Origin of the sequence: Mesorhizobium sp. 113-3-3 (assembly GCF_016756495.1) — a bacterium.
Classification (GTDB): Bacteria; Pseudomonadota; Alphaproteobacteria; order Rhizobiales; family Rhizobiaceae; genus Mesorhizobium.
On the sequence record NZ_AP023243.1, the window covers coordinates 3,770,086 to 3,826,717 of the forward strand.

Below are 56,632 nucleotides of genomic sequence, written 5' to 3' on the forward strand. Positions count from 1 at the left end.
GCCGCAGAGGGCCTGATGTCGGGCGGCGTGCTGCCTGTGATGAAGCACATCCCCGGTCATGGCAGGGCCTTTGCCGACACGCATTTCGAACTGCCAACGGTCGATGCCTCGCTCAGCGATCTGCAACGACATGACTTTGCCCCGTTCAGGGAGCTCAACGACCTGCCGATGGCGATGACGGCGCATGTGGTCTACAGCGCCATCGACCCCAAGAACCCGGCGACGACGTCAGGCAAGGTCATCGACGAGATCATCCGCCGCGACATCGGCTTTGACGGGCTCCTGATGAGCGACGACACCTCGATGAAGGCACTTTCTGGGGATTTCCCGACAAAGGCGGCGTCGATCCTTGCGGCGGGCTGCGATCTGGTCCTTCACTGCAACGGCGTTTTCGAGGAGATGGCGGGCATTGCGTCGCGCACCACGGGGCTTGAGGGCAAGTCGCTGGAGCGTGCAAAGCGGGCGCTGACCTATATAAGGAAACGCGACGCGGCCGAGGAAACCGAGATACGCGCTGAATTTGCCACCTATTTCGATGCGGTGGCCTAACCAAGGGAAGTGACAAAGGCAGTGGCGGAAACGTTGGAAAGCAAGGCCGCGAAGGCCGCACCGATGGACCGCCTGTGGGCCGAGAATGACGATTCACGCGTCACCGGCGACCCGTCGCTGGTCGTCGACGTGGCCGGTTTCGAAGGCCCGCTCGATCTGCTCCTGCACCTTGCCCGCACCCAGAAGGTCGACCTGGCGCGCATCTCCATCCTGGCGCTGGTCGAGCAGTATCTGGCGTTTGTCGAGACGGCGAGGGCGCTGCGGCTCGAACTTGCGGCCGACTATCTGGTGATGGCGGCGTGGCTCGCCTTCCTCAAGTCGAAGCTGTTGATCCCCAAGCAGCCAGGTGAAGAGGGCGAAAGCGGCGAGGAACTGGCGGCCGTGTTGCAATTCCGGCTGAAGCGGCTGGAAGCCATGCGCGATGCGGCGGCGCGCCTGGTCAACCGCAACCGGCTCGGGCGCGACGTGTTCGCGCGCGGCATGCCCGAAATGGTCATCATCGAGAAGCGCAACGCCTATTCGGCGTCGCTCTACGATCTCCTGACCGCCTATGCCCAGCAGCGGCAGAAGCAGGCGATCACCAATGTGACGATCGCCAGACGAGGCGTGTGGTCGCTCAAGGACGCGCGCGACATCCTGACCCGGCTGATCGGCTCGCTGCGTGACTGGACCGCCCTGGACAGCTTCCTCATCCAATACATGACCAGCCCGGAAGAGCGGCGTACGGCGATCGCCAGCTCGTTCGCGGCGACACTGGAACTGGTGCGCGAGCGCAAGATGGATCTGCGGCAGGACGAGGTGTTCGCGCCGATCTATCTGCGCGATCACCGCGCTCCGGCAATCAAGGCAGTCGAGGTGGCATCATGAGCGAACGCGCCAACGCTTCGGTTATCCCCTTCAAGGTGGACGATGAACTGGAAGGCGAGCTCGACCAGGCCTCGGCAGAGAACCCGGCGCAGAATCCGGCCGAGCGCCTGCATATGGCGGAGGCCGTGCGCATGGCCGAGGCGATCGTGTTCGCCAGCGCCGAACCCGTCAGCGAAAAGCAGCTTGCCGCGCGCCTCCCCGACGGCATCAACGTTGCCCTGGCGATGGCCGAGCTGCAGCAGGTCTATGCACGGCGCGGCGTCAATCTGGTGCGGGTCGGCGACGCCTGGGCGTTCCGCACCGCCGGTGACCTCGCCTTCCTGATGAGCCGCGACACGGTGCAGCAGCGCAAGCTTTCGCGCGCGGCGCTCGAGGTGCTGGCGATCATCGCCTATCACCAGCCGGTGACGCGCGCCGAGATCGAGGACATCCGCGGTGTCGAGACGTCGAAGGGCACGCTGGACACGCTGCTCGAGACGGAATGGGTGCGCATGCGCGGCCGCCGCAAGACGCCCGGTCGTCCCGTAACCTATGGCACCACCGAAACCTTCCTCGACCATTTCGCACTCGAGGAAATCCGCGATCTTCCCGGAATGGAAGAACTGAAGGGGGCGGGCCTGCTCTCGGGGCGCATGCCGTCGAATTTCTCCATCCCGCAGCCGCCGGCCGATCCCGACGCGCTGACCGAGGACGAGGATCCGCTGACTGACATCGATCTCGAGGAACTAGGTCTGCTGACGCCGCGCGTCACGGAAGATTGACCTGCCGGCCTCTGTCCAAGCGCTCCGATAGGTCGTAGATGCGCCGATTGGTAGCGGGCCAGCGAGTCGAAAAAGCGTGACATCCGTCACCCTTTCATAAACTCTGTCGCTGTTGTGTTTGAATCCCAACGCGAAAACGCATAGATCATCGCCAGGGAAAACATTCGAGAGAGATTTGCTATGGGTTCATTTTCGATTTGGCACTGGATGATCGTGCTGGTGATCGTGCTGCTGGTTTTCGGCCGCGGCAAGATTCCCGAGCTGATGGGCGACATGGCCAAAGGCATCAAGAGCTTCAAGAAGGGCATGGCGGACGACGACGTCGCCGACGACAAGCGCACCGTCGAACACCGTGCCGACGAGACCGTTTCGGCCGTGAAGGAAAAAGCCAGCAAGAGCTGAGCCAAAAAGTTCTAGTCGGAACAGAGTGCCATGTTTGAAGTCGGCTGGACCGAAATGCTGGTGATCGCGATCGTCATGATCGTGGTCGTCGGGCCGAAGGATTTGCCCAATATGCTGCGCACCTTCGGCCGCACGACGGCGAAGCTGCGCTCGATGGCCGCCGACTTCCAGAAACAGTTCAACGAAGCGCTGAAGGAAGCCGAACTCGACGACGTCAAGAAGTCGGTCGACGAACTCAGGGGCTTGAGCCCCGTTGCCGAGATCAGGAAACAGCTCAACCCGTTCGAGCAGGCGGCCGCCGATGTGCGCGCCGGCGTCGACCAGGCGATGAAGCCGAAGCCAGCCGCCGATCCGGCAACGCCCGCCGCTTCGACGCCACAGGCGGCCGAGCCGTTGAAGAACGCCGCAACGGAAATGCCTGGCGTCAGTGCGGCGGGAGCCGCAGCGCCGACGCCGATTTTCCCGGCCATGACCGATGAATCGGTGGTGACGGCCTCCACGGAACCTGCCGTGGCGCCGAAGGCATCTGCCGCGAAGAAGGCGGCCAAGGCCTCGCCGACAGCAAAGGCTCCGGCGAAGGCGGCGACGGCAAAGGCCGCGCCGGTGGCGACGGCAAAAGCCGCATCCGCGTCCAAGACGCCTGCGAAGGCGTCGGCAGCAAAGCCTGCCGCCGCCTCAGTGAAGAATACCGCTGCCAAGGCGACTGCTGGAAAGACCATGGCGAAAGCCGAACCGAAACCCGCGCCAGTGAAGAAGCCGGCGGCCAAGAAGACGGCTGGAGCCGCCAAGTGAGCGTTTCGGACAAGGAAAAGGACGAGATCGAAAAATCGTCGGCGCCGCTGATCGAGCATCTCATCGAGCTGCGCCGGCGGCTGATCTGGTCGCTCGGCGGCTTTTTCGTCGCCTTCCTGGTATGCTTCTTCTTTGCCAAGAAGCTGTTCAACCTTCTGGTCGTTCCCTTCAAATGGGCGACCAAGTGGGCGGGTCTCGATCCGCACAAGGTCGAGCTGATCTACACCGCGCCGCAGGAATTCTTCTTCACGCAGGTCAAGCTCGCCATGTTCGGCGGCATGGTCATCGCCTTTCCGCTGATCGCCACGCAGATCTACAAATTCATCGCGCCCGGTCTCTACAAGAACGAGCGCAACGCCTTCCTGCCGTTCCTGATCGCATCGCCCATCCTGTTCCTGATGGGCGCCTCACTGGTCTATTTCTTCTTCACCCCGATGGTGATGTGGTTCTTCCTCGCCATGCAGCAGGCCGGCACGGACGATCAGGTGCAGATTTCGCTGCTGCCGAAAGTGTCGGAATATCTCAGCCTGATCATGACGCTGATCTTCTCCTTCGGCCTGGTGTTCCAGCTGCCGGTGGTGACCAGCCTGATGACGCGCGTCGGCATGCTGTCGTCCAAGGCGCTGGCCGAGAAGCGCAAATGGGCGATCGTCATCGCCTTCGTCGTCGCCGCCGTGCTGACGCCCCCCGATCCGATGAGCCAGATCGGTTTGGCCATCCCGACCATCCTGCTCTACGAGGTCGCCATCTGGGCCGCGCGGTGGATCGAGCGCAGCCAGGAGCGCGAGCGCCTTGCGCGCGAGAAGCAGGAAGCCGGGGAGACCGTGGCGGACAAGACGCCGGACGAGCCGCCGGCGCCGGCTGCCTCGTAAGCCGTCAGCAGCGGCGGAAAACGACAACCGCCGCCCAGCCTCATCTTGCATCGATCAAGGATGCGGTTTACGCCCCTCTAGCCTAGCTTTGAGGACGTTAAAACCATGCTTGACATCAAATGGATTCGCGACAACCCGAAGGCCCTAGTCGAGGCGCTGGCCAAGCGCTCTTGGTCGACGGCTGAGGCGCAGTCCACGGTCGATGATTTGATCGCCAGGGATGAGGCGCGGCGCGAACACGTCACCGAGCTGCAGACCAAGCAGGAGCGCCGCAACGCCGCCTCGAAGGAGATCGGCAACGCCATGCGTTCGGGCGACGCCGCCCTTGCCGAAAAATTGAAGGCCGAAGTCGGCGATATAAAAACCTTCATCCAGAATGGCGAGGCGCGCGAACGCGAGCTCGACAAGGCGCTGAACGACGCGCTTGCGGTGCTGCCCAATGTGCCGCTCGACGACGTGCCTGTCGGCAAGGACGAACACGACAATGTCGTCAAACACATCGTCGGCAAGGTGCCCACGCGGCCGAACTGGGTGAAGGAGCATTTCGAAGTTGGCGAAGCGCTCGGCATGATGGATTTCGAGCGGGCGGCGAAGCTGTCGGGCTCACGCTTCACCGTGCTGAAGAGCGGCTTGGCGCGGATGGAACGCGCCATCGGCCAGTTCATGCTCGACCTCCACACGACCGAGCACGGCTATGAGGAAGTGATCCCGCCGCTGATGGTGCGCGATGAGGTGCTTTTCGGCACCAACCAGCTGCCGAAATTCGAGGAGGACCTGTTCTTCACGCCGCACGGGGAGGGCAGGCTTGGCCTGATCCCCACCGCCGAAGTGCCGCTCACCAACCTGGTGCGCGAGGAAATCACCGCGCATGAAAAACTGCCGCTGCGCTATACCGCGCTGACGCCGTGTTTCCGTTCGGAGGCAGGCTCAGGTGGGCGCGACACGCGCGGCATGCTGCGCCAGCACCAGTTCTACAAGGTCGAGCTGGTGTCGATCACCGACCAGGACTCTTCGCTGGCCGAGCATGAACGCATGACGCAATGCGCCGAGGAAGTGCTGAAGCGGCTGGAACTGCCGTTCCGCACCATGGTGCTGTGCACCGGCGACATGGGTTTTGGCGCGCGCAAGACCTACGACATCGAGGTCTGGCTGCCCGGCCAGAATGCCTATCGCGAAATCTCGTCCTGCTCGGTCTGCGGCGATTTCCAGGCGCGCCGCATGGACGCCCGCTACAAGGACAAGGACGGCAAGGGCAACCGCTTCGTCCACACGCTCAACGGTTCGGGCACCGCCGTCGGCCGTGCGCTGATTGCCGTCATCGAAAACTACCAGAACGAAGACGGCAGCGTAACGATTCCTGAAGTGCTGCGGCCTTACATGGGCGGTCTGGCAAAGATCGAAGCGAAGTAATGCGCATTCTTCTCACCAATGACGACGGCATTCATGCCGAGGGCCTGGCGTCGCTCGAGCGCGTCGCCCGTACGCTCTCCGACGATGTCTGGGTGGTGGCGCCGGAGCAGGACCAGTCCGGCTATGCGCATTCGCTTTCGATCTCGGAGCCGTTGCGGCTGCGCAAGATCGGCGAGAAGCATTTTGCCGTGCGCGGCACGCCGACCGATTGCGTCATCATGGGCGTCAAGAAGATCCTGCCCGGCGCGCCCGACCTGATCCTGTCCGGCATCAATTCCGGCGCCAACATCGCCGATGACGTGACCTATTCGGGAACCGTCGCCGGCGCCATGGAAGGCGCGCTGCTCGGTATCCGTTCGATCGCGCTGAGCCAGGGCTATTCGTATGTCGGCGAGGACCGCATCGTCCCCTACGAGACCACCGAGGCGCTGGCGCCGGCGCTGCTGAAGAAGCTCGTTGCGACGCCGCTCCCGGACGGCGTGCTGCTCAACGTCAATTTTCCGAACTGCCTTCCTGAAGAGGTCGCCGGCACGGTGGTCACCATGCAAGGCAAACTCGTGCACAGCCTGTGGGTCGACGAGCGCCGCGACGGGCGCGGCCTGCCTTACTACTGGTTGCGCTTCGGCCGCGAGCCGGTCGAGGGCAAGCAAGGCACCGACCTCCATGCGCTGCGCAACCGTCTGGTGTCGGTGACGCCGTTGCAGCTCGACCTCACCGCGCATGAGATCCGTGACCAGCTGAGCAAGGCGCTTGCATGAACCTGCCAATCGATGACCGCGAAGGATTTGCCGCTTTCCTGTTGCGCCTGCGCGGCAGGGGCACCGTGCCGAAGGCGCTGATCGCGGCTTTCGAGGCAACGCCGCGGCGCGGCTTCCTGGCGGCCCACTTCCACCAGCTCGCCTGGTCCGACCGCATGCTGCCGATCGAATGCGGCGAGGCGATCGAAGGCGCCGACATGCAGGCGGCGGTGATCGCGGCCCTTGCCATCGAATCGGGAAACCGCGTGCTCGAGATCGGCACCGGCTCCGGTTATACGGCGGCGGTGATGTCGCGGCTGGCGGCGCGGATCGTCACCATCGACCGCTACAAGACGCTGGTGGAGCAAGCCAGGCAGCGCTTTGAGGCGCTGGGCATCGGCAATGTCATCGTGCGCCAGGCGGACGGCTCCGGCGGCCTGCCTGCCGAAGGGCCGTTCGACCGCATCGTCGCCTGGGCCGCCTTCGACAGCCTGCCGCGCTTCCTGCTCGACCAGCTGTCGAGCGGCGGCATCGTCATCGCGCCGATCGGGCCGGAGGAGGGCGAGCAGGTGCTTGCCAAGCTCACCAAGGTCGGAAGCCGTTTCGAGCGCGAGGATATCGGCCTCGTGCGGCTGCAGCCGATCCTGCGCAGCGTCGCGGCGATCATCTAGTTTTCGGCACAGTATTGGTTCGCGGTCGAACACCTGTTCGACCTGATGATCCCTGCCGCCAGCTATCCCCAAATGTTTTAAGAAAATTTTCGTCGGATTCTAATGGGTTAACCGCCCGGTAACATTAACGCGCTTTAATCCTGTCTCAGTTGGTGCAGCGTTTGTGCGGGTTAGTGCGATGCAACTCAGTGTTTTGAAGGCAAACAGTCGCAATCTGGCGCGGGGCTGCGCTGTTCTCATGATTGCAGGCGCGGCCGCCGGGTGCAGTTCCCAGGCTTCGCGGTTCAACAGTGTCGACGACGTCTTCACTTCCTCGACCAACAATCAGCGCGCCATCATCAACAAGCAGGATGCCGCGCAGCCCTATCCGGGCGATGTTTCGGCCGCGCCGCTCGACGGCAGCCACACGCAATCGGTCAGCCGCTCCAGCCTCGAACCGGTTTCGAGCCGGCCTTTGCCGCCGCCCGCATCAGCCCAGGCGCAGTCCGCGCCGGCGCTCGCGCCTGCCGCCAATCCGGTGCGTGTCGCAACGGCTCCCGCCATGGTTCGACCTGCTCCTCATGTCGACAGGACGACGACCGGCACTGTCGAACCGGCCGCCAAGCCGTTCAAGAATGCCCAACCTGATGCGCCCAAGATGGCCGACGCGCCGAAGGTGGCCGAGGCGGGCAGGCCGCACGCGACCGAAATCGTCGTCAGGGACGGCGAGACCATTTCCGGCCTGGCCGCACATTACAAGGTGCCGGCCGATGTCATCATGAAGGTGAATGGTCTCAGCCCGACCAAGGGGCTGAAGACCGGCCAGAAGATCGTCATCCCGGCCTATGCCTATTCGAGCAAGGCGGAGCCGAAGGTCGCCGACGCCAAGCAGTTGAAGGACGGGCCCGCGAAGGACGGCAAGCACGATTTGCCGGCCACCGCGCCGGACAAGGTCGCCGTCCTGCCGCAGCAGCCCAAGCTCAAGGAGGGCAAGGCCGCCGCGCAGGTCGATGCTTCGGCAGCCGCGAGCCAGCCCAAGGAGCCCAAGCTGGCGCAGGTCGCCAAGGCAACTGGCGCCCCCGGCACCTATACGGTCCAGTCGGGTGACACGATGTCCTCGATCGCCAGGAAGACCGGCGTTGGCGTCGTTGCGCTGAAGCAGGCCAATGACATGAAGGACGGCTTGCTCAAGATCGGCCAGACCCTGAAGGTACCGGCCGGCGGAACCGCCACGGTCGCCAGTGCCAAGCCGGCGAAGGTCGACCCGGTGACCACTGCAACCACGCAGCCTCCGGCAAAGACCACCCCGTCGGAAACGCTGGCGTCCTACACGCCGCCGAAGAAGGACGCGAAGGTTATCCAGCAGGCCGAGGACGACGAAGCGGTGGCGCCCGATGCCACGGGTATCGGCAAGATGCGCTGGCCTGTGCGCGGCCGGGTGATCTCCGGTTTCGGGTCCGGCAAGGACGGCGTCGACATCGCCGTGCCCTCGGGCACGCCGATCAAGGCGGCCGAGAATGGCGTCGTCATCTACGCCGGCGACGGGCTCAAGGAATTCGGCAATACGGTGCTGGTGCGCCACGAGAACGGCCTGGTCACCGTCTACGGTCATGCCAGCTCGATCGAGGTGCAGCGCGGCCAGAAGGTCAAGCGCGGCCAGGAGATCGCGCTCTCGGGCATGAGCGGCACGACGGACTCGCCGAAGCTGCACTTCGAAGTGCGCAAGAACTCGGCGCCGGTCGATCCCTCGACCTATCTCGAATAGAACAAAAAAAGCGATTTGCGGGCCGTCTGACCTCCAGTCCGGCCCGCCGGCTCAGCCCGTTCCGCAAGGAGCGGGCTTTTTCAGTTTGTGCAAAAGCCCGCCCGCCCGGTTCACAGATGATCGCGGAGCGTGTCGGCGATCATCTCCTCGAGGCTGCTGGCTTTGACGCCCAGCAGCGCCTCAGTGTCGAAGGCGTCAACCAGCAAGGGGCTCTCGAAGAGGTAGCTCATCTCGACAGCCTCATGCATGCCCAGGGATTCCATCTCGGAGGCGGAATAGGAACGTATCCCCGAAACCTCTCGTGCGAGCATCGCCGCGGTTTTCTGGATGAGCTCCCGGGGTGAGGCGTACTGCGAGGGAACGTGAAATGCCCGGTCCCATTCACCCTTGTAGCTGGCCGCCGCGACCAGTGTGCTCGCGACGTCCCTGGTGAAGCTCCAGGCATGGGTTGCGTCGAGGTCTCCGATGAAGGCGGTAGGTTTGCCGTCGATGATGGAGGGCAGGGCGATCAGCGAGAAATAGCTGATCGCGCCATGTCCGAGATAGTCGCTGGAGCGTATTTCGAGCGCCGGCACGTCGGCACGAACCGCCCGCTGCCACATGATCGTCCTGGCGGTTCCCTTCCTCGAAGTCGGGTTCAGGGGCAGATCGCAGCGAAGCGGGCTATCGGCGTTTTCTCCATAACCATAGAGGTTTCCGAGCACGATGAGCTTGGCGCCGACCGCTTCGGCCGCGCGCACGGTGCCGTCGATGATGGGGAAAAAGTCGGTCGGCCAGCGATCATATGCCGCCATGGCGCACATGAAGATGGCGTCGGCGCCTCGGCAGATTCGCGACAGTTCCGAGGCATCCGTGGCATCGGCCTGTATGGTCCGCACGTTCGGCAAAACGTTCGAACCGATGCTTCGGCTGGTGAGAACGACTTCATGTCCTTCTTCACTGAGAAGACGCGCGGTCTCGCGACCAACCGGGCCCGCGCCGACGACAACATAGAAACTCATGGCAACCTCTCTTCCAAGCTTGATGGAGAGGCGTGCGTACAGCTTCGCGGCATTGAAAATCGCGCGGGAATTGCCAAATCTTGAGCAGGTTTCGCCACGAATCGAGAGAGCATGCGTCCACAATCCGCTCCGGCCCGATCCCTATCCGACGTGGCGATGATCTCCCGGCATATCGATGCGGGTGTCCACCGCCTGCCGCGGGCGCCGCACCATCGCATCATGGTCCACGCAAGCGCGGCGACACGCTCCTACTGCAATCAGGTCGGGCGTTATTTCGTCAGGCGCGCCGGCGATATCGACCTGGTGCCGGCCGGCGAGGAGGGCGGTTTCGAGGCTGAAACTCCGTTCGATACGGTCGAGATCGTCTTGCAGCCGGCCTTGATGGAAAGGGTGGCGGCAGAACTTGGCGGCAGGGGGTCGGTATCGCGGCTCGACACCCGCCATCTGCTTCGTGACCAGCGCATCGAACATCTCGCTCGCGCACTGCATAGCGACCTCGATGCAGGCGCGCCGAGTGGCTCTTTGTTTGCAGACAGCATTGGCGCCGCGCTCGCGGTCAGGCTGCTCAGCCTGGATGATATAGACATCAATCGAACGAACCGCTTGCCGGATGTCCAGCTCAAGCGCGTGCTGGAGCACATTGAGACCGCTCTCCACGAGCCGCTCTCGATCGATCGACTGGCCCGGGTTGCGGGCGCGAGCAGCTCGCACTTGCGGACATGGTTCAAGGTGGCGACGGGCGTCACCCTGCACCGCTACGTGTTGCGACGCCGCGTCGAACGCGCGCGCCTCCTGCTGCGGCAAGGCGATCTCAGCACCAGCGAGGTTGCGGAGTTGACGGGCTTTGCGCACCAGTCACATCTGGCGCATTGGATGCGCCGCGAGATCGGCCAGACGCCGCGCGACGTGCGGCGGGCGCAGCCGCCCAAGTGACACGCCTCAATCCTTGAGCGGCTTGCCAAGCCGGCCGGCCAGATCCTGCGTGAACTGCCAGGCGACGCGGCCCGAGCGGCTGCCGCGCGTCGTCGCCCACTCCAGCGCCTCGGCACGCAACTGCTCGGGGTCGATGTCGAGGCCGTGATGGCTGGCATAGCCGTTGATCATCTCGAGATACTCGTCCTGCGAACATTTGTGGAAGCCGAGCCAAAGCCCGAACCGATCGGACAACGAGACCTTCTCCTCGACCGCTTCGGACGGGTTGATGGCGGTCGAGCGCTCATTGTCGATCATGTCGCGCGGCAACAGATGGCGCCGGTTCGAGGTGGCGTAGAAGATGACATTGGCCGGGCGGCCCTCGACGCCGCCTTCGAGCGCTGCCTTCAGCGACTTGTAGGAGGTGTCGTCATGATCGAAGGACAGGTCGTCGCAGAACAGGATCACGCGGAAGGGCGCGGCCTTCAGCAGACCCATCAGCTTCGGCAGCGTGTCGATATCCTCACGGTGGATTTCGATCAGCTTGAGCGGCAGGTCGGATTTGGCCCTGGCGTTGATCTCGGCGTGCACAGCCTTGACCAGCGACGATTTGCCCATGCCGCGCGCGCCCCACAACAGCACATTGTTGGCGGCAAAGCCGGCGGCGAAGCGCTCTGTGTTGTCGACCAGGATGTCGCGGACACGGTCGACGCCGCGGATCAGGCCGATGTCGACGCGGTTGACCTTGCGCACCGGCTCCAGATAGCCGGGATCGGCCTGCCAGACGAAGCACTCGGCCTCTGCGAGGTCGGTTTCAGGCACCGGCGGTGGGGCGAGGCGGCCGACAGCGTCGATCAGGCGGTCAAGTTTCTTGTTGAGGGCGTCGATGGTGCTGTCGGTCATTTCAGGTCTTTTGGCTCGTTTCCTGGGGTGGGCAGCTGGGACACGTTCGAATCCGTCGGGTTCGAAACCGGTCCCAACCTTTTGTTCGAGCGTGATCTTTTCTGTAAACCGGCTCTCGCTTTTCGCGATCATGCTCTAACACGGGCGAACAGGCCGGAAAAGCAGCCGATTTGGTCGGTCGCGCAGTTGCATTGACAACTTTACCGACTATATTCCGGCCAAATTTCACGGAGCCGCCAAATTCCACAGCACTCGGTTTGGCGGCTGTTTTTCAAAATTCAGGAGTACCTCGATGTTCGTGACACCGGCATACGCCCAAGGCATTGGCGGCGCCTCTCCCGATATGTTCATCAGCATTTTGCCGTTTGTCCTGATTTTCGTGATCATGTATTTTCTGATCATCCGCCCGCAGCGCACGCAGCTGAAGAAGCGCGGCGAGATGCTGGCGGCGGTCCGTCGCGGCGACACGGTGGTTACCGGCGGCGGTTTCGTCGGCAAGGTGACGAAGGTGATCGACGACAACGAGCTCGAGATCGACCTCGGCGGTGGCACCAAGGTGACTGCGCTGCGCTCGACCATTGCCGATGTGCGCGTCAAGGGCGAACCAGTCGCCAACCAGAACGCCAAGAAGTAACCCAATTTCAGGCGGAGCGATCCGCGGACACGCTCTGACGGACGACGCCATATGCTGTATTTTTCGCGCTTCAAGATGATCCTGATCTGGGTGGCCGTTGCCATCACAGTGATCCTCGCCGCGCCCAATCTGTTCCCCGCCAGCACGTTGGCCCAGCTGCCGAGCTGGGTGCCCAAGCGGCAGATGACGCTCGGCCTCGATCTTCAGGGTGGTTCGCACATCCTGCTGGAGATGAACCAGAACGATCTGATCAAGGATCGGCTGGAGACGACGCGCGACGAAATCCGCACACTGCTGCGTGACGCCAAGATTGGCTATACCGGCCTTGCCGGCACCGGGCGGACCTTGCAGGTCCGCATCACGGACCCGGCCCAGCTCGATGCCGCAAAAAAGGCGTTGAAGACCTTGACCGATCCGGTCGCGGCCGGCCTCTTCACCGGCGGCTCCATCCAGGAAATGGCGCTGGATGATTCCGAGCCGGGCCTGCTCAAGTTCACCGTCACCGACGCCGGCATCAAATACCGCACGTCGACCGCATTGGCGCAGTCGATCGAAGTGGTCGAGCGCCGCGTCAACGAACTCGGCACCACCGAGCCGATCGTGCAGCGGCAAGGCGACGACCGCATCCTCGTCCAGGTGCCTGGCCTGCAGGATCCGCAGCGGCTGAAAGAAATCCTCGGCCAGACCGCGAAGCTGACCTTCCAGATGGTCGACCAGTCGATGCCGGTGCAGGACGCGCTCAAGGGGCGTCCGCCCGCAGGCTCCTCGGTGCTCTATTCCCAGGACGACCCGCCGGTTCCGTATCTGATCGAAAACCGCGTCATCGTTTCGGGCGAAAACCTGGTCGACGCGCAGGCGACCTACAATTCGCAGAACAACGAGCCGGTGGTTTCATTCCGCTTCGATTCGAAGGGCGCCGCCCGCTTCGGCCAGGCGACCTCGCAGAATGTCGGCAAGCTGTTCGCCATCATCCTCGACAACCAGGTGATCTCGGCGCCGCAGATCCGTGAACCGATCCTCGGCGGCACCGGCCAGATTTCAGGCAATTTCACCGCCCAGAGCGCCAACGATCTCGCCGTGCTTCTGCGAGCCGGTGCGCTGCCGGCGACGCTGACGGTCATCGAAGAGCGTACCGTGGGTCCGGGCCTTGGCCAGGATTCGATCCATGCCGGCAAGGTCGCCGGCATCATCGGTTCGATCCTCGTCGTTGCCTTCATGTTCGTCGCCTATGGCTTCCTCGGCTTCCTCGCCAACATCGCGCTGGCGGTGCACGTGGCGATGATTGTCGGACTGTTGTCGCTGCTTGGGGCGACGCTGACCTTGCCTGGCATTGCCGGTATCGTGCTGACCATCGGCATGGCGGTCGATTCCAACGTGCTGATCTACGAACGTATCCGTGAAGAACGACGGCTTGGCCGCTCGGTGATCCAGGCGATCGACACCGGCTTCTCGAAGGCGCTGGCGACCATCGTCGATTCCAACGTCACCTCGCTGATCGCCACGGTTGTGCTGTTCTATCTCGGCACCGGCCCGGTGAAGGGCTTTGCCATCACCTACGCCATCGGCATCCTGACCACGGTCTTCACCGCTTTCACCTTCACGCGCCTGCTGGTGTCGATCTGGCTGCGCCGCGCCCGTCCGAAGGAACTGCCGAAGGCGCCGGTGACCTTCATTCCGCCGGGCACCAAGATCCCCTTCATGGGCATCCGCCGCTGGACGTTCGCGCTGTCGAGCATTCTGTCGGTGCTGTCTGTCGTGCTGTTCATGACGGTCGACATCAATTACGGCATCGACTTCAAGGGCGGCTCGATGATCGAGGTGCAGTCCAAGAGCGGCACTGCTGATCTCGGCGACATCCGCGCCAGGCTGACCGAACTCAACATCGGCGAAGTGCAGGTGCAGCAGTTCGGCGCGCCGAACGACGTGCTGATCCGCGTCGGCACGCAGGACGGCGGCGAGAATGCCGAGCAGACCGTCATCGACAAGGTGCGCGGCGAGCTGCAGGACCAGTATGATTTCCGCCGTGTCGAAGTCGTGGGCCCGACGGTTTCCGGAGAACTCGCCAAGCAAGGCACCATCGCCATGCTGGTCGCGCTGATCGGCATCCTGGTCTATGTCTGGTTCCGTTTCGAGTGGCAGTTCGCGGTCGGCGCCATCGTGGCGACGGTGCACGATGTGGTCATGACGCTCGGCTTCTTCGTCATAACCGGGCTTGAATTCAACCAGTCGTCGCTGGCGGCGATCCTGACCATCATCGGCTATTCGCTGAACGACACGATCGTGGTCTATGACCGCGTTCGAGAGGATCTGCGAAAATACAAGCGAATGCCGCTGCCGCAGCTGTTGAACAATGCCATCAACGAAACGCTGTCGCGAACGACGCTCACCTCGGTGACGACGATCCTGGCCTTGCTGGCGCTGGTGCTGTTCGGCGGCGAAGTCATCCGCTCCTTCACCATGGCGATGCTGTTCGGCGTTGTCTTCGGCACCTATTCGTCGATCTTCATCGCCGCACCGCTGCTGATCCTGTTCAAGCTGCGGCCGCAGGCCTCGGCCGACGAGGAGAAGCCGGTCAACGGCGGCAAGGCGGTCGCGACCTGACGCGCGGCCCCGAAGGGGTGTGACAGAGTGGTGACCGGCAAAGGCATCGTCATCCGCGAGGCGCATTTTCCCGGCCGCGCACCGATCGAGGCCTACGGCAATGGCGGGTTCCGCTTTGCCGACATGTCGCATCGCGGCTCGCTGCTGTGCCTGCCATCCGGCATCTATGGCTGGGAGCCGGCAGACGCTTCAGCGCTGACGGTGGCGGATTTCGAAAAACTTCTGGCCGAGGCCGACAAGGTCGAGATCTTGCTGGTCGGCATGGGCAAGGATTTGCGGCCATTGCCGGCGGCGCTGCGGGCGGCGCTGAAAGAGGCGGGCATTGCCTCCGACCCGATGTCGACGGGGGCCGCGGTGCGGACCTACAATGTCCTTCTGGCGGAAGACCGCGCCGTGGCCGCCGCGCTCATCGCCGTCGATTGATATGTCGCAAAATGCCGAAATCGTCATGGATGCGGTGCGCGCCGCCGACCATGACCGCTACCTCACGGCACTCTACGCACCGGCCGACAAGCGCGACGCGCTGTTTTCGCTCTACGCTTTCAATGCCGAGATTGCCGGCATCCGCGACCGCATCCATGAAGCGTTGCCGGGCGAGGTGCGGCTGCAATGGTGGCGTGACCTCATCGCCGCCGACAATGAGGATGCAGCCATCGGCCATCCCGTCGCCGACGCGCTGAAGGCGACGATTTCCGGCTATCGCCTGCCCAAGTTGGCCTTCGACAACATGCTCGAAGCGCGCATCTTCGATCTCTATGACGATCCGATGCCGTCGCGCACCGATCTCGAGGGCTATTGCGGCGAGACGGCGGCCGCGCTGATCCAGCTTGCGGCAATGGTGCTCGATCCCGCCGAGGCGCCCCGCTTCGCCGAACTGGCGGGCAGGGCGGGCTGCGCGCAGGCCATGACCGGCCTTTTGCTTCTGCTACCGCTGCACCGCAAGCGCGGGCAGTGTTTCATCCCGGCCGACATACTGGCCGCGGCGGGGTCGTCGCCGGAGGAGTTTGTCGCCGGCGATGGTGGGCCTGGAGCGCAGCGCGCGGTGGCGGCGATGACCGCGCTGGCACGCGAACACCTTGCCGCTTTCGAGCTGGGTGCTGCCGCACTGCCGGCGTCATTGCGCCCGGCATTCCTGCCGCTGGCGCTGTCTCGCGCCTATCTCGACAAGATGGAAGGCTCGCGCCATTCCCCGCTCGACGGCGTCGCGCGGCTGTCGGTCTTGCGCCGGCACTGGCTGCTGTTGCGGCGGGCGAGCAAGGGCTGGCCGGCACTTTGACGTAAACGTCAATCGTGCTAAGGATTCGGCCGCGCCGGAACTGTCGCTGAAGACGACAGGCCGGCGCGGAGGAAATCCATGAGTTTGCCCGTTCTGGTCGCCATCGTCGTCCTTGGCATTGCGCTGTCGGTTGCCGCGGTGCATTTCACCGGCGGCAGCAAGACGGCCACGCTGATCGATCCGGATCAGGCGCTTCGCCGTTTCGCCGAGGATTTTCCGGATGAAGCGGCTGGAGCAATCCACCTGACCGCGGATGCCAGGACCGCGTTCCTGCACCTTGGACGAGGGCGCGTCGGCATCGTCCACAGCATCGGCGACTGCTTTTTGACGCGCATTGTCACCGCTGCGGACGTCTCGGTGTCCAGTTCCGAAGAAACGAGCACTATTTTGATGGGGCTGAAGGACTTTACCTGGAAGGGCGGCCGTTTCCGCTTCGCCAATGCCGGTGATGCGCAAGCTTTGCGGAAGGCTCTTGAAGCCCGCCAGTCAGATGCCACCAAGGAGGCCGCGTGATGGACAGCTATGATTTTCCGCAGGTCACCCAGCTGGCCATTCCGTTTTTTGTCGCGGCCATCCTGATCGAGCTCTGGCTGGTGCGCACCGGTCGCGCGAAAGGCTCGTTCGAGACGCGCGACACGCTGACCAGCCTGATGATGGGCACCGGCAATGTCGTCGCCGGGCTGCTGCTCGGTGTCGTCTCCTACTGGGCGCTGCTGTGGCTGTGGCAGTTCCGATTCTTCAATCTCGGCCTGTCGGTCTGGGTGTTCCTCACCGCTTTCCTGCTCGATGATTTGCGCTACTATGTCTATCACCGCATCGCGCACCGGGTGCGCTGGGTGTGGGCCGAACATGTCAACCATCACTCCAGCCAGCACTACAATCTGTCGACGGCGCTCAGGCAGAGCTGGACGGGCCTGTTCACCTTCATGTTCGTGCTGCAGGCGCCGCTGGTGCTGCTCGGTTTCCATCCGGCGGTGATTGCCTTCACCTTCGGCTTCAACCTTGTCTGGCAGTTCTGGATCCACACCGAGACCATCGGCAAGATGTGGGGCTGGTTCGAATTCATCTTCAACACGCCCTCGCACCACCGCGTCCACCACGCCACCAACCCGCGCTATCTCGACGCCAATTATGCCGGCACGCTGATCATCTGGGATCGCATGTTCGGCACCTTCGTCGAAGAGCTGGAAGAGGACCGGCCGCGCTACGGCATCGTCAGGAATCTCGGCACCTTCAACCCGCTGAAAGTGGCGTTCCACGAATGGATCGGCATGTTCAGGGATGCCTTCGCGCCTGGACTGACTTTGGGCGAGCGTCTGAACTACCTGATCAAGCCGCCCGGCTGGAGCCATGACGGTTCGCGCGAAACCTCGGAGACACTGAAGGCGGCTTATGTGCGGAGAAATCCGTCAGAGGCGGGCAAGCCGGGCCTGCCGGGAGCGAGCGCGGAGCCGGCGGAGTAGCGTACGAGCCTAGTCGACGACCTTGATCCGCACCTTTGCCGCCACTTGCGAAATTCGGCTCTTCACCCGGTCTACTGCTTCGTCGAGCAAAACATCTGGCCTCTCGCGGGTCATGTGCGCCATGGCCGTCGTGACGGCCCGACCAGCCCGGTCAGCTGGCTTTGGGCTGTTGCGCGTCAGTGACGGGAGCACCCCATGAAGGCAGGGGTCTATCGTTCGATGTTCGCACCAGCGAGTCATAGACGGCAAGGCTCTGCAGGCGCTGCGTTTCACTGCTGCACTGCTGGACGAAGCCACCCGCATACCATGTGCAACCGAGCCGTTCGCCTGGCAAGGCACCAGTCGCCCAATCCTTGACGACACCGTCGGGACCAACACGAAAATAGGCAAGCCGGTAGCGTGTGCCAACGCTTTCGCGCTGCATCAGGACCCCGGCATCCACATTCGTTCGCGTGGATTCCACGTTGTCGATATGTCGATAGACCGTATCGCCGTCCGCCAGGCGATACGCGCCGATCATCGGCCCGTAGATGGTCGCGCCTGCCAGACCTTCGACAGACATCTGGCTTTGCGATGCAATCTGCGTGTAGGGCTTGCCTGTCGCATACCGCATGTAGTTGCGGTCGCCGAGCGACTGCAGCGCCTCCGGCGCTGTGGTACAGCCCGCGCAAGCAGACAAAATAAGGAAGGCCAGAACAGATCTGCCCGGAAACATGGATGGCCCCCAACGATGAGGGCCGCAAGCTAGCCCGCCGCCGCTTAAACGTAAATCCGTCTATTCCGCTGCCTGGGTCTGCGCCGGCAAGCCGAGCCATGCACGGCAGTCGGCCAACGCCCGTGCCGTCGTCGCCTTCTTCTTGGCAACCGATTTGTCCTTGCCGCGGAAGCGGCCCTCGAAACCCTCAGGACGCAATTTCGTGCCAGCCTCCAGCGGCGGGAACAGGCCGAAATTGACGTTCATCGGCTGGAAGGAGCGCTTGCCCGGCTCGTCATCGGAGACGATGTGGCCGCCGGTGATGTGGTTGAGCAGCGCGCCGAAAGCCGTGGTGAGCGGCGGCAGGGATGGTGCCTGGCCGAGCCTTTCCGCGGCGGCGAAGCGGCCGGCGAGCAGGCCGATGGCGGCGCTTTCGACATAGCCCTCGCAGCCGGTGATCTGGCCGGCGAAGCGCAGGCCAGGGCGCGACTTCAGCTGCAGCGAGGTATCGAGCAAGGTCGGCGAATTGATGTAGGTGTTGCGGTGCAGGCCGCCCAGGCGGGCGAAATCGGCGTTTTCCAGGCCCGGAATGGTGCGGAACACACGCACCTGTTCTGCGTGCTTCAGCTTGGTCTGGAAGCCGACCATATTGTAGAGCGTGCCCAGCGCATTGTCCTGCCGCAGCTGGACAACCGCATAGGCCTTCACCGTCGGGTTGTGCGCATTGGTCAGGCCCATCGGCTTCATCGGGCCGTAGCGCAGCGTCTCGACGCCGCGTTCGGCCATGATCTCGATCGGCAGGCAGCCGTCAAAATAGGGCGTGCCTTCCCATTGCTTGAATTCGGTTTTCTGACCATCGACCAGCGCCTGGACGAAGGCGAGGTACTGGTCCTTGTCCATCGGACAGTTGATGTAGTCCTTGCCGGTGCCGCCAGGCCCGACCTTGTCGTAGCGCGACTGGAACCAGCAGGTGTCCATGTCGATCGTGTCGAAATGGATGATCGGGGCGATGGCGTCGAAGAAGGCCAGCGCATCGGCGCCGGTCGCTTCGGCGATCGACTGGGCAAGCGATGGCGCGGTGAGCGGCCCCGTGGCGATGATTGCCTGATCCCAGTCCGCCGGCGGCAAGCCTGGCACTTCCTCGCGCTGGATGGTGATCAGCGGGTGCGCTTCGAGCCTTTTCGTCACGGCGTCGGAGAAACCGTCGCGATCGACGGCCAGTGCGCCGCCGGCCGGCACCTGGTTGGCGTCGCCGGCGCTCATGATCAGCGAGCCGGCCAGCCGCATTTCGGCGTGCAGCAGGCCGACCGCGTTGTTTTCGGCGTCGTCGGAGCGGAAGGAATTGGAACAGACCAGCTCGGCCAGGCCGTCGGTCTTGTGCGCGTCCGTGCCGCGAACCGGGCGCATTTCATGCAGCACGACGGGAACGCCGGCTTGCGCGGCCTGCCATGCGGCTTCGGAACCGGCGAGACCGCCGCCGATGATATGGATAGGGTTTTTGCTCATGAGCGCCGGAATAATCGCTTGGGGCGGCGATTGCAATTGCCGCGCGGCGGCAGCGGGAGATGACCGGTCGGGAAGCCTGCCCTTGAAACAACAACACCCGCCGGGGGAGGAGGTCCGGCGGGTGTCGTTTTGGGGGTCGATCCTCGGGAGGAGGTGAAGATCGACCGTATTCGTCATCGCCGGGGAGGAGGTCGGCTTTGACGAAATCTCTTTCGCATTTTGAAAGGGGCGAAACCCTTTGGAGCAAAATTCACTTTGCCCCAGAGAAACAACGCCCGCCGCGGGAGGAGGTGCGGCGGGCGCCGTTTGGTTGGCCAACCCTCGGGAGGAGGTGAAGGTCGGGCCTATTCGTCATTGCCGGGGAGGAGGTCGGCTTTGACGAAATCTCTTTTGCCATTTTTAAAAGGGGCAAAACCCTTTCGAGCAAAAGTCGTTTTGCTCCGGGGAAACAGCGCCCGCCGCGGGAGGAGGTGCGGCGGGCGCCGTTTTGGTGGTCAACCCTCGGGAGGAGGATAAGGGCTGACCGTTCGCTGGAGGTCGGGGAGGAGGTCGACCCCAGCGAAATTCCGTTAGATCGCCCGGCGGGCGATGATCTTGATTTCGTCGCGGACGATACCGAGATCATGCAGCTGACGGTTCGAAAGGCGACCCAGCTCGGTAACCGTCTCGCGATAAACGCGCCAGTTACGATAGTTGCGGATCAGGTTCATTGTCGTTCTCTTTTCAGAAACTTGTTCGGACCATTCGCGGTCCGAAGAATTAGACCGCCTTGCGAGCGACGTAAGGAATGTCGCTGCGGCTGATGCCGAGGTCGGTCAGTTCGCGGTTGCTCAGGCGGCTCAGCTCGGACACGGTGTCCCTGTAGCGGCGCCAGTTGCGATAGTTGCGGATCAGGTTCATGGTAGTTCTCGTTTCGTCTTTCTTGCGGATCATTCCGTTTGTGTACGAACCATAAATAGGCGGGCTCATATCGATTTAAAAGCGCTATGGCTGCATGGCAGCAATGCAAATTGTGCAATGCAACATTAACGCGCCTTCACGGACCTGACACAAAGAAGCCAGAATCAGAAAGTGCCGTGACGTCAACGGTTTGGCTGGTTCGGCTGAAAAAACGACCTAGCGGGGGAGGCTGGACATGGCGGGGTATTCGACACGGGTCAGATCCGACATCGCGCGTTGGCTGCAGGCCGGCCTGATCGACGCCCCGACAGCCGATGCCCTGACGCGTGACGTCGAGGCCAATGCGCGTAAATCAATCAGCTTCGGTTCGATCCTGGCCATTATGGCGGCGCTGCTGTTTGGCGCGGCCATCCTGATCTTCGTCGCCGCCAACTGGGACGCCATTCCGCGGCTGGCGCGGGTCGCGGCGCTCTTTGCCATCATCCTTGGCGGCTATGTCGGCGGCGCGGTGCTGAAGACGCGCGACCATGCGGCGATCGGGGAAGCACTGTGGATCGTGGCGGCGGCGGCTTTCGGCGGTTCGATCGCGCTGATCGGCCAGATGTATCATCTCTCCGGCGACGAGGCTGCCGCGCTCGTCACCTGGGGCGCCGGCACGGCCTTGGCGGCGGTCGCGCTGCGGTCGAACCCGCTCACCGTCGCTTCGGTCGGCATCGCCGACGCTTGGCTGTTCCTGAAGGGGTTCGACTATTACAGCCGCAGCAACTTTCCGCATGCCTTCGTCGTCATGGCCATCGTGCTGTTCGCCGTCTCGTTCTGGACCCGCAGCCAGGCCGCTCGGCACCTGATCGTCCTGTCGCTGCTCTTCTATCTCGTGCTGTTGGCCGGGAATCACGCGACGCTGCCGGTGGCGATCCCCCTGGTCATTGTCTCTGCCGCGCTTTTCGCCGCTGCCGTCTTCGCGCCGGAACCGGTGGACAGGATCGTGCAGCTTGGCGGCCGCTTGCCCCTGCACGCGCTGCTCGGCTTCCTCACGGGGCTGGCCATCATCCAGTTCGAACTCGCCGACGAGAGCACTTACAACAGCGGTTTCGCCATCGCCTCGGTGGTCGCGCTGGCCGGCATCGTGGCCGCCATCGTGCTGGCAGGGCGCGAGAGCCGCGGGTTGCGCTGGCTTGCCTATCTCGGCTTCGCCTTCGAACTCGCCATGATCTATGTCGTGACGCTGCAGTCGATGCTCGACACGGCCGGCTTCTTCCTTGCCGCCGCGGTGCTGCTCGGCATTCTTGCGATCGTCATCATCCGCGTTGAAAAACGCATGAAGGGTCCGGCAACGGGAGGAGCCACGGCATGATGACCGGAAAGAGGCTTGTTATCTCGGCGCTGGTCCTGGCGCTCGCCCAGATAGGGTTCCTGAGCTGGATCATCGCCGGCCGGGCGGCGATCCTGCGCAACGGCAAGGAAGTGCTCCTGAAGATCGAACCCGTCGATCCGCGCGACCTGCTGCGTGGCGACTATATCATCCTCGGCTACGACATTTCGCGCATACCGGTGAAGATGATCGCCAACATTCCCGCCGGCAAGCTCTCCAGTGATGACACCTCGATCGTCGTTCGCCTGAAGAAGGGCGCCGACGGCTATTGGACGCCGACCACCGCCTGGTTCGGCAAGGCGCCGACGCCGGCCGCCGCCGACGAGGCCGATATTGCAGGCCATGTCGCCGAAGGCTGGGATCTGCGCAGCGAGGGCACGACGATCGCGCCGGACTACGGCATCGAGCGCTTCTACCTGCCGGAGGGCGAGGGGGTGGCGATCCAGGACGACATGCGGGTGCGCCCGTTCGGGATAAAGCTCGCCCTTGCCAGCGACGGCACCGCGCAGATCAAGGCATTGGTCGACGGCGACAAGACGCTGTTCGAGGAGCCGCTGTACTAAGGCTGCATACTTACAATCGGGGCGCTGGCGCCGGCGCACCGCCCTGGAAAGTTTCCCGCGTTGCCACATCACTGATCGCCACGCGCACCGCCGCTGCGTCCATGTGCCGGCGACGCGGCGATCAGCAATGTCAATTTCAGTCGAACGAAGCAGGAGATTGTTTGATGCCACTGGAACTCATCAACCCCGACGACCTGCCAGTTCCGGAGATGTACACGCAGGTTGTCGTCGCGACGGGAACCAGGCTGGTATTCGTCTCAGGTCAGCAGCCCGAAGACATACACGGCAAGCTGGTTGGGCATGGTGATTTCGCGGCGCAAGCGCGCCTGGCATTCGGCAATCTCGGCCGGGCGCTCGGCGCCGCAGGCGCACGGCCCGAACAGGTTTGCAAGATCACGATCTACATTGTCGATTACAAGCGCGACGAACACGTACCGATCATCGAAGAAGCGCAGATTGCGCTGTTTGGAGATCACAAACCGGCCAATGTGGTGGTTGGGGTGGCGATAATGTCCCCAGGCTATCTCATAGAGGTCGACGCGACAGCGGTCATCTGACAAAGCCAACAGGCGCCAGGGTCGGAGGGCACTTTTGCATCCAACGATTTCGGTGGCCTGCCGCCCGAACAGCGAAGGTGGTGCGGGTAGAGGGACTCGAACCCCCACGATCTCTCGCCAGAACCTAAATCTGGTGCGTCTACCAGTTCCGCCATACCCGCGTTGCCCGGCAATCCCATGTAGCCATCATTCTGTCAATGTCGGAGACAAGATGTCGGGTGAGAGCCGAAATGTTGGTTATTCGCCTAAGCGCGAAGACTGTTGAAAATTAGGCTCGCCTGTGACAAAAGGCGTGTCAAATGTGACGGGACGCGACGATCCGCTTCTACAGAATGTGATAAGAAGTAGGAAAAACAAGAACTTATTCACATTTTGGAACGCAGTTTGGGAGAGTTTGAGCCGTAATTTCGGTCAAATCGCCAGGTTCCGTACCAAAAGCCATTCCCGGCAAGATTATACCGGCAGGCTGTAAACGGCAGAGGCCGTGGCAGTCTCATTGGTGAAAACAAAGGTTTTACGATGCAGGTCACCGAAACGCTCAACTCCGGTCTCAAGCGCGAGATCAAGATCACCGTGCCGGCGGGTGACATGGAAGCCAAGCTGATGGCGCGGCTGTCGGACGCTCGCAACAAGGTTCGCATCAACGGCTTCCGGCCGGGCAAGGTGCCGGTGCATCACCTGCGCAAGGTCTATGGCAAGTCGTTCATGGCCGAGGTGGTCAACGAGATCCTCAACGATTCGACCCGCTCGATCATCACGGGCCGCGGCGAAAAGGCCGCCATGCAGCCCGAAGTCATCATGACCGAGGACGAGAAGGAAGCCGAGAAGATCCTGGCCGGCGGCACCGACTTCGAATTCCGCCTCAACTATGAGGTCATCCCGGCGATCGAGATCAAGGATTTCTCCGACATCAAGGTGACGCGTCAGGTGTTCGACGTGCCGGACGCCGAGATCGACGACCAGGTCAAGCGCGTCGCCGAATCCGCACGCAGCTATGAGCCGAAGACCGGCAAGGCCGCCGAAGGCGACCGCGTCAGCATCGACTATGTCGGCAAGATCGACGGCGAGGCCTTTGCCGGCGGCGCCGGCACCGACCAGCCGCTGGTGCTGGGCTCCAAGGAGTTCATTCCGGGCTTCGAGGACCAGCTTATCGGCACCAAGGCCGGCGATGAAAAGCAGGTCATCGTGACCTTCCCGGAAAACTACCAGGCCGCCCATCTGGCCGGCAAGGAAGCCACTTTCGACGTCACCGTCAAGGAAGTGTCGAAGCCGGGTGAGCTGGAAATCAACGACGAGACCGCCAAGAACCTTGGCCTGGAATCTCTCGAGCGCCTGCGTGAGATCGTGCGCGGCCAGATCGAGAGCCAGTTCGGTTCGATGACGCGCCAGAAGGTCAAGCGCCAGCTGCTCGACCAGCTCGATGCGGCCTATTCGTTCGAGGCGCCGTCGAAGCTCATCGACGCCGAGTTCAACAACATCTGGGCCCAGGTCACCCGCGATCTGGAAGCCGCAGGCCGCACCTTCGCCGACGAAGAGACGACCGAGGAAGAAGCCCGCGCCGAGTATCTGCGCCTTGCCGAACGCCGCGTGCGCCTCGGCCTGGTGCTGGCCGAGATCGGCGAGAAGGCCGGTGTCACCGTATCGGACGAGGAATTGCAGCGCGGCCTGTTCGAGCAGGTTCGCCGGTTCCCGGCCAACCAGCAGCAGGAGGCCTTCGAGTTCTACCGCAGCAACCCCGAGGCGCTGAATGCGCTGCGCGCGCCGATGTTCGAGGAAAAGGTGGTCGATCACCTGCTCGGCCAGATCTCGGTCACCGACGTCAAGGTCAGCAAGGAAGAGCTGATGGCTGACGACGAGGAAGCCGAAACCACGACCAAGGCCAAGCCCGCGAAGAAGGCTGCTGCCAAGAAGGCTGAAGCCAAGGCGAGCGAGGCGGGCGACGAGGCGGAAGAGCCGAAGAAGAAGGCCGCGCCGAAGAAAAAGGCCGCCAAGGACGCCGAATAGGCTCCCGCAGTTGATGGAATCGACGAAGGCCGCCCTCGGGGCGGCCTTTTTCGTTGCGAAACTGCAACAGCCGATTCGCTTTGCGGGAAGCGGCACTTGGCGATACCTGGCGTTGATCCTTATCTGCGCTGCTGCTGCAAACCGTGTGGTTCCTGGAGGGGGCGTTGAGCCTATTCTTCGAAACGGGGCGCGCCGTCGCCCTGGCGCTCGTTCTGGCCTTCGCCTGTGATCTCGCCCAAGCCGATGCGCTTGCCGGCGAGTGGCGCTTCGCCACGGACGACGACGGCCTTGTCACCGCTTCGCTTCATGGCACCAACAAGCTGATCACGGGCGGCGGCGCCTTGAGCTACAGCCCGGTGCTGACGATTGCCTGCCGGGCAGACGGCGAACCGCGCTGGACCGAATGGCTGCAGTTGAATGACGGGGTTTCGGCCAGCCGCAAGATCACCATGTCGGTCACCGTCGACGGCGGCGGCAAATTCGACGAGAACTGGTCGGTCGGGTCACGCGGCCGAATGCTTGTGCGCGATGGCGCCGACGGCATCAAGCGCCTTGTTCCCGCCAGCCGGCTGTCGCTGTCCTGGCGGTTCGGCCTGTTGTCAGGCCGCGGGCAGGCGGATTTCGACCTTGCGGGGCTCGAAGAGGCGGTCGAGCAGATCGCCGGAAGCTGCCGGACCGATCCGCCTTGAGCGCGGCCGTGTTCTAAACCTTCGCAATGCTTGGGTTTTTATACCCGCAGCCTGGATTCCATGGTATGTTGATACTGCAATTCCACTGGGGAGATATTCCGCCCCGGCGCGATCGTCCGAGGCATAAATGGCGATCAGGGAGGAAATGCCATGCGCGCTATAGTGTTTTCCGCCGCGGTGTCCGTTTCGATCTTCATCGCGCATTCGTCGCAGGCACAGGATGCCGCGGCTGGTGAGAAGGTCTTCACCAAATGCCAGGCCTGCCACATCGCAAACGAGGACAAGAACAAGATCGGTCCATCGCTGCATGGCGTCATCGGCCGCACGGCCGGGACGCATCCGGATTTCAAATATTCCGATGCCATGATCGCGGCAGGCAAATCCGGCATCAAATGGGATGAGCCAACGCTGACGACCTACCTTCACGATCCCAAGGCCATGGTCAAAGGCACCAAGATGACGTTTCCCGGCCTCAAGAACGATGCAGACGTGGCCAACGTCATTGCCTATCTGAAAACGTTCTCCAAGTGAGCTGGCTGCCCCGCCATCCGTCTAACGTCTTGTCTTGCCGTGGTTCTATCCAAATCAAGGGACAGCGTGGCCCAGCCTGCCTGATTCCATCGGTGGTCGTCGGAGATGTCGACTAGGGAAAGCCGCCTCAAGGATACCGCCATCCGCCTCTCGGAAGCGACGGCGGGTGATTTCTTCGCGCTTTTGAAGCCGCGTGTCATGGCGCTTGCCGTGTTTACCGCTTTCGTCGGCCTGATGGTGGCGCCTGGCGCGATGAATCCGGTCATCGCCGTGATTGCAATCGGTGCGATTGCGATCGGAGCGGGAGCGGCGGGGGCCCTCAATATGTGGTATGACGCGGACATCGATGCGCTGATGTCGCGCACATCAAAGCGGCCGGTTCCGTCGGGCCGCGTCACGCCGGGCGAAGCGCTTGGCTTCGGCCTCGTGCTTTCCGCGCTTTCGGTCATGACACTCGGCGTACTGGTGGGCTGGCTTGCCGCATCGCTGCTGGCCTTCACCATCTTCTTCTACATCGTCATCTACACAATGTGGCTGAAGCGCTCGACGCCGCAGAACATCGTCATCGGCGGCGCGGCTGGTGCGCTTCCTCCTGTCATTGGCTGGGCCGCCGCAACTGGCGCCATCGGCGTTGAAAGCCTCATCCTGTTTCTGATCATCTTTCTGTGGACGCCGCCGCATTTCTGGGCGCTGGCGCTGTTCAAGGTTGGCGACTACGCCGCTGCCGGCATTCCGATGATGCCGAATGTGGCCGGCCCGGTTTCGACGCGAAGGCAGATCTTCGCCTATGCTGTGCTTCTGGCGCCGGTGGGCGTGCTGCCTTGGCTCCTCGGATTCACCAGCGGCTATTACGGAATTGCCTCGGCCGCATTGGGCGCCGGTTTCATCTGGCATTCCTGGAAGGTTCTGGCCGCTTCCGAAACAGAGCTGAAACCTGCCAAGGCGCTGTTTGCCTATTCGATCTTCTATCTTTTCGCGATCTTCGCCGCGCTGCTTGCCGACACCATTGCCATGCGCGCGTTGATCTCAGTCGGGGCTTGAGCGCAGATCAGCGTCCGCGAACCGTTCTGGCCGGTCGGCAAGTGCCGTACCGAAGACGCTGCGGTGCCGTCACGATGGCAGCGCACAGAATCCGAGCAACAGCAGAGTGACTATGCCAAGGGCGGGTATGAGAAGCGTCCTTGCGTCCATGACCTTCGCCTTCGACACGGTGCATGGTCCTGAAGATTGGGATCGTTCCTGCTTCGCCGCTCTCCGGTTCGCAGAAGGATCATGCGCCAATCCAAGTGGTCCAGCGTCTTTACGTCCCCAAAAAGGGACACGCGGCGCTGCATGAGCATATCGAAGAAAGGCCTCAGCCAGCCGTGCGGTGCCGACAACTGGCGACAAGTCGCCCACAAGAGAGTATATTGGTGATGGTGCAGGTCGCGGTTTTGCGTGGCCAGTCACGCAGACGACAGCACCGCGAAACCGCGACCGTTCCGGACACAGTCTGGAGGAACGGCCATGACAAGCTTTCATGTGATAGCAGGCGCCAGCGAGACGCTGGAACATACCAAAATTCGAAAGATCGCTGTTTCCGACCTTTTTGACGCGCTCAGGCGGGGCGTCGATGATTTCATGGTCAAACCGTCGCATATCGTCTTTCTCTGCCTGATCTATCCGCTCGTGGGCGTCGTGCTCGCCGCCTGGACTTCGGGCGCCAATGCGTTGCCGTTGTTGTTTCCGCTGGTTTCCGGTTTTGCGCTGGTTGGCCCGTTCGCGGCGATAGGCCTCTACGAAATAAGCCGTAGACGGGAAGCCGGGCTCGACACCTCCTGGAGGCACGCTTTCGAGGTCAGGAACTCTCCGGCTCTGCCGGCCATCGCTGCGGTCGGGATCATGCTGTTTGCAATCTTCATCACGTGGCTTTTGACGGCGAAGATGTTCTACGAATATCTTTTCGGCCCGGCTCCGCCGGAATCGATATCCAGCTTCATCAACGCAATATTCGCCACCGGACGCGGCTGGACGCTGATTATACTGGGGCACGCCATCGGCTTCGTCTTCGCCGTGGTGGTGTTGTGCACGACGGTCGTTGCCTTCCCATTGTTGCTCGACCGCGATGTCGGCGCCTACGAGGCGATCCACACCTCGGTGCGCGTGGTCCTGGCGAACCCGATCGTGATGGCTGTCTGGGGGTTGATCGTCGCGGTCGGCCTGATCATCGGTTCGCTGCCGGTGTTCGTCGGGCTCGCCGTCGTGTTGCCGATCCTCGGTCACGCCACCTGGCATGTCTACCGCAAGGTTGTGGAGTCGCCCGCCAGGCCGGCGAGTTGAGGATATTTTGCCTCATCGCTCCGGCGGGGGAGCCGGTGCGAGGTTGATCGAAGCCGTCAGTAAGCGCGGTGACTGAAGCGGGCGCGGTATGCGCCCATCGTCAGATTGCGGAAATCCTCGCCGCTGACATGCACCAGCGTTCTGTGGTCGCCGCCTTCGAAGTAGATGTCGGCGGCATCACCAAGGCTTTCGTCGACAATCACCGGCACATCGTAGGGTGCGCCGATCGGCGGGATGGCGCCGGTGTCGCAATCAGCGAAGAGCGAAGTCACCTCGTCCTCGGAGGCCAGTCCGAGACGCTTGTCCATGACGTCCTGCAATGTGCCGAGCTCGATCCTGTGCGTGCTGGGAACCACGGCCAGCGCATAGCCGAGTTCGTGGTGAACAACGACCGATTTGGCCACTATGCTGCCGGGTACATGCGCCGCAATGGCGGACTGTCTGCTGGTGGATGTGCGGTGGTGGGCAATTGTGTCGTATGAAATTCCCTTGCCGTCGATAAAGTCCTTCAGTGTGGTTGCGATCGTCATCTTGGCCTCCCTTTGCCGGAGTTCGCGACGCGTGAGGAAACGAGAGCAATTGTTCTGCCTATGTCGTTTCCGGTACTAAAATGGATCAGCTGCCGACGGTTCGAGGCGCGGCGGCAAGATCTGAAGGCGGCTTGTGCGTCAGGGTCCGGACCCGAAAAATGCCAACCGGGTGAAAAGCGTGTAGTCGGCTTCGAAGACCATCATTGTCATGAACACCACCACCAATATCGGCGGCAGGATGATCGCGTAGGCCAGCGCCAGCCGTTCCCAGGCCATGTGCATGAAGACGGCGACGATCAGTCCTGCCTTGAGGATCATGAAGATCAGGATCAGCGACCATCTGAGATAGCCGTGGAGGCCGAAATAATCGACCAGGTAGGAGCAGGTGCTGAGGATGAACAGCCACGCCCAGACCACCAGATAGAGCTTGATCGGATGTTCCTGATGCACGTCGGCACCGGCGGCGGCCGCCGGCGTTGCAGCATGAAGTGCGTGTTGTCCGAGGCCGTTTGCGGTTGCTTCAGCCATGTCTGCCTCTCACCAAAGATAGAAGAATGCGAAGATGAACACCCAGACCAGATCGACGAAGTGCCAGTACAGCCCCATGATCTCGACGTTCTCGTAGCGGCCCGTGCGGCTGGTGAAGAAGCCGCGCCGTCCGGTGTCGTAGTCTCCGCGCCAGACCTTGCGCGCCACGATGATCAGGAAGATCACGCCGATCGTCACGTGCGTGCCGTGGAAACCGGTGATCATGAAGAAGCACGAACCGAACTGCGCGGCACCCCAGGGATTGCCCCAGGGCCGTACCCCTTCAGTGATCAGCTTGGTCCATTCGAAGGCTTGCATGCCGACAAAGGTCGCGCCGAGTGCCGCGGTCAGCAGCATGAGGATGGCTGTCTTGCGGCGGTCGTGGCGATAGCCGAAGTTGACCGCCATGGCCATTGTCCCGCTGCTGGAGATCAGCACGAAGGTCATGATGGCGATGAGGATCAGCGGGATATCCGAGCCGCCGATACGAAGAGCGAAGACCTCGCTCGGATTGGGCCACGGCACGCGTGTCGAAATGCGCGCGGTCATGTAGGAGAGCAGGAAGCAGCCGAAGATGAAGGTGTCGCTGAGCAGGAATATCCACATCATGGCCTTGCCCCAGGACACGTTCTTGAACGCACGCTGATCCGAGGACCAATCGGCGGCAATGCCTCGCCAGCCTGTGGGCCGGGGCTCCGTCTGGCCGATATGTGTCAGTGTCTGCGCCATCCGCATGATCCCCTCAGGTCAGCAACTGCCGGCAAATGTCGAAGAACGTCGCGGCCCAGCCGGCCAGCAGCGCGAAGATTGCAAGCCACACGAAGAGCAGGAAATGCCAATACATGGCGCATAGTTCGATGCCGAGGCGAAGCCGTTCCGGCCGCGTTCCAGTCCAGGCGCTCGTGGTGGTCCTGCCCAGACCCACCAGTCCTCCCAACACGTGCAGGCCATGCATCCCGGTTATCAGGTAAAAGAAACTGTTGGCCGGATTGGAGGCCAGAAAATAGCCGTCGGCGGTCAGCTGCCGCCATGCCATGAGCTGCCCGACCAGGAAGGCGAGGGCCGTGAGCCCGGCCGTGGCGAGGCCGAGCTTGACCGTATCGATCTGGCCCCTGCGCGCCGCCACCGAGGTGCATTGCAGGGCCACGCTGCTCAGGACCAACACGCCGGTGTTTAGCCAGAGCAGGCGCGGCAGCGGCAGCGGCTGCCAGTCCGATACCGCCATCCGCATGAAATAGGCACTGGTGAAAAGCGCGAACAGGCAGCCGACGACAGCAAGGAAAACGCCGAGACCGATCTTGGCGGTTGGCAGGGCCGACCGGTCGAGGCCGACAAGATCGCCGGCCAGACCTTGCTCGAGCCATGGCTTCGTCATCAGCCTCTGGTGCGAAAGCCACCATCCGGCAAAACCGGCAATGACGAGCAGGAAGACCAGGATGACGCTCATGCCGGCTCCCTTGAGGGACCGAAGGAGCCCGGCATGTTCTGCGGGATGAAGTCCTCCTTGGCGCCCGGTACGCTGTAGTCGTAGGCCCAGCGATAGACGATCGGCAGGTCCTTGCCGAAATTGCCGTGGGCCGGCGGTGTTTGCGGCGTCTGCCATTCCAGCGTCGTGGCCCGCCACGGATTGCCGCCGGCCTCGCGGCCATGGCGGATGCTCCAGATCAGGTTGAACAGGAACACCATCTGGGCGAAGCCGACGATGAAAGCCATGACGCTGATGAACGAGTTCAAGTGATGGGCCGATTCCGTCATGATCGTCATGTCGGTGAGTTCAGCATAGCGCCGCGGCACGCCCATCAGGCCGAGGTAGTGCATCGGGAAGAAAATCAGGTAGGCGCCGAGGAAGGTGACCCAGAAATGGAACCGGCCCAGCGTTTCATTGAGCATCCGGCCGGTGACCTTCGGGTACCAATGGTAGATCGCGCCAAAAACCACGAGGATCGGGGCGACGCCCATGACCATATGGAAATGGGCGACGACGAACATCGTGTCGGACAGCGGAACGTCGACAACGACATTGCCGAGGAACAGGCCGGTCAGTCCGCCGTTGACGAAGGTGACGATGAAAGCCAGGGCGAACAGCATTGGTATGGTGAGATGGATGTCGCCGCGCCACAGGGTCAGCACCCAGTTGTAGACCTTGATGGCGGTCGGGATGGCGATGATCAGCGTCGTGGTGGCGAAGAAGAAGCCAAAATAGGGGTGCATGCCGCTGACATACATGTGGTGCGCCCAGACCACGAAACTCAGCGCGCCAATGCCGACGATGGCCCAGACCATCATCCGGTAGCCGAAGATGTTCTTGCGTGCGTGGGTGCTGATCAGGTCGGACACGATGCCGAACGCCGGCAGCGCCACGATATAGACCTCGGGATGGCCGAAGAACCAGAACAGGTGCTGGAACAGGATCGGGCTGCCGCCATTGTGCTGCAGCTGCTCACCCATCTCGGAAATCGCCGGCATGAAGAAGCTGGTGCCCAGGACACGGTCAAGCAGCATCATCACGCTGGCCACGAACAGCGCCGGAAAGGCGAGCAGCGCCATGACGGTCGCGGTGAAGATGCCCCAGACGGTCAGTGGCAGGCGCATCATCGTCATGCCGCGCGTGCGGCCCTGCAGCATCGTCACAACATAGTTGAGGCCGCCCATCGTGAAGCCGATGATGAACAGGATCAGCGAGGAGAGCATCAGGATGATGCCCCAGTCCTGGCCGCCTGGCGTCCCGCTCATGATGGCCTGCGGCGGGTAGAGCGTCCAGCCGGCCCCTGTCGGCCCGCCGGGCGCGAAGAAGCTCGACACCAGAACCAGCACGGCGAGCAGGTAGATCCAGTAGCTCAGCATGTTGACATAGGGAAAGACCATGTCGCGTGCGCCGACCATCAACGGGATCAGATAGTTGCCAAAGCCGCCGAGGAAGAGGGCGGTGAGCAGGTAGATCACCATGATCATGCCGTGCATGGTGATGAACTGGTAGTAGGCTTCCGGGGTGATGAAGTCGAACGTACCGGGAAAGCCGAGCTGCAGTCGCATCAGCCAGGACAGCACCAGGGCAACCAGCCCGATTGCCGTTGCCGTAGCCGAATACTGGATGGCGATGACCTTGGCGTCCTGCGAGAAGACGTATTTGGTCCACCAACTGTGCGGGTGGTAGAGTTCCACTTCCGCGACTTCTGCCGGCGGGATGCCATCTGCAGGCGTGATGTCGACCATAGGAACACCTCCGTGTCCTTTTTCAGCGAGCCCCGACCGTTTCGAGCCTTGCTGCAATTTCGGGACCCGGTGCCGCCGTCCGTCCCGTCGTCGCGTCAGCCGACCCCGTCTGCTGGGGGGCGGACAATTGTGCAAAAGTCTGCTGCTGGCCAAGCCAGGCCACATAATCCTCCTGGGTATCGACCATCACGACGCCATGCATCATTGGATGTCCCTGGCCGCAAAGTTCGGCGCACAGCACCTGGAAGGTTCCGGTCCTGGTTGGGGTGAACCAGAAATAGGTCACCGAGCCCGGGATCATGTCCATCTTGGCGCGGAATTCCGGCACATAGAAATCATGCACCACATCGATCGAGCGGAGCAGCATCTTGACCGGTTTGCCGACCGGCAGATGCAGATCGGCCGCTTCGACCACGACATCGTCCTGACCATTGGGATCGCTGGGGATGACCCCCAGCGGATTGTCGGCACTGACATCGCGCGTGTCCGATGTGCCGAGCTTGCCGTCCTTGCCGGGCAGACGGAAGCTCCACTGCCATTGCTGGCCAATGACCTCGACCTCGGTCGCGTCGCTAGGAACGCTAACAAACCGGCTCCAGACGAACAGGCCGGGCACCAGCAACGCCGTGACCCCCACCGCGGTGACGATCGTCAGCCACGATTCGAGCCGCTTGTTCTCTGGTTCGTACGCCGCGCGATTGCCTTCCCGATGCCGGAAGCGGAACACGCAATAGGCCATGAAAAGCACCACGGCGGAGAAGACGGCGCCGGTGATCCAGAAGGTAATGATGATGGTGTTGTCGATATAGGCCCAGTTCGAGGCAATCGGCGTCCACCACCATGGGCTCAGGAGGTGAAACAACACTGAGCCCACTACGATCAAAACGAGTACAAGCGCTACGGCCATGTCCCGTTCCTCCGGCATTCGAGGGGGGAGCCAAGCCGCCCCAAGAAATACCAAGCGCATCATAGCTTATTTTGGGGTCGCAATTCCAGAGCCGACTATCTTGACGGGAAAAATGCCGTCTGTTGCCGCCGCGTCCTATTTCAGCAGGTCGACCAGAACGTCGAAGGCGGCGTCGATATCGGCGCGGATCGCCTGGCGGACGGCTTCGGCGTCACGGTTGCGCAGTGCCGCGAACATCTCCTGGTGGTGCTGGTTGGCGGTCGAATAGTTTCCGGAATCATGCAGCATGTTGAAATAGGGGCTGATCTGCAGCCACAGATTCTCGATGATGTTGAGAATGTTTTCCGAGCCCGCCGCCCGGTAGATCGAGAAGTGAAAGGCGTAGTTGGCTCTGAGGTAGGATTTGACGTCTCCCGCCGCATTGGCCTGTTCGAGTGCGGCCAAATGCTGGCCGAGTTGCGCGATGCCCTGATCGTCGATGCGCTCGGCCGCCCAGGCGGCGGCGATTGCCTCGATCTCGAAGCGCACATTCCTGAGATCGACGAGGCGCGCGCGGCTGAGCGCGGGAATGCCGATCGAGCGGCCTGAAACCACCATCAAGGCATTCGCGGCCGTCAGCCGCCGCAACGCCTCCCTGACCGGCATCGGGCTAACCCCGAAGGCGTCGGCCAGGCTTTGCACCGTCACCATTTCGCCGGGCACGATGCTGCCGTCGAGGATCAATTCGGTGACGTGGCGATAGACCCTGTCCTGCAGGGTCTCCCTGGACAGGGGCACGATCTCGACACCAGGCTTCCTGAACGCCGCTCCGGCCATTTCCCATCAACCTTTCAGCGCAAAGGCCGCGCCACAACCGTCCCGGAATGCAGGGTTCCGGCTGCCGCGTCAAGCGTTGGCGACCGGCGGCATGATACAAAGATATTTCATCATTGATCTTTGATCAAATGGTGTTAGGGTTACCAACATCGGATGGCGAGGGCTACGGTTCGTGCCCTCGGGAGGCATCCGGTCGTTCGTTTCGGGAGGAATTCAAAATGGGTATCGGATTGAAAGTCCGGCGGCTCGCGCTGCTGGCCGGCATGGCCGTATGCGCCTTTGGCATGTCGGGCGCGCAGGCAGCCGAAAAGCACAAGATCTTTCTCAGCATGAGCTATATCGGCAATGACTGGCAGGCCGAGGCGGCAAACATGGTCAAGGCCATGGCCGCTCACAAGAGCCTTGCCGACAAGGTCGACCTGCAGGTCCAGGTCGCCGGACCCAACGCACAACGCCAGATCCAGCAGATCAACGCCATGGTGCAGAGCGGCGCCGAGGCGATCGTCGTCTATCCGATCTCGCCGACCGCGCTCAACCAGGTCGTGAAGAACGCCTGCGACAAGGGGGTGAAGGTCTTTGCCTATGACGCCGAGATCACCGAACCTTGCGCCTACAATGTCCATATCGACCAGCTGGAAGCCGGCAGGGTGACCGCCGAGTGGCTGGTGAAGAAGCTCAACGGCAAGGGCAACATCATCGCCATCACCGGTGTTCCCGGAACATCCGTCGACGACCAGCGCACCAAGGCCGCCAAGGAAGTCTTTGCCAAATATCCCGACATCAAGATCGTCGGCGAGGCTGTCGGCATGTGGAGCCAGGCGGTCGCCCGCACCGAGCTTTCCAAGATCCTCGCCACCCGCAATTGGAACGACATTAACGGGCTGTGGATGCAAGTCGGCTGCTTCACCGCCAACTCCATGCAGCTCGAGGCCGGCAAGAAGGCCAGCGAACTCCTGCCTTGCGCCGGCGAGGGCTCCAATGGCGGCCGCATCCAGATGCTGCCGGAGAGCACTGAGGTCGAAGGTGCGGCTCCCCCCTATGCACCGGCCGGCGCGCAGCGCATTTCCTATGCCTCGCCGCCATATTCCGGGGCGCTGGCGCTGAAACTTGCCGTCGAGGCGATCGAAGGCAAGGACGTGCCGAAGACCACGATCCTGCCGCTGCCGGTCGTCACCAACGAGACGATCAAGCTGTGCGATGAAGGCACCTGGGCGGAGATGAAGGCCGGCTGCAACGTGTTCAAGCCGTCGCTCGTCTCCAACCCCGGCTGGTTCGCCTCGATCTTTTCGGACCAGACGCCCGAGATCGGCCTCAACGCCGCGCTCGTCGGACAGCCGGAGAACTGAGCCTCCCAAGGCAATTCGCGACGATGCACGGATCTCCGTGCATCGTCGATCCGCGCTCATGCGTGGCGTCCAGAAGTGCCCAGCCTGCGATCGAGGATATGACAGAACAATCCGCGCTCCCCGCCATCGAGATCGACGGCATCGGCAAGGCGTTCGGCCCGACCGTCGCCTTGGACGGCGTGTCGTTCGGCATCACCCCCGGCAGCGTCCATGCGCTGCTGGGTGAAAATGGCGCCGGCAAGTCGACGCTGGTGAAACTGCTGTCGGGGCTGGTGCGGCCGAGTGCCGGCCATATCAGGGTCTTCGGCAAGGAGATCGGCTATGGCGCGCCGCGCGCGGCACATGCGCTCGGCGTGCAGACGGCGTTCCAGGAGATGACCTTGGTGCGCGATCTCTCCGTCCTCGACAATATGCTTCTGCCCTATGCCCCGGTCGGCATCTCCGGGCTGATCAGGCGCAACGCCGCGCGCAAGGCGGTGCGCCGCCATATCGACGAGCTCGGCTTCTCCGTCGATCTCGACGCCGAGGTCGGCGAACTCGAGCTCTCGGTGCGCCAGAAGATCGAGATCGCGCGCGCCGTCTACCGTAAGCCGCGCATCCTGTTGCTCGACGAGCCGACCTCGACGCTTGCCGGCCGCGACGTCGACTGGCTGGGCGACATCATCGCCAGGCTGAAGGCGACGGGCACCACCATCGTCTTCATCACCCATCGGATGCGCGAGGTGCGCGCCTTTTGCGACACGCTGACGATCCTGAGGAACGGCCGCCACATCGTCACCGCGCCGGTTGCCGATGTTTCGGACGCCGACGTCATCGAAAAGATCATCGGTCGCTCGATCGAGCAGACCTTTCCGCCAAAGCCCGACGGCGCCCAAGCCTTCGGCCCGCCGGTTCTGGGCGTGCGCGACCTCAAGGTCGGGCGCAAGCTCGACGGTGCGCGCTTCGACCTGCGCCGGGGCGAGATCCTCGGCATTGCCGGACTGCAGGGCATGGGCCAGCAAGACCTGTTCCTGGCTTGCTTCGGCATGGCCGAAATCACCCGTGGCGACGTGCTTGTCGATGGCCGCAAGGTCTGGCTCGGCTCGCCGGCGGATGCGCTGCGGCCCAACATGGCCATCGGCCTGGTGCCGGAAGACCGCAAATCCGAAGGCCTGTTCCTGAAACTGTCGGGCAGCCAGAACGCCACGCTACCGGTGGTGTCGCGCTTTACACGCTTCGGTCTTATCGACACTGCTGCCGAGACCCGCTCCGTCGAGGAGGCGTTCGCCACTGTCGAGGTCGACCGCCGCGCACTGTGGACGCGGGCCGGGGCTTTTTCCGGCGGCAATCAGCAGAAGATCGCCATCGCCAAATGGCTGGTGGCACAGAGCCGCATCCTGCTTCTGTTCGATCCCACGCGCGGCATCGATGTCGGCACCAAGCATGAGCTCTATGTGATGATGCGTAACTACGTCGCCGCCGGCGGCTCGATCCTGCTGCACTCGACGGAAATTCCCGAACTGGTCCACCAATGCGACCGGGTCCTGGTTCTCTATGACGGGTGTATCGCCGCCGAACTCGAAGGCGACGCCATCACCGAGCCCGCCATCATGCGTCCGGCGCTCGGTCATGCCGGGGAAGAAGCCGCATGACCAGCGCTGCAGTTTCACTTTCTGGTTCCGCTGGCTTCAGCCTGCGCCGTGCGCTGATGCGCCATCGCGGCGCGCTGATCGCCGCGGCCGTGCTTGCGATCCTGCTTTTCATCGTCGACTGGATCAGTGCCGGGCCGCTGACCTATTTCGACGTGTCGTTCCTGTCGAGCGGCGGCGCGACCTCGGCGCTGGCGGCAATCGGCCAGACCATCGTCATCCTTTCGGGCGGTTTCGACCTGTCTGCCGGCGCGGTAATCTCGCTGGTCAATGTGGTGCTGGCATCGAGCATGGACCCGATGGCGCCAGGCGCCAGCATCCTTTTGTGGACGGCCGTCGGCATCGGCGTCGGCATGGCGGTGGGCGCCTTCAACGGCTTCTTCATCGCGGTGCTGCGCATGCAGCCCATCGTGGTGACGCTGTCCACCATGTTCATCCTGCAAGGCGTCACGTTGCTGGTGATGGACAAGCCCGGCGGCTTCGTGTCGCCCGATCTCGGCACATTCTATCTGGGCGATGCGATCACCGGCTGGCTGCCGATGCCGCTGGTGGTGATCGGCGTCGTCCTGCTTGCCTGGTTCTGGCTGAAGGGAACCCGCTTCGGCACCGCGCTCTATGCCGTCGGCAGCGACCCGGATTCGGCCGCCGCCGTCGGCATCAATGTCGTGCTGGTGCGCTTTGCCGTCTACGTCATCGCTGGCGGCTGCTACGGGCTTGCCGGCGTGTTCATCAGCGCGCAAACCGGCAGCGCCGACCCGCTGGTCGGCAATCCGCTGCTTCTGTCGATGTTCGCGGCGGTCGTCGTCGGCGGCACGCGTCTTGGCGGCGGGCAGGGCGGTCCGGTGGGCACCGTCTTCGGCGCCTATATCCTGATGATGGTGGTGAATATCCTGCTGGTGCTCAATGTGTCGGCTTACTATTCGACCATCGCGGAAGGCACCATCCTGGTACTGGCGGCGCTTGCGGGATCCTTGTCGCACGCATCGGTGCTTGCCGTGCAGTTGCGCGCGGCGCGCGCCCGTCTCGCCGCCTGGCGCGCCGGCATATTGCCCTCTCAGCTCGAACCGATCGACCGGCGGCTGAAGATCGCCGGGCCTACGCAAAACCAGCGCGGTCCGGCATCGCCGCGCCCGGCTTTCCGCCTGCGCAACGCCGAGACGCTGCGCTATGCGCTGCCCGCCTATGTCTGCCTGCTCATCATTGTCGTCGTCACCCAGGTCTGGCTCGGCCGCGCCATCCTCAATCCGGGGTACTGGAACTCGCTGCTGGTGCTGTCGTCCTTCCTCGCCGTCCTCGCGCTGGGGCAGGGAACCGTCATCCTGACCGGTGGCCTCGATCTTTCCGTGCCGTGGACGATCGGCATTTCCGGCATCATCCTGGCCGGCATGGTCAATGGCTCCGACGCCGCACTCCTCTATGCCCTCCCGGTCGTGCTGGTGATGGCCTGCGCCATCGGTTTCGCCAATGGTTTTGGTATCGCCTATCTCGGCATCTCGCCGATCGTCATGACGCTGGCCACCAACGGCATCCTGCAAGGCTTCGCGCTTGTCTATTCGCAGGGAACGCCGGCAGGCTTTTCCTCGCCGATGCTGCGATGGTTCATGACGGCCAAACTCGGCTTTGTCACCCCGATCGTGCTGTTGATGATCGTCTTCGTGGCCGTTGCGGTGCTGCTGCTTGGACGCACGCCGTTCGGACGCCGGGTCTACGGCGTCGGCAACGGGCTGCGCGCGGCGCGCCTGTCCGGAATCGGCGTCGAGCGCACGCTGATCCTGGTCTACATGCTGTCGGCCGTCTGCGCCGCTCTTGTCGGCATCATGCTGACCGGCTTTTCCGGCCAGGCAAGCCTCGGCATGGGCGACGACTATCTCTTGCCGTCGATCGCGGTCGTGGTGGTCGGCGGCGCGCTGATCACCGGCGGGCGTGGCCATTATCTCGGCATGCTCGGCGGCGTGCTGCTTTTGACGGCGCTGCAGATGCTGCTGGCCGGCACCACGCTGCCCTACGCCACCAGGGCAATTCTTTACGGGCTGGTCGTTCTCAGCGCCGTCATGGCGCTGCGCGAACGGCGGCTGCAATGAAAGGGACAGGACGATGAGCGCAAAGGCACCCGCATCGGCGGACGAATTTCTGGCCGGGCTGAAAGGACAGCGCGTGCTGGTGACGGCGGGCGCCGGTGGCATCGGCTTCGCCATTGCCGACACGCTGTCGCGGCTCGGCGCCCGCATCGTCGTCTGCGACATTTCCGACGAGGCGCTGGCCACCGCCCCCGGCAAGATCGACCTGGTCGCGGCGGTCAAGGCCGATGTCTCGCGCGACGAGGATGTCGACCGGCTGTTCGAGACAGTCGAGCAAAAACTCGGCGGGCTCGACGCGCTGATCAACAATGCCGGCATTGCCGGGCCGACCGGCGGTGTCGACGAGATCGAGCCGGATGACTGGCGGCGCTGCATCGACATCTGCCTGACCGGCCAGTTCCTTTGCGCCCGGCGCGCCGTGCCACTGATCAAGGCGGCGGGCGGCGGCTCGATCGTGTCGATGTCGTCGGCGGCCGGCCGCCACGGCTACGCATTCCGCACACCCTATTCGGCGGCCAAGTTCGGCGTCATCGGTTTCACCCAGGGTCTCGCAAAGGAGCTTGGGCCGCACGGCATCAGGGTCAATGCCATCCTGCCCGGCATCATCGAGGGGCCACGCATCGAAGGCGTCATCGCGGCACGCGCCAAGCAGGTCGGCATCAGCCATGAGGAGATGACCGGGCGCTACCTGCAGAACATCTCGCTGCGCCGCATGACCAGCCCGTATGATGTCGCCTCGATGGTGGCGTTCCTGCTCTCCGACGCGGGCATCAACATTTCGGGCCAGTCGCTCGGCGTCGACGGCAACGTCGAAACACTTTGAGGACCAATCCATGGCCAATGTCGCGATTGTCGGAAGCGGGTTCATCGGGCGGGCTTGGGCGATCAGCTTTGCCCGGGCCGGCCATGACGTGCGCATGTGGGATCAGTCGCCGGCCGCCACGGGTGGCGCGCGCGCCTACATAGAAGGGGTGCTCGGCGACCTTGCCGCGAACGAGCTGCTGCGCGGGCAGTCGGTCGACACCGTGCTCGGCCGCATCGCCATCGTTGACGAGCTGGCGGACGCGTTGGCCGATGCTGCGCATGTCCAGGAGAACACGCCCGAAAACCTCGATGTGAAGCGGGAGGTGTTCTCGCTGATCGATGGACTTGCCGGCCCGCAAACGGTCATCGCCAGTTCCACCTCGGCGCTGCTGCCGTCGAAATTCACCGATCATCTGCAAGGGCGGCATCGCTGCCTGGTCGTGCATCCGATCAACCCGCCCTATCTCATTCCGGCGGCAGAGGTTGTGCCGGCGCCGTGGACTTCCGCCGAGACGCTGGAAAAGACCCGCGCCTTCCTCATCGATGCCGGCCACGCGCCGCTGGTGATGAAGCGCGAGCTCGACGGCTTCATCATGAACCGCCTGCAAGGCGCGCTTCTGGAGGAAGCTTTCCGGCTTGTCGCGGATGGCTATGCCAGCGTCGAGGACGTCGATATCGGTATCCGCGACGGCCTGGCGCTGCGCTGGTCCTTCATGGGTCCGTTCGAGACCATCGACCTCAACGCGCCCGGCGGAGTGCGCGACTACGTCGATCGCTACCAGGGCATCTATTCCAACATCTTCCCGCAGATGCTGCGCCGGGTCGACTGGGCGGGCGAGGTCATGAAAACCGTCGAGGCCGAACGCAGCAAGCGCTTACCGAGGGAAGGCCTGGCTGAGCGGCAAGTGTGGCGGGATCGCCGGCTGATGGCGCTGGCGGCGCACAAGAAGAAATCGGATCAGGAGTTCGGACAATGAAAGAAACCAGCCGCAAATCAGGCGCAACGGCGGCCAAGGGCAAGGTCATCATCACCTGCGCGGTGACGGGGGCGATCCACACCCCGACCATGTCGCCCTATCTGCCGATCACGCCGGATCAGATCGCCTCGGAAGCGATCGCGGCGGCGGAGGCCGGTGCCGCGATCCTGCATCTGCATGCAAGGGACCCGGAAACCGGCAAGCCCGACCAGACGCCGGAGGCCTTTGCCCGCTTCCTGCCGCGCGTCAAGCAAGGCACCAATGCCGCCATCAACATCACCACGGGCGGTAGCCCCTACATGAAGGTCGAGGAGCGCGTGCGCCCGGCCGCCCGGTTCAAGCCGGAAGTGGCTTCGCTCAATATGGGCTCGATCAATTTCGGGCTCTATCACCTCGCCGACAAATACGAGACCTTCAAGTTCGACTGGGAAAAGCCGCATCTGGAGGCAACGCGCGACCTCGTTTTCCGCAACTCGTTCAAGGACATCGAGTACATCCTTGCAACCTGCTACGACAACGGCACGCGCTTCGAGTTCGAGTGCTACGACATTGCGCATCTCTACAATCTGGCCCATTTCGCCGATCGCGGATTGGTGAAGCCGCCATTCTTCGTGCAGTCGGTGTTCGGCCTGCTCGGCGGCATCGGCACCCATCCCGAAGACGTCGCCCATATGAAGCGCACCGCCGACCGGCTGTTCGGCGACCAGTTCCGCTGGTCGGTGCTGGGCGCCGGCGCCAGCCAGTTGCGTATCGCGGCGCAATCGGCAGCGCTCGGCGGCAACATCCGCGTCGGGCTGGAGGACAGCCTGTGGGCCGGCAAGGGCAAGCTCGCCAAGTCGAACGCCGAACAGGTCGTGCTGGCACGCAAGATCATCGAGGGCCTTGGCATGGAAGTGGCGACGCCAGACGAGGCGCGCGAAATCCTGTCGCTGAAGGGCGGCGACAAGGTCGCCTTCTGACGCGGTCGGAACAAGCGCCGCGCGGTCACCAAATACACAGGAGGATGGCATGAAGATCGAAGTCGTGGTGGACGTGAAGACGACGCTGGGCGAGGGCCCGCTGTGGGACGTTCAGCAGGAGCGCCTTTACTGGATCGACAGTTTCGACGGGCGCGTGTTTCGGGCGACCGCCGACGGGCGCGAAATCCGCTCATGGGACGTGCCGATGAAGATCGGCTCGATGGCGCTGCGCAAGGATGGCAGCGGCGCGGTCGTTTCGCTGCAGCGCGGCTTCCACCTGCTCGATTTCGCCACCGGCGAGGTGACGCTGATCCATGACCCGGAACCGGACAGGCCGATGAACCGTCTCAATGACGGCAAGGTCGACCGGCGCGGCCGCTTCTTCGCCGGCTCCATGGACACGATGGAGGAGGGGCCTTCAGGTGGGCTCTACCGTCTCGATCCGGATTTCTCCGTCACCCGGATCGATTCCGGCATCATCTGCTCCAACGGCCCGTGCTGGAGCCCCGACGACCGCATCTTCTATTTCGCCGACACCTGGACCGGCGAGATCTGGGCCTATGACTACGACATCGCCACAGGCGCCGCCAGCAACCGCCGCACCTTCGTGCGCGTCGACACGAGCAAGGGCGGTGCGGCCGATGGCTCGACCGTCGATGCGCAGGGGTATCTGTGGAATGCGCTGGTCTATGACGGCCGCCTGGTGCGCTACGCGCCTGACGGAACCGTCGATCGCATCATCGACATGCCGGTGAAAAAGATCACCAGCGTGATGTTCGGCGGGCCGAAGCTCGATACGCTCTATGTCACCTCCATGGCCAAGCCGCCGCTGCCGCGCTTTCCCGGCGACGGTGTCCTGCGCGGCAGCCTGTTCGCCATATCGGGCCTGGGCGTGACGGGCGTTCCAGAACCCCGCTTCGGCGGCTGACGGGCCGCGGCTCAGACGCCAGCCATGACCTCTTTCGCGAGTTCGCCTGATGTCATGACGCGGCCGAAGACCTTGCCGATGATGTCGAGCGTCGCATTGTGCGAGGCGTCGTCCAGGCCGCCATTGGCATCGCTGACGAACGCGACCTTGTAATCGCGCATGAAGGCGCTGCGCGCGGTCGATTCGCAGCAGATGCTCGTGACCGTGCCGGTGATGATGACGGTGTCCACCTTGCCGGGACCACGGATGTTGCGCAGCACCGTGTCGAGCCGTGTGTCATGGAATGCGTCGTAGCGATGCTTGTCGACGATGACGTCGCCGGGCTTGGGTGCAAGCTCGGACACGATCTCCACGCCAGGACTGCCTTCCCGCATGCCGGTCGACTTCAGCCTGGGTTGATAGGCGGTCTCCAGCGGCGAAATCTCGAAATCGTCGCTCAGCACATGCCTGGTGTAGATGATCGGTATGCCCGAGGCGCGGCAAAGCTCGATGACTTGCCGCATGACTGGAAGGCGGTGGCGAGCCGCCGCCACTTCCATGACGGCGCCCTCATCGACGAAGTCCCTTTGCATATCGATGACCAGCAACGCTGCGCGGTCCTTGTCGAAAGGCCATGGCCCCTGACTGTTTGGCATGACCCCTTCCTCCCGTAATGTTGCCGCTCTGTGCTTGCTCTAGCGGCACCATTTCCCGACTGCAATCGCTATCGCCTTCGTGCGGTCGACGAGATCGCGCATCTCCTTGATGGTCAAGAAACAGAAAGGCCGCCGGGCGGAGCCCGACGGCCTTGGCTACTGCCGTTCTGGTCGACGCCTAAGGCGTCGTCTGCGCTTCGATCTTGGTGGCCATCTGGTCGATCTTGTCGGCAAGGACGCCCTGGGCCCAGGTCGTGACCTCGTCATCGACGGGCTTGTTGGCCATGTCCGTCAGCGCTGCATCGAGCGATGCCTGGTCGGTGCCGACGGTCGCCGTGGCAGCCTCCGCCTCGGCCGCGTCGGCCGCCTTGTTGGCGGCGTCGACAACGGCCTTCTGGGCGGTGATCTGATCTTGCACATCCTGGATCTGCGCAGTTGTCGCGTTCGGATCCGCCTGCAGCGCAGTCAGCTTGGCATCCAGCTTATCCAGTTCGGCCTGAGCGGCGTCGGCCGTGGCCGCTGCAGTCTCAGCGGCGGCCTGGGCAACCTTGGCTTTCGCGGACTGTGTCACGAAGGCCTGGATGCCAGCGAACTTCTTGCTCTTGGAATTCATATAGGCGTTGATGTTGCGCTGCAGGGAGTTCAGCCGGCCGAGCTTGGCATGGATGTTTTTCTCCTTCGGCACGGAAGAGACCTGGGTGGTCGTGTCGACCGTGGTGTCGGTCGTTGCGTCGGCGTCCACCTTGCCGACATGCCCTTTGGCCGACGCGGACTTGCCGTGCGAGGCGCCGCTGTTGCCCTTGCCGTTGCCGCCAGCATTGCCGTGGCCACCACCGTTGCCGCCGCCATTGCCGTGGCCACCACCGTTGCCGCCGCCATTGCCGCCACCATGCCCGTTGCCGGCGAGCGCCGGCGACGCCAGAAGCGCCAATGCGGCAAGCGCCGCGAACAGAGTTTTTCGATTTGTCATGGTGTCTCCTCGGGAATCGCCGCCTCCGCCCAACCGCGCTAGATCAGCGTAGTATGAGAAACCGCTAATCGTACTGAGTAAACTTTAGACAAATGCGGTCGCAATGCGCGAGCCTTGTGAAGGAATCCTGTATAACTATTTGATATCTAATGACAATAGTCGCTGTGAGGACGGCGTGCTACTGAAGTCCCATGCCGGCCGGACCATAGTCCTAGCTGTCGGCCAATGTCGCCGAGCGATTGGCAGAAACGCGCTGGAATGCGGGAGTCGATGAGCAAAAACTGGTCGGTATGCGCCATGCGAGAAACGCTCTTGCTTCCCTGTCGGCGAAGACGAGATGGCTGCCTTATTGGGCGTCCCCCCTAGATCAGCAGCAGGCCCTTCATGCTGGCATATCCCTTGCGCCCGATGATGATGTGGTCGTGCACGGCGATACCCAGCCGCTTGCCCGCTTCGATGATTTCTTTCGTCATTTCGATATCGGCGCGCGACGGGGTCGGATCGCCTGACGGGTGGTTGTGCACCAGGATGATCGCGGTAGCCGACAGTTCGAGCGCGCGCTTGACCACTTCCCTGGGATAGACCGGAGTGTGGTCGACCGTGCCGGTCTGCTGCACCTCGTCGGCGATCAGCGCGTTCTTTTTGTCGAGAAACAGGATGCGGAACTGTTCGCGCGCCTCGAAGGCCATGGCCGCGCGGCAATAGGCGAGAAGCTGTGTCCAGGACGAAAGGATCTCGCGGCCATGGACTTCGCCATGCGCCATGCGTTGCGCCGTCGCCGCGACAACCTTCAGGTCGAACGCCACCGCCGGGCCGATGCCCTTGACCTCCTGCAGCAGGTTGACTGGCGCGCCAAGCACTTCGGCAAATGTGCCGAAGCGCGCCAGCAACGCCTTGGCGGCCGGCTTGGTGTCGGAGCGCGGGATGAGCCGGAAGAGCAAGAGCTCCAGAAGTTCATAGTCGGGCAGGGCGTCTGGACCCGCCGAGGCAAAGCGCTCGCGCAAGCGGTCGCGGTGGCCGAGATATCCGGGCTTTTCGGCTGGAGCGGGCCTCGCCTTCGCCGCGGGCCGAACCGGCACCTCGGAGAAGAAACTCCGCTCGTCGTCGTCGCTGGCCTTCCCCATCAGCCCCCGCATCCAGCCAATCGGTCGGGCAAGGCGGTCGCCCGACGTATTCAAATATCAGGCCGGCAGGCCGGGCCGGTCGAGGTTGTTGGGCGAGAGCGTGAAAATCTCGCAGCCCGTGTCGGTCACGCCGATCGTGTGCTCGTACTGGGCCGACAGCGAACGGTCCCGCGTCACCGCCGTCCAGCCATCCGACAGAACCTTCACATGCGGCCGGCCGAGATTGATCATCGGCTCTATGGTGAAGATCATGCCGGGCCGCATCTCGACGCCCTCATTGGCGCTGCCATAGTGCAGGATGTTCGGAGCGTCGTGGAAGAGCTGGCCGACGCCGTGGCCGCAGAAGTCGCGCACCACCGAGCAGCGCTCCGCCTCGGCAAAAGTCTGGATGGCGGCGCCGATGGCGCCGGTGCGGGCGCCCGGCCTGACGGCGGCGATGCCGCGCATCAGGCATTCATGGGTGACCTCGAGCAGGCGTTCGGCCGCGCGCTTGATCGTGCCGACCGGATACATGCGCGAGGAATCGCCGTGCCAGCCGTCGAGGATGTAGGTGACGTCGATGTTGACGATGTCGCCATCCTTCAGCGGCTTGTTGTCGGGAATGCCGTGGCAGACGACATGGTTGATCGAGGTGCAGGACGACTTCGTGTAGCCGCGATAGTTGAGCGTCGCCGGCAGCGCGCCGTGATCCATGCCGAACTCGAAGACGAAACGGTCGATGGTGTCCGTCGTGATGCCGGGCGCGACCATCGGCACCAGCGCGTCCAGGCAACGGGCGGTGAGGTCGCATGCCTTGCGCATGCCGGCAAAACCGTCCTCGCCATAGAGGCGGATCTGGCCGGTGTTTCTGAGAGGGGCCGTCGCGGCGTCGAGATAGGTGACCATTTTGTCCGTATAGAAGGGTGGGCGCTGCAGGAGTGCTGGCGTGAATATCCCGCCAGATTTGGCACTTGAGGGCAAAAGGTTCAAGGAAGAACTGGCTGATGCGGCCTTAGCCGGCGGGATATTCGCCTCGTCGGGGCAATTTTTATCGGTTTTGCACGGCTGCTTTCCTTTCCGGCCATCCTGCGCTAGGCGGGTGCATGTTTTGGAGATCGCGTCCACTACCCAAGCGCGCCTTACCGCTTGAAGCGTCGCTGACGGCAGCCTGCTCATGTCTGATGGGCCTCGTGCTGCTGGCGATGCTGTGCCTCGGCCGGCCCGATCTTCCGACTTTCGCGGACCCTGCCCAGGCCGGCGCCAGCGTTGGCCTGGAACGGTCGGGCGAGGTCGCGGCGCTGCTGCGTGTCACCAACAAGGCACAGGCGCTGGAGGTTCGCGCAGCCCCGCCGGTAATGGCCAAGTTCGCCGGCTTCCATCCGGCCTTGCCGGCTCCGCAAGCTGTTTTCCTTTGGTTGGGCCGGATTTCCCCGACCGCGTCCGTTGCCGGATCCGGCGCGGTGTCCACTCTCCGCGCGAGCACCAACCAGCCGCGTGCGCCGCCATCCGCGCAGGCCTGAGCGGTCCAGGACCGCACGTTCGTCTCCATTCCAAGCCATTCGCGTCGCGACCCGTGCGGCGGCCTTCAGCCGCGCATGGGTGGCGCGGCGCGTCATTTCCGGATCATTGCAATGCAACGTATCAAGACATTCAAAAGCCTGACGCGTGCGGCCTCGGCTGCATCTTTCCTGTCCGTCCAGGCGTTCATCTGTATCGGAACCCTCTATTGGGCGATTGCCGAGACGCTCTATCTGTCGGGAACCGGAGCGCTCGTCCTTGGCGCCCTGTTCGCCTTGCCGTCGGCCTATGTTCTGCTGACGGTGGTGCGCATGGCTTTCGACGCGGAGACCGACCCGGCCAATCAATAGCGGCGCTGCCGGTGCGAAAGTTCTGCCTGGCTGGTGCCGGCAGGACTTTCCTCGGCCTGTCCGCAGCAGAACGGCCGTTTCCGCAGTGACGACACATTTGCGTGGCATTGCCCAGGCAAAGCAACTTTTGACGACGAACGGCGTTGCCTGGGCGACGCCAGTTCGGGAGATCGCGGATGGATAGATTGCAATTCGAGGTGCCGGTGCGCATTGCGCAAGGCCCCGGCTTGCCCGTCGAGGAGATTTACAGCGTCGAGCAGGCGCTGGATTTTCTCCAGGACTGGCCTGCGCGCCGGCAGGGGCCGGTGTACCAGAAAGCCTTCAATGCCTGCTTCGGCGCCACGGTGGATGTGGTCAAGACCGAGGATGCCTGCCGGGCGTTCATGGCGTTCTGCCGTGTCACCGGACTGATGGCCAGCGACATGATGGCGCCACGCAAGCGTGGCGGCGAGGCAAGCGCGCTGCGGGCCTGAGAGCTGCTTCGCCTGTTCCGGTCGACCGCCTCCTTCTCAACCAACCTGGCTTGAACGTGCGTGATGATCTCGTGTCGGGGTCATCTTCGGATCGCCTCGCACAGCGACGCAGCGGCGTTAAGCTTCCGTTTCCACCTTGGCGGCTACGCCATTGCTTGTTCAGCAATGGTTGATTCGTTGCGTCAGTTCAGGTTTGGAAGATGTCCCCAGAAAAAGTCCGTGCATTCCCGATCGACCGTCAGCTATTCTTGGTCAGGGAAGTCGCAGCCAAGCTAGACAATCTGCATGGCGAGACTGCAGCCTCGTTCTGGAGGGCTAAAGCAGCCGAGTTGCTTGACCTGGTTGTCGGGTCGGGCAGGGACAGAGCAACCGCCAGTGATGAAGTGCGCAGGTTTTTCCTGGCCGTACAGAGAGAGCTTTCGGCTGGGCTTGCTGCTGAACCGACTCCAATTCTTTCTGCCTGAAGCAAATATTTCTCTATTGCGTCACGCTATTTACTCCAATAGCGCGTAAACGCTGGGTTTTGCTGTGGATCTGTGTGCTTGAACGGCAACACTGCACCCAATTTACATCATCTCTATTCTTAGGAGCGCCCATAGCCATCGCAATCTGCTAGGTTGCATTAGCAAGGGCAGATTCGCGCCGGGGGCGGTGCGGATCAGGGGGTGATGATGACTCGTGTTCGTTGGGACGTGGCCGAGTCTCGCCTTCTTTCAGGCTGGTTGAAGCAGAGATTTCTTGGCCTTTCAGGCTTTGCGGCGATAGCGGCCATTCTCATGGCGCTGACGCTGTTCGTCGGTTCGACGGGGCCTGCCGAAGCGACATGCACGGGGCCGAGTGGCGGCGTCGAGACCTGCGCGGGATCTGGAACACAGTCCGACATCAGCTACACCGCGCCTGGCGTCACGACGCTCAACATCAACACGCTGACGATTGACCCCAGCCGGATATCCCTGACCGGGTCAGGTGCGGCGCCATCTGCTCCCGGCGAGGCGCACTATACATGCAGCACCGGCATCGCGAGCGACTGCACAATCACGTTGGCGGTTCCCGCGAACGGCAGCAATCCGGCCCAGCCGGAAAAATGCGTGGTCAATTCCGGCGCTACGAGCGGTGCGACCTGCGTGGCGCCACCGCCGGTCGCTGCGGGCGGGCCTTCCGGCAATTCCGGTCCGACACTTGTTGTCAACTACAATCAGCCCACCGCCAACACCAACACGCCGAACAGCGGCGCGGTGATCGCGACCGGCAACATCGGTGTTCTCGGCGCCTCGAACGGCAGCCGTGGCGGCAATGGCAGCAATGGCTACGTCTTCTCCGACGGCGGTGACGGCGCCAACGGCGCCGATGGTGGCACCGTCACGGTCAATGTGGACGGGGCCGTCAAGACGAGCAACAACTGCGTCCTGCCAACGGCCTGTCCCAATGCGGGCATCGTGGCCAGCAGCGTCGGCGGAGACGGTGGCGATGGTGGCGACGCCAAGGGTATTTCGGGCGACGCCGGTGACGGCGGGCTGGGCGGCAGCGGCGGCTTCGCCACCGTCAACTTCAACAGCGGTAGTGTCGAAACGCTCGGCAATTATTCAGCGGGCATAGCAGCCATCAGCCAGGGCGGCCATGGCGGCAATGGCGGCGGCGGCGGCGGCCTGGTCTTCAATCCGGGCGGCGGCAGCCCGGCCGGCGCCGGCGGCAACGCCACTGTCTTTACCGGCGTCGGCACGACGATCACCACCCATGGCATCTACTCGCACGGCATAGCCGCGCAGTCGATCGGCGGCGGCGGCGGCGGCAGCGCCGGTGGTTTCGGACTGTTTTCGTCATCCGGCGGCGGCGGCGGCAATGGCGGCAACGGCGGCATCGTCCAGGTCACCAACAATGCCAACATCACCACCTGGGGCAACAATTCACAGGGTATACTCGCCCAGACGATCGGCGGTGGCGGCGGCGACGGCGGCTCGAACTTCGGTCTGTTCGCCTCGGGCGGCAGCGGCAGCCTCGGCGGCAATGGCGGCCCTGCCAATGTCGTGACGGTCGGCGTCACCAATTCCGGCGCGATCGTCACCCATGGCCAGGAATCCAACGGCATCCTGGCGCAGTCGATTGGTGGCGGCGGCGGCAATGGCGGCAATTCCGGCGGTCTCGTGTCGCTTGGCGGCGACGGCGCCTCGACCACCAATGGCGGCATCGTCGAGGTGACGAACACATCAGCCGGTTCCATCAGCACCGACGGCAAGCAGTCCGCCGGCATTTTCGCCCAGTCGGTCGGTGGCGGCGGCGGCAATGGCGGCACTTCCGGCGGCCTGTTCTCGGCCGGCGGCAAGGGCGGCGCCGGCGGCAATGGCGCGCGGGTGACGGTGATCAATGCCGGCGATATCGAAACCGGAAAAAATGGTGCCGGCTCGGTCAATTCCGCCGGCATTTTCGCACAATCGGTCGGCGGCGGCGGCGGCAATGGCGGTGGTGCTTTCTCCGGCGGCATCGGCTTCAGCGTGGCGATTGGCGGCGCCGGCGGGAGTGGCGGCACGTCCGGCGCGGTAGAGGTGCTGCGCGACGCCAACGATACAGCCTATTCGATCATCACCCATGGCGACCAGTCGGATGCCGTTTTCGCGCAATCGATCGGCGGTGGCGGCGGCAATGGCGGATTTTCGGTTTCGGGCGCGGTCGGCGTGCTTGCGCTCGCCATGGGCGGGGCCGCCGGCAATGCCAGCGACGGCAACATCGTGACGGTGGAGACCGCCGGCTCGCTGACCACTTACGGCCAGGGATCGCGCGGCATCTTCGCGCAGTCGATCGGCGGCACGGGCGGCAATGGCGGCGCGGCAATCGCGGTGGCGGTCAACGCCACAGGGACATTCGCGGCGGCGATCGGCATTGGCGGCAATGGCGGCGCCGGCGGTGCATCGAAATTGGTGACCGTGTCGAGCCTCAGCGATATCTCGACGGCCGGTAACAATGCCGGCGGCATCGTTGCCCAATCGGTCGGCGGCGGCGGCGGCAATGGCGGCTATGCGATCGGCGGCGCCATCGGCGGCGCGGTCGGTATTGCCGTCAATATCGGCGGCAAGGGCGCCGGCGGTGGCGCCGGTGCGGACGTCATTGTCGGCAGTTCCGGCTCGATCCATACCAAAGGCAACAATTCGACCGGCATCCTGGCACAGTCGGTCGGCGGCGGCGGCGGCAATGGCGGCTTCACCATCTCTGCAGCTCTTGGCGGCGGCGCGGCGAGCGTCGGCCTCGGCGGCGCGGGTGCCGACGGCAGCAATGCCGGCAACGTCACCGTCAATGCCGACGGCGCCGGCCATACGGTCGCCACCGCCTATGCGGGCACCTGGAACCTTGTTACCGAAGGCAAGAACGCGGTCGGCATCCAGGCCGAAAGCATCGGTGGCGGCGGCGGCAATGGCGGCTTCTCCGGCAGCCTCGCGGCGGGCGGGCTTGTCGGTGTCGGCGTCAGCCTCGGCGGCACGGGCGGGGGCGGCGGCGACGCCGGAACGGCGACCGTCAACAATGGCAAGAAGGTCGGCAACACCCTCACCCAGAACAACATATTGACGATAGAGGACAATTCGACCGGCATCCTGGCGCAGTCGATCGGCGGCGGCGGCGGCAATGGCGGCTTTGCCGTGACGCTCAGCGTCTCCGGTTCGTATGAAGGCGCCGGTGGCGCGGCCGCGGTCTCGGTCGGCGGCAGCGGCGCCACCGGTGGCGTCGGCAAGGACGTTTTCGTCACCAGCTACGGCAATATCGCCACCTACGGCAAACAGTCCGACGGCATCATGGCGCAGTCGATCGGCGGTGGCGGCGGCAATGGCGGCTTCAGCGTCGCCGGCACGTTCACGACCGGCGCGCTGGGTGCTTCGGTGGCAGTCGGCGGCAGTGGCGGCAGCGGCCAGAGCGCCGGCGCGGTGACGGTGACCTCGACCGGCAACATCCAGACGCATGGCGACCAGTCGATCGGCATCATGGCGCAGTCGGTTGGCGGTGGCGGCGGCAATGGCGGCTTCGCCGGCGCCGGTGCGATCACGCTGCAGGGTGTCAGCGCCGCGGTCGGGCTTGGCGGCAGTGGCGCCGGTGGCGGCAGCGCGAAAACCGTCCGCGTCACCTCGACCGGCGACATCACCACCTATGGCGACCAGGCGATCGGCATTCTGGCGCAGTCGGTCGGCGGCGGCGGCGGCAATGGCGGCTCGACCGTTTCGCTGGCGCTTGCCAAGGATGCCGGTATCGGCGTGGCGCTGGGCGGCAAGGGCGGCGCGGCCGGCGACGGCCTTGATGTCACCGTCATCGCGACGGGCAACATTTCGACGGGCGCCGGCTTCATATCGGGCGGCGTTCGCGGCACGGGTGCGGCCGGCATCCTGGCGCAATCGGTCGGCGGCGGCGGTGGCAATGGCGGCTTTGCCGGCACGCTTGGCGGCGGCAAGTCGATCGCCGTCGGCGTGGCGTTTGGCGGCAGCGGCGCGGGCGGCGGCAGCGCCGACATCGTCAAGGTCACCTCGACCGGCAACATCGCGACCAATTTCGACAATTCGTCCGGCATCATCGCGCAGTCGATTGGCGGCGGCGGCGGCAATGGCGGCTTCAGCGTCGCGGTCTCGGGCGCACTGGGCGACCCTGATGCCGCAACGGCCTCGGTCGCGATCGGCGGCAAGGGCGGTGTCGGCGGCGTCGGCAAGGACGTGACGGTTACGAGCACCGGTACGATCACGACGACCGGCAAATTCTCCAACGGCATATTGGCGCAGTCGATCGGCGGCGGCGGCGGCAATGGCGGCTTCGCCGTCGCCGGCTCGGCCACGACGGGCAATGCCGGCATCGGCGTCGGTGTCGGCGGCACGGGCGCCACCGGCTCGACATCAGGCAAGGTGATCGTCAACAGCTACAGCCTCGTCGGCGCGAACGGCCAGCCAGTGCTGCAGGCGCCAGCCTCGAACATCGTGTCGATCTGGACCCAGGGTGACAATTCATCCGGCATTTTCGCGCAGTCGGTCGGCGGCGGCGGCGGCTCGGGCGGTTTCGCGGGCAGCCTCGGCGTCGGGCTCGGCGGCGGCGGGCTGGGCGTCAGCATCGGCGGCGGCGCCGGATCCGGCTCGACCGCCGAAACGGTCACCGTCACCAGCTACAACAACATCCTGACCGGCGGCAAAGATTCCTTCGGCATCATGGCGCAATCGGTCGGCGGCGGCGGCGGCAATGGCGGTTTTGCCATTGCGCTGGCCGGTAGCAAGGACATGGCGGCCAGCGTCGCGGTCGGCGGCTCCGGCTCGAGCGGCGGCGACGCCGCGGTCGTCACCGTCACCAGCCACGGCAACATCGAGACCGACGGCGACGGCTCGCATGCGATCTTCGCGCAATCGGTCGGCGGCGGCGGCGGCAATGGCGGCGGCGCGATAGCCGGCACGCTGACGGGCGAGGGCACGGGCAGTCTGGCCGTCGGTGTCGGCGGCTCGGGCGACAATGGCGGCAACGCCAAATCGGTCACAGTCACCTCGACCGGCAATCTCAGGACCGAAGGTTTGAAGGCCGACGGCATCCTGGCGCAGTCGATCGGCGGCGGCGGCGGCAATGGCGGCTTCTCCGGTGCGCTGGCGATCACCACGGGAGCCGGCGCGATCGGCGTCGGTGTCGGCGGGTCCGGCAAGGGCGGCGGCAACGCCGACACGGTCACCGTGACCTCGACCGGCAACATCGTCACTCTCAAGAACGGTTCGAACGGAATATTGGCGCAATCGGTCGGCGGCGGCGGCGGCAATGGCGGCGCGGCGGTCACCATCGCCGGCGCCGGGCAGAAAGCGGCCGCGGCGGTATCGGTTGGCGGCAGCGGCGCCAAGGGCGGCACCTCCCAACTCGTCACGGTCAACAACATCGGCACGATCAACACGACCGGTGACAAGGCCAACGGCATCCTCGCCCAGTCGATCGGCGGCGGTGGCGGCACCGGCGGCTTCGCCATCTCCGGCGAGATGGTCGTCGACGGCGCCGGTGGCGCCGCCGTCAGCGTCGGCGGCAATGGCGGCACCGGCCAGGATGGCGGCCGCGTCATCGTCAACAGCAATGTCGGTACGACGCTCGCCGGCAACAATGCGACCATCCACACCGTTGGCGGGGATTCGAATGGCATCTTCGCGCAATCGGTCGGCGGCGGCGGTGGCGATGGCGGCTTCTCAGGTGCTGTTTCGGTCACTGGCCAAAATGCCAAGGCCGCGATCGGCGTCTCCGTCGGCGGCTCCGGGGCCGGCTCCGGCGACGGCAAGGCAGTCAACGTCACCTCGGTCGACAACATCCTGACCCAAGGCAACGGCGCCAACGGCATTCTCGCGCAATCGGTCGGCGGCGGTGGCGGCAATGGCGGCTTCTCCTTTGCCGCGACAATCAAGGGCTCGCTCGGCAAGAACCCGAGCAAGAATGGCGCGGTCTCGGTATCGCTCGGTGGCGGCGCCGGATCCGGCGGCGATGCCGAGAAGGTCACGGTCGATTCCACCGGCATCATCCAAACCGGCGGCAACAAGGCTTTCGGTGTCCTGGCGCAGTCGATCGGCGGCGGCGGTGGCACCGGCGGGCTTAGCGTGGCGGCAGCGCTCAACCTCGGTGAGGGCGGCAACCAGATCACCGCGGCTGTCGGCGGCGAGGGCGGTGGCGGCGGCACGGGCGGCGAAGTGCTGCTGACGCGCCACGGCTCGACCATCACCACCGGCGATCAGTCCATCGGCCTGTTCGCGCAATCGGTCGGCGGCAGCGGCGGCAATGGCGGCATGGCGATATCAGGCGTCATTGCCGGCACCGATGCAAAAACCCTGTCGGCCAGCGTCGGCGGCTTCGGCGGCGCCGGCACCAACAGCAGCAAGGTGACGGTCGACAACACCGGCGCCATTTCGACCTACGGGGTCGAATCGCACGCCATCCAGGCGCAGTCGATCGGCGGCGGCGGCGGCAATGGCGGCATGGCGGTGTCGGCCGTGATCGGCTCGCTCGGCACGGGGACCAATTTCAATGCCGGCGTGACTGTCGGCGGCTTCGGCGGAGACGCCGGCTTTGCCGGCGACGTCTTCGTGACCAATCACGGTCTCTTGCAGACCGGCTTGCTTGCGGCCGGCCAGACCACGACCAATGGCGATGGCGCCTACGGCATCTTCGCGCAGTCGGTCGGCGGCGGCGGCGGCTCCGGCGGCAACGCCATCACCGGCGTGCTTGGCCTCAAAGGCAACAATGCGGGCACGCAGGTCAATGTCAGTGTCGCCGTTGGTGGCTCGGGCGGCAACGGCAATACGGGCGGCAACGTCACCATCAGGCAGTATGGCGGCATCGAAACCAACGGCATGGGCGCCTTCGGCATCCTGGCGCAATCGATCGGCGGCGGCGGCGGCACAGGCGGCCGCGCCAACTCGATCTCGCTGCAGCTTGGCGCAAAATGCACACTTCCAAAGGTCTGTGAGCCGGCCGGCGGCAAGCCGAACTGGAACCTGCAGGCAACCGTCGGCGGCGCCGGCGGCACCGGCAATGACGCCATGACCGTCGATGTCGGCAATTATGATTTCATCACCACGCATGGCGACAAGTCGTCCGGCATCGTCGCGCAGTCGATCGGCGGCGGCGGCGGCATCGGCGGCGATGCCTATGTGGGGACGGGCGGCCTGCTGGCGATACCTTACGTGCCAGTCGATCCGACGCTGCTCCTGAAGCCGCTCGGCACCAGCAGCCTGACCAGGTCGGGCACGGTCGCCATTGGCGGCAACGGTGCCGGTGGCGGCAATGGCGGTACCGTCATCGTTGCCAATGAAGGCGTGATCACGACTCACGGCACCAAGTCGGACGGCATCCACGCCCAGTCGATCGGGGGCGGCGGCGGCGATGGCGGCGACGGCGAGGCCGGCGCGCTCGGCACGGTTGGCATCGGCGGCAAAGGCAAGGCCGCGGGCAATGGCGGCTCGGTCACCGTGACCAACGGCAAGGCCGATCTCAGCCAGGCCGGCACGGCCATCATCCAGACCTTCGGCACGGGGACACTTCCGGCGGATGTCCCCCCGAACACCAAACCGGAGGAGGGCTTTTCGGCCGGCATCTTCGCCCAATCGGTGGGCGGTGGCGGCGGCACCGGCGGCGGCGCCGGCGGTCTGCTGTCGCTCGGCGGCTCTGGCA

At 63.8% G+C, this 56,632-nt stretch carries 54 protein-coding genes and 1 tRNA gene (2 of these 55 running past the window's edge); 37 read left to right on the forward strand and 18 right to left on the reverse strand.

From position 1 onward, the window contains the following. The 10 genes from nagZ to JG746_RS18395 form a co-directional block, all read left to right on the forward strand. Positions 1-549, forward strand: partial view of a beta-N-acetylhexosaminidase gene (gene nagZ, locus JG746_RS18350; RefSeq protein WP_095790978.1) — the 3' portion only. 471 nt of this gene lie to the left of the window's left edge; only the last 549 of its 1,020 coding nucleotides appear in the window; its start codon lies off the left edge, out of view; it ends in the stop codon at positions 547-549. Between the two features lie 63 nt (positions 550-612). Beyond that, complete coding sequence (locus JG746_RS18355; protein ID WP_027046916.1) at positions 613-1,416, forward strand: segregation and condensation protein A; 804 nt, start codon at positions 613-615, stop codon at positions 1,414-1,416. Further along, positions 1,413-2,177 carry an SMC-Scp complex subunit ScpB gene (scpB, locus tag JG746_RS18360; protein WP_202354089.1) on the forward strand — a complete coding sequence of 255 codons (765 nt, stop codon included), beginning with the start codon at positions 1,413-1,415 and terminating at the stop codon, positions 2,175-2,177. The genes JG746_RS18355 and scpB overlap by 4 nt, the downstream gene beginning before the upstream one ends. Before the next feature lie 180 nt (positions 2,178-2,357). Further along, positions 2,358-2,579, forward strand: a complete 222-nt coding sequence (locus tag JG746_RS18365) for a twin-arginine translocase TatA/TatE family subunit (protein WP_010909892.1) — start codon at positions 2,358-2,360, stop codon at positions 2,577-2,579. Positions 2,580-2,609: 30 nt separating this feature from the next. Continuing rightward, entirely contained in the window at positions 2,610-3,371 is a 762-nt protein-coding gene (gene tatB / locus JG746_RS18370; RefSeq protein WP_202354090.1) for a Sec-independent protein translocase protein TatB, read from the forward strand. Further along, on the forward strand, positions 3,368-4,243 hold the full coding sequence (tatC, locus tag JG746_RS18375; RefSeq protein WP_202354091.1) for a twin-arginine translocase subunit TatC: 876 nt from the start codon (positions 3,368-3,370) through the stop codon (positions 4,241-4,243). The genes tatB and tatC overlap by 4 nt, the downstream gene beginning before the upstream one ends. Before the next feature lie 105 nt (positions 4,244-4,348). Continuing rightward, on the forward strand, positions 4,349-5,653 hold the full coding sequence (serS, locus tag JG746_RS18380; RefSeq protein WP_202354092.1) for a serine--tRNA ligase: 1,305 nt from the start codon (positions 4,349-4,351) through the stop codon (positions 5,651-5,653). Then, positions 5,653-6,411 carry a 5'/3'-nucleotidase SurE gene (gene surE, locus JG746_RS18385; RefSeq protein WP_202354093.1) on the forward strand — a complete coding sequence of 253 codons (759 nt, stop codon included), beginning with the start codon at positions 5,653-5,655 and terminating at the stop codon, positions 6,409-6,411. Before serS ends, surE begins: the two co-directional genes overlap by 1 nt. Beyond that, the gene (locus JG746_RS18390) at positions 6,408-7,061 is read left to right on the forward strand and encodes a protein-L-isoaspartate(D-aspartate) O-methyltransferase (protein WP_202354094.1); all 654 of its coding nucleotides are present in this window, start codon (positions 6,408-6,410) and stop codon (positions 7,059-7,061) included. The genes surE and JG746_RS18390 overlap by 4 nt, the downstream gene beginning before the upstream one ends. A 178-nt stretch (positions 7,062-7,239) precedes the next feature. Beyond that, positions 7,240-8,805, forward strand: a complete 1,566-nt coding sequence (locus tag JG746_RS18395) for a peptidoglycan DD-metalloendopeptidase family protein (RefSeq protein ID WP_202354095.1) — start codon at positions 7,240-7,242, stop codon at positions 8,803-8,805. 110 nt (positions 8,806-8,915) lie between these two features. Here JG746_RS18395 and JG746_RS18400 read toward each other — a convergent pair whose 3' ends face one another. Continuing rightward, entirely contained in the window at positions 8,916-9,806 is an 891-nt protein-coding gene (locus JG746_RS18400) for an NAD-dependent epimerase/dehydratase family protein (RefSeq protein WP_202354096.1), read from the reverse strand. 111 nt (positions 9,807-9,917) lie between these two features. On the opposite strand from JG746_RS18400, the gene JG746_RS18405 reads away from it, so the two are divergent. Beyond that, complete coding sequence (locus JG746_RS18405; protein WP_202354097.1) at positions 9,918-10,739, forward strand: AraC family transcriptional regulator; 822 nt, start codon at positions 9,918-9,920, stop codon at positions 10,737-10,739. A 6-nt stretch (positions 10,740-10,745) separates the two neighbouring features. On the opposite strand, the gene JG746_RS18410 is transcribed toward JG746_RS18405, so the two are convergent. Then, positions 10,746-11,621: an ATP-binding protein gene (locus JG746_RS18410; RefSeq protein ID WP_202354098.1), complete on the reverse strand. Its 876-nt coding sequence runs from the start codon at positions 11,619-11,621 to the stop codon at positions 10,746-10,748. A gap of 292 nt (positions 11,622-11,913) precedes the next feature. Between JG746_RS18410 and yajC the strand changes: the two genes are divergently transcribed. The 6 genes from yajC to JG746_RS18440 all read left to right on the forward strand — a co-directional run bounded on the left by yajC (position 11,914) and on the right by JG746_RS18440 (position 17,595). Beyond that, on the forward strand, positions 11,914-12,255 hold the full coding sequence (gene yajC, locus JG746_RS18415; protein ID WP_010909882.1) for a preprotein translocase subunit YajC: 342 nt from the start codon (positions 11,914-11,916) through the stop codon (positions 12,253-12,255). Positions 12,256-12,306: 51 nt separating this feature from the next. After that, positions 12,307-14,856, forward strand: coding sequence for a protein translocase subunit SecDF (gene secDF, locus JG746_RS18420; RefSeq protein ID WP_202354099.1), 2,550 nt, complete (start codon positions 12,307-12,309; stop codon positions 14,854-14,856). 27 nt (positions 14,857-14,883) lie between these two features. Continuing rightward, positions 14,884-15,279 (forward strand): Mth938-like domain-containing protein, encoded by a 396-nt coding sequence (locus tag JG746_RS18425; protein ID WP_202354100.1) that lies wholly within the window; start codon positions 14,884-14,886, stop codon positions 15,277-15,279. Between the two features lies 1 nt (position 15,280). Beyond that, the gene (locus JG746_RS18430; protein ID WP_202354101.1) at positions 15,281-16,132 is read left to right on the forward strand and encodes a phytoene/squalene synthase family protein; all 852 of its coding nucleotides are present in this window, start codon (positions 15,281-15,283) and stop codon (positions 16,130-16,132) included. 78 nt (positions 16,133-16,210) lie between these two features. Continuing rightward, complete coding sequence (locus tag JG746_RS18435; RefSeq protein ID WP_202354102.1) at positions 16,211-16,645, forward strand: hypothetical protein; 435 nt, start codon at positions 16,211-16,213, stop codon at positions 16,643-16,645. Further along, positions 16,645-17,595, forward strand: coding sequence for a sterol desaturase family protein (locus JG746_RS18440; protein WP_202354103.1), 951 nt, complete (start codon positions 16,645-16,647; stop codon positions 17,593-17,595). The genes JG746_RS18435 and JG746_RS18440 overlap by 1 nt, the downstream gene beginning before the upstream one ends. A 151-nt stretch (positions 17,596-17,746) precedes the next feature. Here JG746_RS18440 and JG746_RS18445 read toward each other — a convergent pair whose 3' ends face one another. The 4 genes from JG746_RS18445 to JG746_RS18460 all read right to left on the reverse strand — a co-directional run bounded on the left by JG746_RS18445 (position 17,747) and on the right by JG746_RS18460 (position 20,695). After that, the gene (locus tag JG746_RS18445; protein ID WP_202354104.1) at positions 17,747-18,310 is read right to left on the reverse strand and encodes a hypothetical protein; all 564 of its coding nucleotides are present in this window, start codon (positions 18,308-18,310) and stop codon (positions 17,747-17,749) included. A 60-nt stretch (positions 18,311-18,370) separates the two neighbouring features. Further along, positions 18,371-19,795 carry a methylenetetrahydrofolate--tRNA-(uracil(54)-C(5))-methyltransferase (FADH(2)-oxidizing) TrmFO gene (trmFO, locus tag JG746_RS18450; protein WP_202354105.1) on the reverse strand — a complete coding sequence of 475 codons (1,425 nt, stop codon included), beginning with the start codon at positions 19,793-19,795 and terminating at the stop codon, positions 18,371-18,373. Positions 19,796-20,364: 569 nt separating this feature from the next. After that, entirely contained in the window at positions 20,365-20,505 is a 141-nt protein-coding gene (locus JG746_RS18455; protein ID WP_019858543.1) for a DUF1127 domain-containing protein, read from the reverse strand. 49 nt (positions 20,506-20,554) lie between these two features. After that, the gene (locus JG746_RS18460; protein WP_013531315.1) at positions 20,555-20,695 is read right to left on the reverse strand and encodes a DUF1127 domain-containing protein; all 141 of its coding nucleotides are present in this window, start codon (positions 20,693-20,695) and stop codon (positions 20,555-20,557) included. Positions 20,696-20,930: 235 nt separating this feature from the next. On the opposite strand from JG746_RS18460, the gene JG746_RS18465 reads away from it, so the two are divergent. The 3 genes from JG746_RS18465 (at position 20,931) to JG746_RS18475 (ending at position 23,187) form a co-directional block, all read left to right on the forward strand. Continuing rightward, positions 20,931-22,049 (forward strand): DUF2157 domain-containing protein, encoded by a 1,119-nt coding sequence (locus JG746_RS18465; protein WP_202354106.1) that lies wholly within the window; start codon positions 20,931-20,933, stop codon positions 22,047-22,049. Beyond that, entirely contained in the window at positions 22,046-22,630 is a 585-nt protein-coding gene (locus JG746_RS18470) for a GDYXXLXY domain-containing protein (RefSeq protein ID WP_202354107.1), read from the forward strand. The genes JG746_RS18465 and JG746_RS18470 overlap by 4 nt, the downstream gene beginning before the upstream one ends. A 164-nt stretch (positions 22,631-22,794) precedes the next feature. Beyond that, entirely contained in the window at positions 22,795-23,187 is a 393-nt protein-coding gene (locus JG746_RS18475; protein ID WP_202354108.1) for a RidA family protein, read from the forward strand. A 78-nt stretch (positions 23,188-23,265) separates the two neighbouring features. Here the strand turns inward: JG746_RS18475 and JG746_RS18480 are convergent. Next, positions 23,266-23,348: transfer RNA gene (locus tag JG746_RS18480), tRNA-Leu, on the reverse strand. A 358-nt stretch (positions 23,349-23,706) separates the two neighbouring features. On the opposite strand from JG746_RS18480, the gene tig reads away from it, so the two are divergent. The 5 genes from tig (at position 23,707) to JG746_RS18505 (ending at position 28,730) form a co-directional block, all read left to right on the forward strand. Then, positions 23,707-25,191, forward strand: a complete 1,485-nt coding sequence (gene tig, locus JG746_RS18485; RefSeq protein ID WP_202354109.1) for a trigger factor — start codon at positions 23,707-23,709, stop codon at positions 25,189-25,191. Between the two features lie 164 nt (positions 25,192-25,355). Further along, positions 25,356-25,880, forward strand: a complete 525-nt coding sequence (locus JG746_RS18490) for a hypothetical protein (RefSeq protein ID WP_202354110.1) — start codon at positions 25,356-25,358, stop codon at positions 25,878-25,880. Between the two features lie 150 nt (positions 25,881-26,030). Next, entirely contained in the window at positions 26,031-26,411 is a 381-nt protein-coding gene (locus JG746_RS18495; RefSeq protein WP_202354111.1) for a c-type cytochrome, read from the forward strand. 105 nt (positions 26,412-26,516) lie between these two features. Beyond that, on the forward strand, positions 26,517-27,452 hold the full coding sequence (locus JG746_RS18500; protein WP_202354112.1) for a heme o synthase: 936 nt from the start codon (positions 26,517-26,519) through the stop codon (positions 27,450-27,452). 465 nt (positions 27,453-27,917) lie between these two features. Continuing rightward, a complete protein-coding gene (locus JG746_RS18505) occupies positions 27,918-28,730 on the forward strand; it encodes a DUF2189 domain-containing protein (RefSeq protein WP_202354113.1) in 813 nt (270 codons plus the stop codon). Positions 28,731-28,786: 56 nt separating this feature from the next. Here the strand turns inward: JG746_RS18505 and JG746_RS18510 are convergent, their stop codons facing one another. From JG746_RS18510 to JG746_RS18540, 7 genes are all read right to left on the reverse strand, one after another. Then, entirely contained in the window at positions 28,787-29,260 is a 474-nt protein-coding gene (locus JG746_RS18510) for an aminoacyl-tRNA deacylase (RefSeq protein WP_202354114.1), read from the reverse strand. A gap of 138 nt (positions 29,261-29,398) precedes the next feature. Continuing rightward, complete coding sequence (locus JG746_RS18515; RefSeq protein WP_202354115.1) at positions 29,399-29,788, reverse strand: cytochrome C oxidase subunit IV family protein; 390 nt, start codon at positions 29,786-29,788, stop codon at positions 29,399-29,401. Between the two features lie 9 nt (positions 29,789-29,797). Continuing rightward, positions 29,798-30,517, reverse strand: a complete 720-nt coding sequence (locus JG746_RS18520; protein ID WP_202354116.1) for a heme-copper oxidase subunit III family protein — start codon at positions 30,515-30,517, stop codon at positions 29,798-29,800. 13 nt (positions 30,518-30,530) lie between these two features. Beyond that, on the reverse strand, positions 30,531-31,235 hold the full coding sequence (locus JG746_RS18525) for a cytochrome c oxidase subunit 3 (RefSeq protein WP_202354117.1): 705 nt from the start codon (positions 31,233-31,235) through the stop codon (positions 30,531-30,533). After that, positions 31,232-33,001 (reverse strand): cytochrome c oxidase subunit I, encoded by a 1,770-nt coding sequence (gene ctaD, locus JG746_RS18530; protein WP_202354118.1) that lies wholly within the window; start codon positions 32,999-33,001, stop codon positions 31,232-31,234. The genes JG746_RS18525 and ctaD overlap by 4 nt, the downstream gene beginning before the upstream one ends. 22 nt (positions 33,002-33,023) lie before the next feature. Next, a complete protein-coding gene (gene coxB / locus JG746_RS18535; RefSeq protein WP_202359398.1) occupies positions 33,024-33,908 on the reverse strand; it encodes a cytochrome c oxidase subunit II in 885 nt (294 codons plus the stop codon). A gap of 135 nt (positions 33,909-34,043) precedes the next feature. After that, entirely contained in the window at positions 34,044-34,724 is a 681-nt protein-coding gene (locus JG746_RS18540; RefSeq protein WP_202354119.1) for a GntR family transcriptional regulator, read from the reverse strand. 218 nt (positions 34,725-34,942) lie between these two features. Here JG746_RS18540 and JG746_RS18545 point away from each other — a divergent pair, with 218 nt between their 5' ends. From JG746_RS18545 to JG746_RS18575, 7 genes are all read left to right on the forward strand, one after another. Then, positions 34,943-36,070, forward strand: a complete 1,128-nt coding sequence (locus JG746_RS18545) for a sugar ABC transporter substrate-binding protein (RefSeq protein WP_202354120.1) — start codon at positions 34,943-34,945, stop codon at positions 36,068-36,070. 98 nt (positions 36,071-36,168) lie between these two features. Further along, positions 36,169-37,701 carry a sugar ABC transporter ATP-binding protein gene (locus tag JG746_RS18550; RefSeq protein WP_202354121.1) on the forward strand — a complete coding sequence of 511 codons (1,533 nt, stop codon included), beginning with the start codon at positions 36,169-36,171 and terminating at the stop codon, positions 37,699-37,701. Continuing rightward, positions 37,698-39,779 carry an ABC transporter permease subunit gene (locus JG746_RS18555; protein ID WP_202354122.1) on the forward strand — a complete coding sequence of 694 codons (2,082 nt, stop codon included), beginning with the start codon at positions 37,698-37,700 and terminating at the stop codon, positions 39,777-39,779. Before JG746_RS18550 ends, JG746_RS18555 begins: the two co-directional genes overlap by 4 nt. Positions 39,780-39,792: 13 nt before the next feature. Then, positions 39,793-40,599 carry an SDR family oxidoreductase gene (locus JG746_RS18560; RefSeq protein ID WP_202354123.1) on the forward strand — a complete coding sequence of 269 codons (807 nt, stop codon included), beginning with the start codon at positions 39,793-39,795 and terminating at the stop codon, positions 40,597-40,599. A 10-nt stretch (positions 40,600-40,609) separates the two neighbouring features. After that, positions 40,610-41,557: a 3-hydroxyacyl-CoA dehydrogenase gene (locus JG746_RS18565; RefSeq protein ID WP_202354124.1), complete on the forward strand. Its 948-nt coding sequence runs from the start codon at positions 40,610-40,612 to the stop codon at positions 41,555-41,557. Continuing rightward, positions 41,554-42,516, forward strand: a complete 963-nt coding sequence (locus JG746_RS18570) for a 3-keto-5-aminohexanoate cleavage protein (RefSeq protein ID WP_202354125.1) — start codon at positions 41,554-41,556, stop codon at positions 42,514-42,516. Before JG746_RS18565 ends, JG746_RS18570 begins: the two co-directional genes overlap by 4 nt. A gap of 49 nt (positions 42,517-42,565) precedes the next feature. Beyond that, positions 42,566-43,444, forward strand: coding sequence for an SMP-30/gluconolactonase/LRE family protein (locus tag JG746_RS18575; RefSeq protein WP_202354126.1), 879 nt, complete (start codon positions 42,566-42,568; stop codon positions 43,442-43,444). Between the two features lie 11 nt (positions 43,445-43,455). Here the strand turns inward: JG746_RS18575 and JG746_RS18580 are convergent, their stop codons facing one another. The 4 genes from JG746_RS18580 to map all read right to left on the reverse strand — a co-directional run bounded on the left by JG746_RS18580 (position 43,456) and on the right by map (position 47,058). Then, positions 43,456-44,079 carry an isochorismatase family protein gene (locus JG746_RS18580; protein WP_202354127.1) on the reverse strand — a complete coding sequence of 208 codons (624 nt, stop codon included), beginning with the start codon at positions 44,077-44,079 and terminating at the stop codon, positions 43,456-43,458. 178 nt (positions 44,080-44,257) lie between these two features. After that, entirely contained in the window at positions 44,258-45,049 is a 792-nt protein-coding gene (locus JG746_RS18585; protein ID WP_202354128.1) for a hypothetical protein, read from the reverse strand. Positions 45,050-45,411: 362 nt separating this feature from the next. Continuing rightward, on the reverse strand, positions 45,412-46,173 hold the full coding sequence (gene radC, locus JG746_RS18590; protein ID WP_202354129.1) for a RadC family protein: 762 nt from the start codon (positions 46,171-46,173) through the stop codon (positions 45,412-45,414). Positions 46,174-46,230: 57 nt separating this feature from the next. After that, positions 46,231-47,058, reverse strand: coding sequence for a type I methionyl aminopeptidase (map, locus tag JG746_RS18595; protein WP_202354130.1), 828 nt, complete (start codon positions 47,056-47,058; stop codon positions 46,231-46,233). 275 nt (positions 47,059-47,333) lie between these two features. Here map and JG746_RS18600 point away from each other — a divergent pair, with 275 nt between their 5' ends. The 5 genes from JG746_RS18600 to JG746_RS18615 all read left to right on the forward strand — a co-directional run. Beyond that, a complete protein-coding gene (locus JG746_RS18600; protein WP_202354131.1) occupies positions 47,334-47,672 on the forward strand; it encodes a hypothetical protein in 339 nt (112 codons plus the stop codon). 111 nt (positions 47,673-47,783) lie between these two features. Next, positions 47,784-48,020, forward strand: a complete 237-nt coding sequence (locus JG746_RS18605) for a hypothetical protein (protein WP_202354132.1) — start codon at positions 47,784-47,786, stop codon at positions 48,018-48,020. A 176-nt stretch (positions 48,021-48,196) separates the two neighbouring features. Beyond that, positions 48,197-48,493 carry a DUF982 domain-containing protein gene (locus JG746_RS18610; RefSeq protein WP_202354133.1) on the forward strand — a complete coding sequence of 99 codons (297 nt, stop codon included), beginning with the start codon at positions 48,197-48,199 and terminating at the stop codon, positions 48,491-48,493. Positions 48,494-48,693: 200 nt separating this feature from the next. Next, complete coding sequence (locus JG746_RS37175; protein ID WP_244730321.1) at positions 48,694-48,957, forward strand: DUF6074 family protein; 264 nt, start codon at positions 48,694-48,696, stop codon at positions 48,955-48,957. A gap of 207 nt (positions 48,958-49,164) precedes the next feature. Then, on the forward strand, positions 49,165-56,632 hold the 5' portion of the coding sequence (locus JG746_RS18615) for an autotransporter outer membrane beta-barrel domain-containing protein (RefSeq protein WP_202354134.1). The gene runs 3,614 nt beyond the window's last position; the window shows 7,468 of its 11,082 coding nt (coding positions 1-7,468); its start codon is at positions 49,165-49,167; the stop codon falls past the right edge of the window.

Excerpts from the sequence above, each read along its gene's own strand:
- surE (WP_202354093.1), top strand. The coding sequence starts at position 5,653 with ATGCGCATTCTTCTCACCAATGACGACGGCATTCATGCCGAGGGCCTG.
- trmFO (WP_202354105.1), bottom strand. The coding sequence starts at position 19,795 with ATGAGCAAAAACCCTATCCATATCATCGGCGGCGGTCTCGCCGGTTCC.
- JG746_RS18470 (WP_202354107.1), top strand. The coding sequence starts at position 22,046 with ATGATGACCGGAAAGAGGCTTGTTATCTCGGCGCTGGTCCTGGCGCTC.
- JG746_RS18550 (WP_202354121.1), top strand. The coding sequence starts at position 36,169 with ATGACAGAACAATCCGCGCTCCCCGCCATCGAGATCGACGGCATCGGC.
- JG746_RS37175 (WP_244730321.1), top strand. The coding sequence starts at position 48,694 with ATGTCCCCAGAAAAAGTCCGTGCATTCCCGATCGACCGTCAGCTATTC.
- JG746_RS18505 (WP_202354113.1), top strand. The coding sequence starts at position 27,918 with ATGACAAGCTTTCATGTGATAGCAGGCGCCAGCGAGACGCTGGAACAT.
- JG746_RS18565 (WP_202354124.1), top strand. The coding sequence starts at position 40,610 with ATGGCCAATGTCGCGATTGTCGGAAGCGGGTTCATCGGGCGGGCTTGG.
- JG746_RS18525 (WP_202354117.1), bottom strand. The coding sequence starts at position 31,235 with ATGAGCGTCATCCTGGTCTTCCTGCTCGTCATTGCCGGTTTTGCCGGA.
- JG746_RS18400 (WP_202354096.1), bottom strand. The coding sequence starts at position 9,806 with ATGAGTTTCTATGTTGTCGTCGGCGCGGGCCCGGTTGGTCGCGAGACC.
- JG746_RS18555 (WP_202354122.1), top strand. The coding sequence starts at position 37,698 with ATGACCAGCGCTGCAGTTTCACTTTCTGGTTCCGCTGGCTTCAGCCTG.
- JG746_RS18580 (WP_202354127.1), bottom strand. The coding sequence starts at position 44,079 with ATGCCAAACAGTCAGGGGCCATGGCCTTTCGACAAGGACCGCGCAGCG.
- JG746_RS18495 (WP_202354111.1), top strand. The coding sequence starts at position 26,031 with ATGCGCGCTATAGTGTTTTCCGCCGCGGTGTCCGTTTCGATCTTCATC.
- JG746_RS18435 (WP_202354102.1), top strand. The coding sequence starts at position 16,211 with ATGAGTTTGCCCGTTCTGGTCGCCATCGTCGTCCTTGGCATTGCGCTG.
- JG746_RS18605 (WP_202354132.1), top strand. The coding sequence starts at position 47,784 with ATGCAACGTATCAAGACATTCAAAAGCCTGACGCGTGCGGCCTCGGCT.
- JG746_RS18515 (WP_202354115.1), bottom strand. The coding sequence starts at position 29,788 with ATGGCTGAAGCAACCGCAAACGGCCTCGGACAACACGCACTTCATGCT.
- JG746_RS18390 (WP_202354094.1), top strand. The coding sequence starts at position 6,408 with ATGAACCTGCCAATCGATGACCGCGAAGGATTTGCCGCTTTCCTGTTG.
- scpB (WP_202354089.1), top strand. The coding sequence starts at position 1,413 with ATGAGCGAACGCGCCAACGCTTCGGTTATCCCCTTCAAGGTGGACGAT.
- JG746_RS18405 (WP_202354097.1), top strand. The coding sequence starts at position 9,918 with ATGCGTCCACAATCCGCTCCGGCCCGATCCCTATCCGACGTGGCGATG.
- radC (WP_202354129.1), bottom strand. The coding sequence starts at position 46,173 with ATGGGGAAGGCCAGCGACGACGACGAGCGGAGTTTCTTCTCCGAGGTG.
- secDF (WP_202354099.1), top strand. The coding sequence starts at position 12,307 with ATGCTGTATTTTTCGCGCTTCAAGATGATCCTGATCTGGGTGGCCGTT.
- JG746_RS18510 (WP_202354114.1), bottom strand. The coding sequence starts at position 29,260 with ATGACGATCGCAACCACACTGAAGGACTTTATCGACGGCAAGGGAATT.
- tig (WP_202354109.1), top strand. The coding sequence starts at position 23,707 with ATGCAGGTCACCGAAACGCTCAACTCCGGTCTCAAGCGCGAGATCAAG.
- coxB (WP_202359398.1), bottom strand. The coding sequence starts at position 33,908 with ATGGCCGTAGCGCTTGTACTCGTTTTGATCGTAGTGGGCTCAGTGTTG.
- JG746_RS18410 (WP_202354098.1), bottom strand. The coding sequence starts at position 11,621 with ATGACCGACAGCACCATCGACGCCCTCAACAAGAAACTTGACCGCCTG.
- map (WP_202354130.1), bottom strand. The coding sequence starts at position 47,058 with ATGGTCACCTATCTCGACGCCGCGACGGCCCCTCTCAGAAACACCGGC.
- JG746_RS18445 (WP_202354104.1), bottom strand. The coding sequence starts at position 18,310 with ATGTTTCCGGGCAGATCTGTTCTGGCCTTCCTTATTTTGTCTGCTTGC.
- JG746_RS18575 (WP_202354126.1), top strand. The coding sequence starts at position 42,566 with ATGAAGATCGAAGTCGTGGTGGACGTGAAGACGACGCTGGGCGAGGGC.
- JG746_RS18355 (WP_027046916.1), top strand. The coding sequence starts at position 613 with ATGGACCGCCTGTGGGCCGAGAATGACGATTCACGCGTCACCGGCGAC.
- serS (WP_202354092.1), top strand. The coding sequence starts at position 4,349 with ATGCTTGACATCAAATGGATTCGCGACAACCCGAAGGCCCTAGTCGAG.
- JG746_RS18455 (WP_019858543.1), bottom strand. The coding sequence starts at position 20,505 with ATGAACCTGATCCGCAACTATCGTAACTGGCGCGTTTATCGCGAGACG.
- JG746_RS18430 (WP_202354101.1), top strand. The coding sequence starts at position 15,281 with ATGTCGCAAAATGCCGAAATCGTCATGGATGCGGTGCGCGCCGCCGAC.
- ctaD (WP_202354118.1), bottom strand. The coding sequence starts at position 33,001 with ATGGTCGACATCACGCCTGCAGATGGCATCCCGCCGGCAGAAGTCGCG.
- JG746_RS18520 (WP_202354116.1), bottom strand. The coding sequence starts at position 30,517 with ATGGCGCAGACACTGACACATATCGGCCAGACGGAGCCCCGGCCCACA.
- JG746_RS18465 (WP_202354106.1), top strand. The coding sequence starts at position 20,931 with ATGGCGGGGTATTCGACACGGGTCAGATCCGACATCGCGCGTTGGCTG.
- JG746_RS18460 (WP_013531315.1), bottom strand. The coding sequence starts at position 20,695 with ATGAACCTGATCCGCAACTATCGCAACTGGCGCCGCTACAGGGACACC.
- JG746_RS18500 (WP_202354112.1), top strand. The coding sequence starts at position 26,517 with ATGTCGACTAGGGAAAGCCGCCTCAAGGATACCGCCATCCGCCTCTCG.
- JG746_RS18475 (WP_202354108.1), top strand. The coding sequence starts at position 22,795 with ATGCCACTGGAACTCATCAACCCCGACGACCTGCCAGTTCCGGAGATG.
- JG746_RS18365 (WP_010909892.1), top strand. The coding sequence starts at position 2,358 with ATGGGTTCATTTTCGATTTGGCACTGGATGATCGTGCTGGTGATCGTG.
- JG746_RS18395 (WP_202354095.1), top strand. The coding sequence starts at position 7,240 with ATGCAACTCAGTGTTTTGAAGGCAAACAGTCGCAATCTGGCGCGGGGC.
- JG746_RS18540 (WP_202354119.1), bottom strand. The coding sequence starts at position 34,724 with ATGGCCGGAGCGGCGTTCAGGAAGCCTGGTGTCGAGATCGTGCCCCTG.
- JG746_RS18440 (WP_202354103.1), top strand. The coding sequence starts at position 16,645 with ATGGACAGCTATGATTTTCCGCAGGTCACCCAGCTGGCCATTCCGTTT.
- JG746_RS18600 (WP_202354131.1), top strand. The coding sequence starts at position 47,334 with ATGGGCCTCGTGCTGCTGGCGATGCTGTGCCTCGGCCGGCCCGATCTT.
- JG746_RS18585 (WP_202354128.1), bottom strand. The coding sequence starts at position 45,049 with ATGACAAATCGAAAAACTCTGTTCGCGGCGCTTGCCGCATTGGCGCTT.
- JG746_RS18570 (WP_202354125.1), top strand. The coding sequence starts at position 41,554 with ATGAAAGAAACCAGCCGCAAATCAGGCGCAACGGCGGCCAAGGGCAAG.
- tatB (WP_202354090.1), top strand. The coding sequence starts at position 2,610 with ATGTTTGAAGTCGGCTGGACCGAAATGCTGGTGATCGCGATCGTCATG.
- JG746_RS18610 (WP_202354133.1), top strand. The coding sequence starts at position 48,197 with ATGGATAGATTGCAATTCGAGGTGCCGGTGCGCATTGCGCAAGGCCCC.
- JG746_RS18545 (WP_202354120.1), top strand. The coding sequence starts at position 34,943 with ATGGGTATCGGATTGAAAGTCCGGCGGCTCGCGCTGCTGGCCGGCATG.
- yajC (WP_010909882.1), top strand. The coding sequence starts at position 11,914 with ATGTTCGTGACACCGGCATACGCCCAAGGCATTGGCGGCGCCTCTCCC.
- JG746_RS18560 (WP_202354123.1), top strand. The coding sequence starts at position 39,793 with ATGAGCGCAAAGGCACCCGCATCGGCGGACGAATTTCTGGCCGGGCTG.